The sequence below is a fragment of the bacterium 336/3 genome (assembly GCA_001281695.1).
GTDB lineage: Bacteria > Bacteroidota > Bacteroidia > Cytophagales > Thermonemataceae > Raineya.
This window is the reverse complement of the sequence record LJIE01000004.1, coordinates 1-57,671: the sequence shown is the minus strand read 5'-3', so window position 1 is coordinate 57,671 and position 57,671 is coordinate 1. Positions and strand designations below refer to the sequence as shown.

The 57,671-nt window shown below is 31.5% G+C and carries 66 protein-coding genes, 1 tRNA gene and 2 pseudogenes; 27 read left to right on the top strand and 42 right to left on the bottom strand.

Annotation, left to right across the window (positions count from 1 at the left end):
• The first annotated feature begins 40 nt into the window (after positions 1-40).
• The 11 genes from AD998_20945 (at position 41) to AD998_20895 (ending at position 9,542) form a co-directional block, all read left to right on the top strand.
• A complete protein-coding gene (locus tag AD998_20945) occupies positions 41-640 on the top strand; it encodes an SOUL heme-binding protein (protein KOY84463.1) in 600 nt (199 codons plus the stop codon).
• 24 nt (positions 641-664) lie between these two features.
• The gene (locus AD998_20940) at positions 665-856 is read left to right on the top strand and encodes a hypothetical protein (GenBank protein KOY84462.1); all 192 of its coding nucleotides are present in this window, start codon (positions 665-667) and stop codon (positions 854-856) included.
• Positions 857-967: 111 nt separating this feature from the next.
• Positions 968-2,077, top strand: coding sequence for an NADH:flavin oxidoreductase (locus AD998_20935; protein ID KOY84461.1), 1,110 nt, complete (start codon positions 968-970; stop codon positions 2,075-2,077).
• 282 nt (positions 2,078-2,359) lie between these two features.
• A complete protein-coding gene (locus AD998_20930) occupies positions 2,360-3,742 on the top strand; it encodes a succinate-semialdehyde dehydrogenase (protein ID KOY84507.1) in 1,383 nt (460 codons plus the stop codon).
• An 11-nt stretch (positions 3,743-3,753) separates the two neighbouring features.
• Positions 3,754-4,191: an osmotically inducible protein OsmC gene (locus tag AD998_20925; protein KOY84460.1), complete on the top strand. Its 438-nt coding sequence runs from the start codon at positions 3,754-3,756 to the stop codon at positions 4,189-4,191.
• A gap of 6 nt (positions 4,192-4,197) precedes the next feature.
• Positions 4,198-4,401, top strand: coding sequence for a hypothetical protein (locus tag AD998_20920; GenBank protein KOY84459.1), 204 nt, complete (start codon positions 4,198-4,200; stop codon positions 4,399-4,401).
• A gap of 231 nt (positions 4,402-4,632) precedes the next feature.
• Entirely contained in the window at positions 4,633-5,346 is a 714-nt protein-coding gene (locus AD998_20915; GenBank protein ID KOY84506.1) for a macrolide ABC transporter ATP-binding protein, read from the top strand.
• A gap of 39 nt (positions 5,347-5,385) precedes the next feature.
• On the top strand, positions 5,386-6,312 hold the full coding sequence (locus AD998_20910; GenBank protein KOY84458.1) for a hypothetical protein: 927 nt from the start codon (positions 5,386-5,388) through the stop codon (positions 6,310-6,312).
• A gap of 3 nt (positions 6,313-6,315) precedes the next feature.
• On the top strand, positions 6,316-7,443 hold the full coding sequence (locus tag AD998_20905; protein ID KOY84457.1) for an ABC transporter permease: 1,128 nt from the start codon (positions 6,316-6,318) through the stop codon (positions 7,441-7,443).
• 242 nt (positions 7,444-7,685) lie between these two features.
• Complete coding sequence (locus tag AD998_20900; GenBank protein KOY84456.1) at positions 7,686-8,990, top strand: hypothetical protein; 1,305 nt, start codon at positions 7,686-7,688, stop codon at positions 8,988-8,990.
• A 231-nt stretch (positions 8,991-9,221) separates the two neighbouring features.
• Positions 9,222-9,542 (top strand): ferredoxin, encoded by a 321-nt coding sequence (locus AD998_20895; protein ID KOY84455.1) that lies wholly within the window; start codon positions 9,222-9,224, stop codon positions 9,540-9,542.
• 78 nt (positions 9,543-9,620) lie between these two features.
• Here AD998_20895 and AD998_20890 read toward each other — a convergent pair whose 3' ends face one another.
• The 6 genes from AD998_20890 to AD998_20865 form a co-directional block, all read right to left on the bottom strand.
• Positions 9,621-10,493 (bottom strand): NmrA family transcriptional regulator, encoded by an 873-nt coding sequence (locus AD998_20890; GenBank protein ID KOY84505.1) that lies wholly within the window; start codon positions 10,491-10,493, stop codon positions 9,621-9,623.
• Between the two features lie 160 nt (positions 10,494-10,653).
• Positions 10,654-10,941, bottom strand: a complete 288-nt coding sequence (locus AD998_20885; protein ID KOY84454.1) for a hypothetical protein — start codon at positions 10,939-10,941, stop codon at positions 10,654-10,656.
• Positions 10,942-11,027: 86 nt separating this feature from the next.
• A complete protein-coding gene (locus AD998_20880) occupies positions 11,028-11,489 on the bottom strand; it encodes a hypothetical protein (GenBank protein ID KOY84504.1) in 462 nt (153 codons plus the stop codon).
• A 32-nt stretch (positions 11,490-11,521) separates the two neighbouring features.
• Positions 11,522-11,914: a hypothetical protein gene (locus tag AD998_20875; protein ID KOY84453.1), complete on the bottom strand. Its 393-nt coding sequence runs from the start codon at positions 11,912-11,914 to the stop codon at positions 11,522-11,524.
• A gap of 8 nt (positions 11,915-11,922) precedes the next feature.
• Positions 11,923-12,270, bottom strand: coding sequence for a hypothetical protein (locus tag AD998_20870; GenBank protein KOY84503.1), 348 nt, complete (start codon positions 12,268-12,270; stop codon positions 11,923-11,925).
• Between the two features lie 38 nt (positions 12,271-12,308).
• Entirely contained in the window at positions 12,309-12,569 is a 261-nt protein-coding gene (locus tag AD998_20865) for a hypothetical protein (protein ID KOY84452.1), read from the bottom strand.
• A gap of 190 nt (positions 12,570-12,759) precedes the next feature.
• Between AD998_20865 and AD998_20860 the strand changes: the two genes are divergently transcribed.
• The gene (locus tag AD998_20860) at positions 12,760-13,863 is read left to right on the top strand and encodes a hypothetical protein (GenBank protein ID KOY84451.1); all 1,104 of its coding nucleotides are present in this window, start codon (positions 12,760-12,762) and stop codon (positions 13,861-13,863) included.
• Positions 13,864-14,115: 252 nt separating this feature from the next.
• Here the strand turns inward: AD998_20860 and AD998_20855 are convergent, their stop codons facing one another.
• The 3 genes from AD998_20855 to AD998_20845 all read right to left on the bottom strand — a co-directional run bounded on the left by AD998_20855 (position 14,116) and on the right by AD998_20845 (position 15,471).
• Complete coding sequence (locus tag AD998_20855; GenBank protein ID KOY84450.1) at positions 14,116-14,751, bottom strand: hypothetical protein; 636 nt, start codon at positions 14,749-14,751, stop codon at positions 14,116-14,118.
• Positions 14,752-14,778: 27 nt separating this feature from the next.
• Positions 14,779-15,207, bottom strand: coding sequence for a hypothetical protein (locus tag AD998_20850; GenBank protein ID KOY84449.1), 429 nt, complete (start codon positions 15,205-15,207; stop codon positions 14,779-14,781).
• Between the two features lie 78 nt (positions 15,208-15,285).
• On the bottom strand, positions 15,286-15,471 hold the full coding sequence (locus AD998_20845; GenBank protein ID KOY84448.1) for a general stress protein CsbD: 186 nt from the start codon (positions 15,469-15,471) through the stop codon (positions 15,286-15,288).
• A 253-nt stretch (positions 15,472-15,724) separates the two neighbouring features.
• On the opposite strand from AD998_20845, the gene AD998_20840 reads away from it, so the two are divergent.
• Positions 15,725-15,940: a hypothetical protein gene (locus AD998_20840; GenBank protein KOY84447.1), complete on the top strand. Its 216-nt coding sequence runs from the start codon at positions 15,725-15,727 to the stop codon at positions 15,938-15,940.
• Between the two features lie 76 nt (positions 15,941-16,016).
• On the opposite strand, the gene AD998_20835 is transcribed toward AD998_20840, so the two are convergent.
• From AD998_20835 to AD998_20820, 4 genes are all read right to left on the bottom strand, one after another.
• Positions 16,017-18,263, bottom strand: coding sequence for a hypothetical protein (locus tag AD998_20835; GenBank protein KOY84446.1), 2,247 nt, complete (start codon positions 18,261-18,263; stop codon positions 16,017-16,019).
• A complete protein-coding gene (locus tag AD998_20830) occupies positions 18,260-19,300 on the bottom strand; it encodes a pesticidal protein Cry7Aa (GenBank protein KOY84445.1) in 1,041 nt (346 codons plus the stop codon). Before AD998_20830 ends, AD998_20835 begins: the two co-directional genes overlap by 4 nt.
• 110 nt (positions 19,301-19,410) lie before the next feature.
• Positions 19,411-19,671 carry a hypothetical protein gene (locus AD998_20825; protein KOY84444.1) on the bottom strand — a complete coding sequence of 87 codons (261 nt, stop codon included), beginning with the start codon at positions 19,669-19,671 and terminating at the stop codon, positions 19,411-19,413.
• On the bottom strand, positions 19,661-19,891 hold the full coding sequence (locus AD998_20820) for a hypothetical protein (protein KOY84443.1): 231 nt from the start codon (positions 19,889-19,891) through the stop codon (positions 19,661-19,663). The genes AD998_20825 and AD998_20820 overlap by 11 nt, the downstream gene beginning before the upstream one ends.
• A gap of 29 nt (positions 19,892-19,920) precedes the next feature.
• Between AD998_20820 and AD998_20815 the strand changes: the two genes are divergently transcribed.
• Positions 19,921-20,142, top strand: coding sequence for a hypothetical protein (locus AD998_20815; GenBank protein ID KOY84442.1), 222 nt, complete (start codon positions 19,921-19,923; stop codon positions 20,140-20,142).
• 48 nt (positions 20,143-20,190) lie between these two features.
• On the opposite strand, the gene AD998_20810 is transcribed toward AD998_20815, so the two are convergent.
• The 4 genes from AD998_20810 to AD998_20795 all read right to left on the bottom strand — a co-directional run bounded on the left by AD998_20810 (position 20,191) and on the right by AD998_20795 (position 21,844).
• Positions 20,191-20,751: an AraC family transcriptional regulator gene (locus AD998_20810; GenBank protein KOY84441.1), complete on the bottom strand. Its 561-nt coding sequence runs from the start codon at positions 20,749-20,751 to the stop codon at positions 20,191-20,193.
• 133 nt (positions 20,752-20,884) lie between these two features.
• Positions 20,885-21,238: a cupin gene (locus tag AD998_20805; GenBank protein KOY84440.1), complete on the bottom strand. Its 354-nt coding sequence runs from the start codon at positions 21,236-21,238 to the stop codon at positions 20,885-20,887.
• Between the two features lie 55 nt (positions 21,239-21,293).
• Positions 21,294-21,581, bottom strand: a complete 288-nt coding sequence (locus tag AD998_20800; protein ID KOY84439.1) for a hypothetical protein — start codon at positions 21,579-21,581, stop codon at positions 21,294-21,296.
• Between the two features lie 47 nt (positions 21,582-21,628).
• The gene (locus AD998_20795; protein KOY84438.1) at positions 21,629-21,844 is read right to left on the bottom strand and encodes a hypothetical protein; all 216 of its coding nucleotides are present in this window, start codon (positions 21,842-21,844) and stop codon (positions 21,629-21,631) included.
• A gap of 246 nt (positions 21,845-22,090) precedes the next feature.
• Here AD998_20795 and AD998_20790 point away from each other — a divergent pair, with 246 nt between their 5' ends.
• The 4 genes from AD998_20790 (at position 22,091) to AD998_20775 (ending at position 24,770) form a co-directional block, all read left to right on the top strand.
• Positions 22,091-22,765 carry an ornithine aminotransferase gene (locus AD998_20790; protein ID KOY84437.1) on the top strand — a complete coding sequence of 225 codons (675 nt, stop codon included), beginning with the start codon at positions 22,091-22,093 and terminating at the stop codon, positions 22,763-22,765.
• A gap of 129 nt (positions 22,766-22,894) precedes the next feature.
• Entirely contained in the window at positions 22,895-23,377 is a 483-nt protein-coding gene (locus AD998_20785; protein ID KOY84502.1) for a hypothetical protein, read from the top strand.
• A 249-nt stretch (positions 23,378-23,626) separates the two neighbouring features.
• Positions 23,627-24,100, top strand: coding sequence for a Dps family ferritin (locus tag AD998_20780; protein KOY84436.1), 474 nt, complete (start codon positions 23,627-23,629; stop codon positions 24,098-24,100).
• Positions 24,101-24,212: 112 nt separating this feature from the next.
• A complete protein-coding gene (locus tag AD998_20775) occupies positions 24,213-24,770 on the top strand; it encodes a hypothetical protein (protein KOY84435.1) in 558 nt (185 codons plus the stop codon).
• A gap of 603 nt (positions 24,771-25,373) precedes the next feature.
• Here AD998_20775 and AD998_20770 read toward each other — a convergent pair.
• The 18 genes from AD998_20770 to AD998_20685 all read right to left on the bottom strand — a co-directional run bounded on the left by AD998_20770 (position 25,374) and on the right by AD998_20685 (position 43,221).
• On the bottom strand, positions 25,374-26,054 hold the full coding sequence (locus AD998_20770) for a thiamine biosynthesis protein ThiJ (protein KOY84501.1): 681 nt from the start codon (positions 26,052-26,054) through the stop codon (positions 25,374-25,376).
• A gap of 203 nt (positions 26,055-26,257) precedes the next feature.
• Entirely contained in the window at positions 26,258-26,821 is a 564-nt protein-coding gene (locus AD998_20765) for a Crp/Fnr family transcriptional regulator (protein ID KOY84434.1), read from the bottom strand.
• Between the two features lie 310 nt (positions 26,822-27,131).
• Positions 27,132-27,707, bottom strand: coding sequence for a hypothetical protein (locus AD998_20760; protein ID KOY84433.1), 576 nt, complete (start codon positions 27,705-27,707; stop codon positions 27,132-27,134).
• The gene (locus AD998_20755) at positions 27,697-28,503 is read right to left on the bottom strand and encodes an esterase (protein ID KOY84500.1); all 807 of its coding nucleotides are present in this window, start codon (positions 28,501-28,503) and stop codon (positions 27,697-27,699) included. The genes AD998_20760 and AD998_20755 overlap by 11 nt, the downstream gene beginning before the upstream one ends.
• A gap of 176 nt (positions 28,504-28,679) precedes the next feature.
• Positions 28,680-29,894 carry a hypothetical protein gene (locus tag AD998_20750; protein ID KOY84432.1) on the bottom strand — a complete coding sequence of 405 codons (1,215 nt, stop codon included), beginning with the start codon at positions 29,892-29,894 and terminating at the stop codon, positions 28,680-28,682.
• Positions 29,895-29,930: 36 nt separating this feature from the next.
• Complete coding sequence (locus tag AD998_20745) at positions 29,931-30,275, bottom strand: 5-carboxymethyl-2-hydroxymuconate isomerase (GenBank protein KOY84431.1); 345 nt, start codon at positions 30,273-30,275, stop codon at positions 29,931-29,933.
• Positions 30,276-30,296: 21 nt separating this feature from the next.
• Positions 30,297-30,869, bottom strand: a complete 573-nt coding sequence (locus AD998_20740; protein ID KOY84430.1) for a hypothetical protein — start codon at positions 30,867-30,869, stop codon at positions 30,297-30,299.
• Between the two features lie 69 nt (positions 30,870-30,938).
• Positions 30,939-31,517, bottom strand: coding sequence for a cyclic nucleotide-binding protein (locus AD998_20735; protein KOY84429.1), 579 nt, complete (start codon positions 31,515-31,517; stop codon positions 30,939-30,941).
• Between the two features lie 207 nt (positions 31,518-31,724).
• Positions 31,725-31,800, bottom strand: a tRNA-Tyr gene (locus tag AD998_20730).
• Between the two features lie 309 nt (positions 31,801-32,109).
• Positions 32,110-32,880: a hypothetical protein gene (locus AD998_20725; protein ID KOY84428.1), complete on the bottom strand. Its 771-nt coding sequence runs from the start codon at positions 32,878-32,880 to the stop codon at positions 32,110-32,112.
• Positions 32,881-33,266: 386 nt separating this feature from the next.
• Positions 33,267-34,259: an NmrA family transcriptional regulator gene (locus AD998_20720; GenBank protein ID KOY84427.1), complete on the bottom strand. Its 993-nt coding sequence runs from the start codon at positions 34,257-34,259 to the stop codon at positions 33,267-33,269.
• Between the two features lie 5 nt (positions 34,260-34,264).
• Entirely contained in the window at positions 34,265-34,957 is a 693-nt protein-coding gene (locus tag AD998_20715) for a hypothetical protein (protein ID KOY84426.1), read from the bottom strand.
• Between the two features lie 78 nt (positions 34,958-35,035).
• On the bottom strand, positions 35,036-35,623 hold the full coding sequence (locus tag AD998_20710) for a Crp/Fnr family transcriptional regulator (protein ID KOY84425.1): 588 nt from the start codon (positions 35,621-35,623) through the stop codon (positions 35,036-35,038).
• 452 nt (positions 35,624-36,075) lie between these two features.
• Entirely contained in the window at positions 36,076-36,387 is a 312-nt protein-coding gene (locus tag AD998_20705; GenBank protein ID KOY84424.1) for a hypothetical protein, read from the bottom strand.
• A gap of 12 nt (positions 36,388-36,399) precedes the next feature.
• On the bottom strand, positions 36,400-39,531 hold the full coding sequence (locus AD998_20700) for an acriflavin resistance protein (protein ID KOY84423.1): 3,132 nt from the start codon (positions 39,529-39,531) through the stop codon (positions 36,400-36,402).
• Between the two features lie 25 nt (positions 39,532-39,556).
• The gene (locus AD998_20695) at positions 39,557-40,624 is read right to left on the bottom strand and encodes a hypothetical protein (GenBank protein KOY84422.1); all 1,068 of its coding nucleotides are present in this window, start codon (positions 40,622-40,624) and stop codon (positions 39,557-39,559) included.
• Between the two features lie 11 nt (positions 40,625-40,635).
• Positions 40,636-42,000, bottom strand: a complete 1,365-nt coding sequence (locus tag AD998_20690; protein KOY84421.1) for a hypothetical protein — start codon at positions 41,998-42,000, stop codon at positions 40,636-40,638.
• A 282-nt stretch (positions 42,001-42,282) separates the two neighbouring features.
• On the bottom strand, positions 42,283-43,221 hold the full coding sequence (locus AD998_20685; GenBank protein KOY84420.1) for a hypothetical protein: 939 nt from the start codon (positions 43,219-43,221) through the stop codon (positions 42,283-42,285).
• 426 nt (positions 43,222-43,647) lie between these two features.
• Here AD998_20685 and AD998_20680 point away from each other — a divergent pair, with 426 nt between their 5' ends.
• The 4 genes and pseudogenes from AD998_20680 to AD998_20665 all read left to right on the top strand — a co-directional run bounded on the left by AD998_20680 (position 43,648) and on the right by AD998_20665 (position 46,696).
• Complete coding sequence (locus tag AD998_20680) at positions 43,648-44,223, top strand: Crp/Fnr family transcriptional regulator (GenBank protein KOY84419.1); 576 nt, start codon at positions 43,648-43,650, stop codon at positions 44,221-44,223.
• 123 nt (positions 44,224-44,346) lie between these two features.
• Positions 44,347-45,084, top strand: a pseudogene (locus tag AD998_20675) (hypothetical protein).
• Between the two features lie 1,072 nt (positions 45,085-46,156).
• Positions 46,157-46,477 carry a hypothetical protein gene (locus AD998_20670; GenBank protein KOY84418.1) on the top strand — a complete coding sequence of 107 codons (321 nt, stop codon included), beginning with the start codon at positions 46,157-46,159 and terminating at the stop codon, positions 46,475-46,477.
• Positions 46,478-46,489: 12 nt separating this feature from the next.
• Positions 46,490-46,696, top strand: a complete 207-nt coding sequence (locus AD998_20665; protein ID KOY84417.1) for a hypothetical protein — start codon at positions 46,490-46,492, stop codon at positions 46,694-46,696.
• A gap of 110 nt (positions 46,697-46,806) precedes the next feature.
• On the opposite strand, the gene AD998_20660 is transcribed toward AD998_20665, so the two are convergent.
• The 6 genes from AD998_20660 to AD998_20635 form a co-directional block, all read right to left on the bottom strand.
• Positions 46,807-47,610, bottom strand: a complete 804-nt coding sequence (locus AD998_20660) for a hypothetical protein (protein KOY84499.1) — start codon at positions 47,608-47,610, stop codon at positions 46,807-46,809.
• A 73-nt stretch (positions 47,611-47,683) separates the two neighbouring features.
• Positions 47,684-48,763 carry an N-ethylmaleimide reductase gene (locus AD998_20655; GenBank protein ID KOY84498.1) on the bottom strand — a complete coding sequence of 360 codons (1,080 nt, stop codon included), beginning with the start codon at positions 48,761-48,763 and terminating at the stop codon, positions 47,684-47,686.
• Between the two features lie 97 nt (positions 48,764-48,860).
• Positions 48,861-49,742: a hypothetical protein gene (locus AD998_20650; protein ID KOY84416.1), complete on the bottom strand. Its 882-nt coding sequence runs from the start codon at positions 49,740-49,742 to the stop codon at positions 48,861-48,863.
• A 482-nt stretch (positions 49,743-50,224) separates the two neighbouring features.
• On the bottom strand, positions 50,225-51,313 hold the full coding sequence (locus tag AD998_20645) for a hypothetical protein (protein KOY84415.1): 1,089 nt from the start codon (positions 51,311-51,313) through the stop codon (positions 50,225-50,227).
• A 307-nt stretch (positions 51,314-51,620) separates the two neighbouring features.
• Positions 51,621-53,009 carry an aldehyde dehydrogenase gene (locus AD998_20640; GenBank protein ID KOY84414.1) on the bottom strand — a complete coding sequence of 463 codons (1,389 nt, stop codon included), beginning with the start codon at positions 53,007-53,009 and terminating at the stop codon, positions 51,621-51,623.
• A gap of 12 nt (positions 53,010-53,021) precedes the next feature.
• Positions 53,022-53,837, bottom strand: a complete 816-nt coding sequence (locus AD998_20635; GenBank protein ID KOY84497.1) for a short-chain dehydrogenase — start codon at positions 53,835-53,837, stop codon at positions 53,022-53,024.
• Positions 53,838-53,944: 107 nt separating this feature from the next.
• Here AD998_20635 and AD998_20630 point away from each other — a divergent pair, with 107 nt between their 5' ends.
• The 5 genes and pseudogenes from AD998_20630 (at position 53,945) to AD998_20610 (ending at position 56,956) form a co-directional block, all read left to right on the top strand.
• Positions 53,945-54,307 carry a MerR family transcriptional regulator gene (locus AD998_20630; GenBank protein ID KOY84413.1) on the top strand — a complete coding sequence of 121 codons (363 nt, stop codon included), beginning with the start codon at positions 53,945-53,947 and terminating at the stop codon, positions 54,305-54,307.
• Between the two features lie 51 nt (positions 54,308-54,358).
• Positions 54,359-54,991 (top strand): annotated as a pseudogene (locus tag AD998_20625) (hypothetical protein).
• Positions 54,992-55,029: 38 nt separating this feature from the next.
• A complete protein-coding gene (locus AD998_20620; GenBank protein ID KOY84412.1) occupies positions 55,030-55,500 on the top strand; it encodes a hypothetical protein in 471 nt (156 codons plus the stop codon).
• Positions 55,497-55,919, top strand: a complete 423-nt coding sequence (locus AD998_20615) for a hypothetical protein (protein KOY84411.1) — start codon at positions 55,497-55,499, stop codon at positions 55,917-55,919. The genes AD998_20620 and AD998_20615 overlap by 4 nt, the downstream gene beginning before the upstream one ends.
• A gap of 494 nt (positions 55,920-56,413) precedes the next feature.
• A complete protein-coding gene (locus AD998_20610; protein KOY84410.1) occupies positions 56,414-56,956 on the top strand; it encodes a hypothetical protein in 543 nt (180 codons plus the stop codon).
• Between the two features lie 481 nt (positions 56,957-57,437).
• On the opposite strand, the gene AD998_20605 is transcribed toward AD998_20610, so the two are convergent.
• A complete protein-coding gene (locus AD998_20605; protein ID KOY84409.1) occupies positions 57,438-57,671 on the bottom strand; it encodes a hypothetical protein in 234 nt (77 codons plus the stop codon).

The window sequence follows — 57,671 nt, the reverse complement described above, 5'->3', positions numbered from 1 at the left end:
TAAGTAATCTCCAAATAACTACACAAATTTTAAATGAACCATGAAAACAGCAATCATCATCATAAGCATCATCGTTGTACTTATTATTATTTCTCAAATTTATATTTTAATGTCAACGCAAAAATCAGAAACCCAACCTTACAAAGTAATTAGAGAAGAGGAAAAATTTGAAATTAGGCATTATCCATCCGCAACGATGGCTATGATTACATCAAATACAAAATCATATAAAGAACTTGGTAACTCTGGTTTTAGAAAACTTGCAGGATATATTTTTGGAGGAAATAAAGATTCAAAGCAAATCTCAATGACATCACCTGTTCATATGGAGATAAATGATTCTGTTTCAAGTATGAGTTTTGTGATGCCATCAAATTATCATAAAGACAATTTACCCTTGCCCAATGATACAGAGGTCATTATTAAAACCTCACCTGAAGAATATGTTGCAGCCATTCGCTTTGGAGGATTTGCTTCAGAGGAAGACATACAAAAGCATAAAATTATACTTGAACGTTCACTAAAAGAAAATAAACTTTCATACTATGGATCCTTTCGTTATTTGGGATACAATCCACCATACCAATTATTAGGAAGAAGAAACGAAATTATTGTATCACTCAATTGGGATGGTAAATAACAACCTAAAATTAAACAAAACAAGATGATGAAAAGACTTGAAGATAAGGTTGTATTTATCACAAGGGGTAATTCGGGTCAATATGGAACGCAAAATATTAGAGCCAATGCCATTCGTTCTTATTACATAGAAACACTATTACTAAGTGCTCCTCCAGAAGTGTATCTTGGATTGATGGCACACCTGCCAAACGACTGTATACTCCCGAAGAAGTAGCAAAAGCATTTATTTTTTGGCATCCAGCAATTCGATAATGATACACAACTTATTTTAGATGGTGGCATGCTGGCGTAAAATAATCATTTATTACCTCTAAAACAGTTTAAGATGAAAAACTATAAATTATTTAGCCCAGCAAAACTAGGTTTGTTAGAATTGAAAAATAGAATTGTAATGGCTCCATTGACAAGATGTAGAGCAATAAATAATTTACCCAACGACTTAATGGCTACCTATTATCAGCAGCGTGCCACAGCAGGTTTAATTATTACTGAAGGAACTTCTCCATCGCCAAATGGCTTGGGTTATGCCCGTATTCCTGGCATATTTACAGAAGCCCAAGTAGCAGGTTGGAAAAAAACAACATTTGCAGTGCATCAAAGTGGAGGTAAAATAATTGTTCAATTGATGCATACAGGTAGAATAAGCCATATTTTAAATATGCAACAAGGTACTGAGATTTTAGCACCTTCTGCCATAAAAGCTTCAGGGCAAATGTGGACTGATGCCAAGCAACTGCAAGACTATCCAACACCAAAAGCAATGACGATGGAAGATATTATTTCCACACAAATGGAGTATGTAACAGCTGCTAAAAATGCGATAGCTGCTGGTTTTGATGGTGTTGAACTTCATGGAGCGAATGGCTATTTACTCGAAGAATTTTTATCACCTATTAGCAATGTGCGTTTAGATAAATACAGTTCAAGCATTGAAAATCGCTGTCGATTTGTTTTAGAAGTAGCAAAAGCAGTGGCTATGGCTATTGGTAAAGAGAGAACGGGCATACGTCTTTCGCCTTATGGTGTAGCAGGAGATATGCCCAACTACGAAGAAATTGATAGTACTTATGACTACCTCTCCAAAGAACTTAATAAATTGGATATAGCTTATATTCACCTTGTTGATCACTCTTCAATGGGGGCACCAAATGTGCCAATTGAAATCAAAAAGTTAATTCGTAAAAATTTTAAAAACACCCTTATTATTTGTGGTGGATATGATAAAGAAAATGCAGAAAAAGATATTGAAAGTGGTTTGTGTGATTTAATTGGATTTGGTCGTCCATTTATCAATAATCCTGATTTAGTAGCACGATTGCAGTTGAATCAAGAGTTATCACAAAGTCTTAAAACAGATTTATTTTATTCAGCTGATGAGAAGGGATATACAGATTATCCCGTTTTCAAGGAGTCTGTGATACTTCAAATTCAATAAAAATAATAGCATTGACTGTTCAATAACCATATTTATTGGTATCTCTAAACAGTATAGGGCAAATCTTTCATAGTGATTTATAATCAGTTGCTTATTATCAAAAAATACACTTTAATAGGAAAGATTATGTAATAGTTGAAAAATAGATGCAAAAAAGACATTAGCAACGGAAAATACTGGCTGGATAATTGATTTGGCCGACGGTTAAAGTCACGCAGTTAGTTAACAGCAAAAATGGATTTGACCTTTCAAAAACAAACTTCACCAATCAAAAATAAAATTATGGCATTTCAGACGACTAATCCAACAACTAATAAAGTAGTAAAATCATTTGATGAAATGAATGATGCTATTGTTGAAAAAGCTATTTCAAGAGCTGCCCTTGCATTTGATGAATGGAAGCTAACCAGTTACCAAACAAGAGCACAGTTATTATATACAGTGGCTGGCTTACTTCGTGCAAAAAGAAAAGACCTTGCCAAAATGATTACCCTTGAAATGGGTAAACTCGTCTCGCATGCTGAAGGCGAAATAAAACTAAGTGCTGAAATCTTTGACTACTATGCAAAAAACGCTGAGGGATTTTTAAGCGACAAAATATTGAATCCCGTTCACGGAAAAGCATTGATACGATACAATTCTTTAGGCGTATTACTTGGCATTCAACCTTGGAATTTTCCGTTTTATCAGGTAGCCCGTTTTGCTGCTCCCAATATCATGATTGGAAATACTGTATTAATTAAACATGCTATGAATGTGCCTCAATGTGCTATTGCGATTGAAGAAATATTCGCTGAAGCAGGAGCACCACTAGGTCTTTACACTAATTTATTGATATCTCATCAACAAACTGAAAAATTAATTGGAGATAAAAGAATTAGAGGATTATCACTAACTGGTAGTGAAGTAGCAGGGGCTATTGTTGCTGCCGAAGCTGGTAAACATATTAAAAAATCGGTTTTAGAATTAGGTGGTAGTGATGCATTTATAATTCTTGAAGATGCTGACATAGATAAAGCCGTGGAATGGGCTGTTGTAGGCAGAATAAACAACAACGGTCAGTGTTGTGTGGCATCCAAAAGGTTCATCGCCGTAGATAGTATTGCAGATGTTTTTCTTGAAAAATTCAAAAATAAAATGGCAGCATTGGTAGTTGGCGATCCAATGGAAGATACAACAAATTTAGGTCCTCTTTGCACAGAAGCAGCTGCAGTAAAAATTGCAGACCAAGTGAAAAGAGCAGTTGATAGTGGTGCAAAAATTTTATTAGGTGGAAAAAGAGTTGACAGAGAGGGGGCATATATGGAAGCCACTATTCTAACAGATGTAAAACCTGAAAATCCTGTTTTTTATGAAGAGTTTTTTGGTCCTGTTGCTCTTTTCTTTAAAGTAAAAAATGAAGAAGAAGCAATTGCATTAGCTAATAATTCTCCTTTTGGTTTAGGCGGTTCGGTCTTTACACAAGATATTGAAAGAGGTAAACGTGTTGCCAATCAAATTGACACAGGAATGGTGTTTATCAATCACCCTACTTGGACACAAGCTGACCTGCCTTTTGGTGGCACTAAGGGTTCAGGCTACGGAAGAGAAATGGCACAGTTAGGCTTGGATGAATTTGTAAATAAAAAACTCATCAGAATTAGTGAATTAAGCGACCCCTTTTAAAAACTATTTAAATGAAAGATACTCATTTTTACGAAGTCCATCTCACTTGGAATACTGCAACACAGGGGACTTTAAGTTCGCCAGTTATCGCTAGTAAAATTGAAGTGGTTACACCACCTGAATTTCCAAAAGGTATGAAAGAGAAATGGACACCTGAGCATTTATTTGTTGCTGCGATAAACTCTTGTTTGATGTCCACTTTTTTATTGGTTGCCGATAATTCAAAGTTTCAATTCATCAGTTTTGAAAGCAAAGCAGTTGGGAAAATTGAAAAGGTGGATGGAAAGTTTGCTGTAACTGAAATAGTCTTAACACCTACACTTATCATCCCATCAACACAAAACGAAACCAAAGCAAAGCGGGTGCTTGAAATGAGTGAAAATGCTTGTGCTATTGCCAACTCAATAAAAACAAAAATTAATTTACAACCGATAATAAAAATTAAATAAAAATATATGGAAAAGAAATTTTTAAAATCCGCAACAGTAAAACCTTCAGTAGTAAAAACATTAAAAGAAAAAATGATTGTAGTAGTCCATAAGGTTTTAAAAGACAACAAAGCCGAATTGACTGATAAAATTCAAAAAGTGGTGAATAAATCAATTAAAAAAATTGTAAAGAAAACAGATAAGCAAATCAAGAAAGCACTTACAAACTAAATAGATGAGCTTTTCTAACACAATAGGTAATAATGCAACAATTTATTCTTTTAATACTTTTCTCAATAAAGTATTTATTTGGATGGCTGGAATGCTTATAACTACCATTATATCCTATTATGGTTCACAATAAAATTAAGAGTAATTGTTTCAGATGAATAAACTTAAAGTAATTAATAGTTCATTCATTCAATTTTATAAAAAAATATGGAAACTAAACCTGTATTAAAAATGGAAGAAAAGCATACAGTTGTAGCCAAGGTGATAAATGCAGGTAAAGAATACAAAGCTGGTGATACCATAATTACAGCCTTAAAGGCAAGCTCTGTTGAGTTAAAATCGGGAGAACTTTTACTCATTATTGGTCCATCAGGTTCTGGTAAAACTACCTTACTTTCTTTATTTGGATGTGTATTATATCCAAGTTTTGGGCAAGTGTGGATTGAGAATGTGCAAGTGAATACTTTAAGTGAAAATAAATTAGCAGAATTACGACTATTGAAAATTGGATTCATCTTTCAAAGGTTTAACCTTATTGCTCCACTTACTGCTTTAGAAAATGTAATGATGCCTTTATTACTACAAGGTATGATTGAGAAAGATGCAAAAGTAAAAGCTACAACAGCTTTAGTTAAAGTAGAAATGGGAGATAGATTGAAAAACCTATCCAATGATTTAAGTGGTGGTCAACAACAACGTGTTGCTATAGCAAGAGCTCTTGTTACAAATCCAAAAATGATGTTGTGTGATGAACCAACTGCATCTCTTGACCTTGCTAGTGCTGGCATTGTGATGAAAGAATTAAAAGAATTAGCGAAACAAGGAAAAGCAGTAGCAGTAGTTACTCACGATACAAGACTGCGACCTTTTGCTGATAGAATAGTGTATGTTTTAGATGGATCAATATCTGACAAGCCAGTAGAAGAAGAAATAACCTTAATATAAAATGCAACAATGAAAAATTATATCCTTTTACCACTATTCATGATTGTTCTCAACGCTTGTAATAACAAAGATACAATGAATGAGAAAGGGAGAAATGAGCAATTGAAACAGTCCATCACAAGTAATGAAATTGTAGGTGTTGGTAGAATAACGTCTGAGGACGATATTATTCAATTGGCTTCTCCTACAAATGGTATTGTGCAGAAAATTTATAAAAAAGAAAATGATAGTGTGAGTGTTGGAACTATTATTTTGGAACTAGAGCATCAATTAGAAGATGAAAAAATAATTCAGTTAAGCAATCAAACAAATACACAGATAGCACAAATAAATGTTGATGTTGCAGGTATTGGCGAATTAGAAGCAAAGATTAGCAATGCAAATTTGCAAGTCGAGCGGTTAAATAATTTATTGTTAAAAGGTGCTGAAACGCAACAAACAGTTGATGATGCAACAACTACCTTAAACACATTAAATGCTAATATAAATAAATTGAAAGCTACTATTAATGTATCAAAAAGCAGATGGAAAGAGGGAGAAGCAAATTTAAAAACAGCACAACTGGAAAGAGACCAAAAAATAATAAAGTCACCTATAAATGGTAGGATTTTAGAACTAACTGTTTTAATTGGTGGCTCAGTATCTACACTGCAATCATTTGCTCAAATTAATCCTGGGGGCAAAACAATTGCAATCTGCGAAATAGATGAATTAAATGCAGAAAAAATAGATGTTGGTCAAAAAGGATGGATTAGAAGCGTTGGCTCATCCGATACTTTGTCAACGGGTACAATTTATTTTGCATCATCCTTTCTAAAAAAGAAATCATTGTTTACTGATCAGTCAGGTGAAAAAGAAGATAGACGTGTGAGAACAATAAAAATGTTACTTGATAATCCTGAAAATTTACTATTAAATGCAAGGGTAGAATGTGTAATTGATATTTCTAACAAGTCTAAAAAATAAAGTATGTTAAAAATTGCGTGGAAATTCATCAAGTTTGATAAAGCTAAAAGCATTGGGGTTATTGTTGGCATTCTCATCAGCACATTCCTAATTGGGCAACAGTTAGGCGTTTTCTTTTTTTTATCAGGTCTTATGGGAGCATTGGCGACTGACGTGAAAGCAGATATTTGGGTGGTTGATAGCAAAACAGATGATGTAAATCAATTGGGAAGATTGGACATCAGAAACCTGAGAGCAGTACAAGGTATCAATGGTGTTAAAGAAGCATTTCCATTAATTATTACAGGTGCTTCTTGCAATTTTGAAAATGGAACAAGTGGTGTAATTACTTTATTAGGTGTTGATGACAAACATGTCAAGGCTTTGATTAGTAAAGATAAAATTATGGCTGGCAATGTGTCTGATTTACAATTAGATGGAGCTATAAGTGCTGAATTTTACCAAAAGAAAAACTTAGGTGGAAACATTGATTTGAGAACTAATTTAGAAATCAATGGTAAGCGAGCTTTTTTTGTTCTACAAACAAAAGGCTTTAGAGGCTTTGGTAGTAGTTTTTGTGTTACCACTATTGAAAGAGCAAGATTTTTTTCAAATCAATCTGTCAATACTATTAATGCAGTGCTGGTGAATGTAAAAAACCTTTCCAATATTGATAAAGTTGTACTAGATATTAATAAAAATATAAATGGTATTCGGGCCTGGCCATCTAGAACATTAGCCACTTCTTCAAAAATAAAAATATTAGCTACTAGTGGTATTGCATTAAGTACAGGTACACTCATCATATTTGCATTGATTGCTGGTTTTTTTATCATAGGTTTAACAATGTATTCTTCTGCACTTGATCGATTAAAAGATTATGGTACTTTAAAAGCCATTGGAGCGAGTAATAAATACATCAGCAAATTAATTTTAACTCAGGCTATGTTATTTACTATAGTTGGATTTTTGATAGGCTTGGCTTTATTAGAAGGTTTTAGAATTGGAGTAGCAAAATCAGGGTTGATATTTTCCTTTTCTCCTTTAGTATTGTTTATTATGTTTGTCATTATCAGTTTGATTTCGCTAAGTGGAGCATCATTTGCTTTGAGCAGAATTAGAAGTGTTGAACCTGCAGCGGTGTTTAGTTAACATGAAAAAGGAATAATCATAATTGAAAAACTATCAGGAATTAAATGGAAATAATTTAATGGATAGGCAAAGACCATTATCCTGATTGATAATTTATCTATGGTATATTCAAAATGACCAATATAATCTAACTGAAGTAAACTAATTAAACCGTGAAAAATATTGTTTTACTATTATCTGAATTTAAAAAGAATCTGCTGGAAAAGCACATTTATTTATGTATAATTGTAACAATTGCATTGATGCAACCATACGTTCAAGCTCAATCAACTATAACCCTATCACAAGCCATAAACGATGGGTTGGCAAACAGGAAAAACATTATTGCAGGAAAACTAAATGTAAGTTTAAGCAAGTTACAAACAAAAGCATTACAACACAAGTATTTGCCACAAGTATCAGCTGAATATCAGTACCTATACAATCCTATATTACCCACATCTATTTTGCCAATTGGTGTATTTAATCCAAGCTTTCCCATTGATGCAACTAAGAGTGTACAATTTGGTACAAACTGGAGCCAATCTCTTGGGCTTACTGTTACTCAGCCACTGCTTGATTTATCTATACAAAGGTATATCAATGAAGCTACACTGAAAGAGCAAATAGCCAACTTATCCCAACAACAAACTGAGTACGAATTGGCTTATACCATTGCCCAAACATACATTGATATTTACCTAGGAGAAGCAAAACTTAAATCACTTATAGTAGATACTAATAGGACATACATCAGTTACATGCTACTCAAAAACAGATTTGATGAAAAGCGTCTATTAAAATCTGATTTGAATAAAGCCAAGATAAATCATAATAACATGGTACAATTATTTAAAGATTGGACGGCTCTTTTAATAGAAGATAAAGTGTATTTAATTTTTTTAATTGGAGCAACTGAATTAAAACAATGGAATTTTGAAATTGATACAACATTCGCTATGAAATATTCAATTGAAATAATAGACAATACAATCTTTACTGATCAATTATCCGATTTGCAACAATTAACACTACAAAGTCAATTATCCGATTTGCAGGCAAAGATAGAAAGAACAAAGCATCTACCAACTGTAGGATTTAAAGGCTATTTAGGAGCCAATCAATTTTCAAATTTATTTAATCCAATAGCAGCAAATTCTTGGTTTGGATTAAGCTATATTGGATTGTATGTAAAAACACCTATACTTTTTGGAGAGAATACACATAATAAAATTCAGCAACTTAAATTGCAGTCTGATCAATACAATTTGCAAAAAGAAGATAAAAAAAATCAATATAAAAATGATGTATTTACAGTAAAGCTTAAGATAGAAAATAAAAAATTGCAATTACAAACACAAAAAGAAAATATCATGCTAAGCAAAGAATCTATTAATATTTTTCAAGCAAGAGTAAAGGAAGGGCAAGAGTCAGCATCAAACCTAAATTTAGAAGAAGTGAGTATACAATTGTTAGAAGCTGATTATGAAATGAATAAAAAACAATTGTGGGTGTATTGGTTAGATAACCTAAAAAAAACTGGACAATTAACTTATTTGTGGAAATGAAACTGTATAGTTCTGAAAATGGCTGATACAAATATAATCAATTTCCTTTACCATCTTTCTTTGAGCAATAATATCTCCTAATTTTGTTTGCACTTCCACTGCTTGACTTTTATGCAGAATAAATGTGTGAATGATACAACTTATTTCTAAAGTTGCGTAATACTATTCTTTACTTATATATTGACCTTTGCGACATTGTGGAAATTTATTCATAATGCAAATCAAAGTAATATGAAAAATTTAAAAAGTTGTATTGACGCTTGCTTGGCGTGTTTGGTAACATGCGAAAAGTGTATTACTGACTGTATTAAAGATGGCAATCAAGGATGTATCATCTTGTGCCGTGATTGTGCTGATATCTGTGCATTATGTGCAAGATTTGATGCAAGAGATTCTGCTTATGGACAAGAACTTCATGCCCTATGTGCTGAAATTTGTAAAGCATGTTCAGAAGAGTGTGCTAAGCACGCATCTCATCATATAAGTTGCAAAGAGTGTGCTGATGCCTGCAAAAAATGTAGTGAAATCTGTTCCGAACTTGCTACAGCATAATTTTTTATTGGCACTGTTCTATTAAGTGTACATGTTGGATTTTTTCTACAGACACACTTTTTGATACAGTGCCATAGCTTATGATTCAGTGAGGACTTTTTTATTGTCCTTTATAAATTGTTCAAATGTTATGGGCTGTTTGCTAGTGATTTTCTCAACCCAATTAGTTATTTCAGGCTCTTTCTGAAATCTTGGAAAATAGTGAAGCATAATCATCACAAAAATTAACATCATGGGCATTTTTTCTTTTCTTTTTGTCAAAAAGAAACTAAGAAGGGTTGGAGATTGAAATCGAATATCTATTCCTAAATGATTGGTTAAAATTCTTGCCATTTCCGAAAATGTCAGCTTTTCTTTACAAGTAAGTTCGTATGATTTATTTATATGTTGTGAAATGTTGGTCAAAATTTGTGCAGAAACAGCACCAATATCACGAACATCTATAAGTGTAAATTTTGTATTGCCAGCAGGTAGATAAATTCGTTTATTATTTACTAAGTCGTTATGTAGAGTTGTAGTGAAATTTTGCATAAAATATGCTGGACGTAAAAACGTATAATTTATTTTGCTATCCACAATGAGTTTTTCAATTTTATAATGTGGAATCATTTTGCTTTTTTCAACTCCTTGAACTGATAAGAAAACAATATGTTTTACACCATTATTCTTACAGATGTTAATGATAGGTTTAAAATACTTTTCTACTTCTGATATTTGTGGTGGTCGTAATAAAAATAAAATTTCACAACTATCTAATGCATTTTGGTATGTTTTAATATCTGTAAAATCAAATTGTGAAAATTTGATTTTGTAGTTGGCTAATTCTATTTTATCCTTTTCAAGATCTCTTACTCCTGCATAAATGTCAAACTGATGGTTAAGCATTTGTAAAGAGTTCAATACTGTTCTTCCTATATTTCCTGTTGCACCTGTAATTAAAACTTTTGTCATATTATTTTGTGTTATATATTGAATATTATATTTCATAAAATATCTGTAAAATCCATTGTTTTTAGAAAAATTATCAAAAACAATACAAAGCATCAAGTAAATTTTTGATACTTGGTGCTTATGTGAATCTACTACAAAGTTATTTTCAAACTAGGAGAATTTAAAGAATAGAAATACTTTTTACTTGATCAATAGAGAGTGTTAGATGAGGCATCCAAAACTCTGAATTTATACCTGCTTTTACAGATAGTGTTAATGAACAAACTGAATCGTGATTAGAGAACAGTTCAAAATTTATGAATTTACCCTGAAATTCTTTTAATACTTCTTCCTCGAGAGTATCTACTTCCTGAAATTCCTTCTGAGTATATTTGATAGAAATAGTTTTTCCTAACATCTCATTAGCTTTTAAGCCACTTATAAAGAATACATGACTATCATATTGCATAATTTTATATTTACTTGTAATACAAAAAATAAGATATTCTAACTTATCTTAAATCTTTAATTAAATATTTCTCTGGAATAAGTTTTTTAGCTTAATGTTTCAACTAAGTTTTTTACTCGGTCATGTTCTGTCTTGATGTGTATGTATTGTGTATTGAGCATTTCCTGAATAGGTATGGCAATATCTTGGAGATTGTTTTTTAGTACATCTTCATAAATTTCCATGGCTGCATGGTCTCCATATTGACAGGAAGCAAGAATGCTGGCATATTTTATATCTGTAACAGATGCCTTCAAATCCATCCAAGTCCTATGAATTTTACCAAGTGAATTGGTAGTTTGAGTAGGTGTTCCTCCCAAATGGGTAATGGTTTTAGAAAGTTCGCCAATATATTTTTCACTGGTTTTTAGGAAAGTGTTTAGCAGGCTTCTAAGTTCAGTATTTTCTATTTTTGCTATTTCTTTCAATGCTGTTTGATAGCCTTGTGTTCTATCATTATTGATTTCAACAAGTCTATTAAGGATTTCAATAATTTTATCATTATCCATTGCTTTAGTATTTAAAATGAGCATTTATAATTCTAATGATTTGTTTTTTTATTCAGTCTGAAAATTTTTTTTAAAAAATTTTCAGTAAGTACCACAAGTGTATCAGCATGTTTGTTGGTTACAGTGGTAATTTCAAGCTGAAAAATTGCTCCCATAACTTTTCTAATAGGATTTCCTTCTTTACCTTCAATCATATGTTCAGATAAGTATGCTGAAATATTTTGTATTATTTTTTGTAACAATAGGTTTTTGAGTTCTGCTGAAGCACTTACTTCTTGTAGCGTATTTTTTATTAAATTGATAGGTTTTAAATCTTCATATATTTGATGTGTTTGCAAGCTAACACAACTCAAGGCTGCTGATTGCTTACTTTCTAATGTAGCAATCTTTTGGTGTAAATCATCTGTTTGACTAGTTTTTTGCATTTTGTGTATTATTTAAGCATTTTTTTAATAATAGCATTACTACTAGGTTTTTGTATCCATTGATTCCTGAAAATATAGCCTATACAGCCTAAAAATCCATAAAAACCTGCTATAATCAGAAATCCACTATAAGATTTTCCTATATAATCACCTATCCACAGAGCTATGGAGATGTTGAACATCAGTATAAAAATGCCGAAAATAAGTCCCAAGGCTAATTTGGTAATAGAAGAAGATATTATATCAGCACATTTAGCTACTAAACGTAACTTGAAAAGCTCTGCAGTTGTGTTGACATACTCTTCAACTTTACTTAAGAATACTTCTGTATCACTTTTGGGGCTATTTTCAGGCATCATATTTTTAGTTTAATTTTAGTTTTGTAAAATATTAATTATTCACTTTTTGTATCTTCAGATTTGCCCTTTGCCTTCATAGCCATGTTTTCGGCTTCTTTCCAAGTACTTTCAAATTTACTTACCACATTATTTACAACCTCATTTAGTTTTTCTTTCCAAGCATCTGCATAATCTCCACCTTTATTTAAGATGTTTTTGCGAGTAACAGAACCTTTTTCGGGAGCAAATAATATCCCCATCAGTGTGCCAGCAGCAACACCAAACAATACACCTAATACTACTTTTCCTGAGTTCATACAATTTTATTTTGAAGGTTAAGATTAAAAATTAGCTTATAAGAACAACTTATTGTATCTTTTGGCTATGTAAAGGTAGTGAGATGTCTTCAACTATATCTTACAGAATAATATAAAAAAGTTATAAAATTCTCAGATTGAACAATATAATTCAACTCTAAAAATTAAAACAAGAAAGGGCAATGACTATATGTTAAATACATCCGAATTACTCATCAATAAGTATATTTATGCATTTTTTATTCTTTTGCTGGGTGTTTTCTTGTTTTATGGTGTTCGGGAGTTTTTTACAGCATTTCTTGGAGCCGTTGTCCTTTATGTTTTATTTAAAAATATTGTACATTATCTCGTAAAAAGGAGGAAATGGAATAAAAATTTAGCCGTTTTACTTGTAATTACGCTATCATTTCTCATTGTGGTATTGCCTATTTCTGTGTTAATAGGATTAATTTATAATAAACTAGCCATTTTGATCAATAATCCAAAGATTATCAGTAAGACAATCAGTAGTATTACTGATAAAATCAATAATTTACCCATCAAAATTTCAACTAAAAATATTACTGAAAGGTCTGTTTCTTTTTTAACAGATTATTTTGGAGAGGCATTGATATTAACGGTTGATACACTTGGTAGCATCTTGATGATGTACTTTTTTTTATATTTTCTGTTGATTTATACACGTAAGTTGGAGGTTGGATTGATTCATTTTTTGCCATTTAAGAAAACAAAAATAGTACTTTTTGGGCAAGAGTTAGTAAGCCAAACATATGGCAATGCTATTGGAGTACCTGCTATTGCTGTAGGACAAGGCTTTTGTGCATATTTGTGTTTTGCAATCATTGATATTCCAGATGCAGGTTTGTGGGCAATATTAACAGGTTTCGCTTCTATCGTTCCACTAATTGGAACAGCTTTGATTTGGTTACCAATTGCAGCATATGCTTGGATGAATGGCAATACATGGCAAGCAGGTCTGGTGGTGATTTTTGGAGTAGTTGCATTAAGTAATATTGATAATTTAATCCGAATGGTGATTTCAAAGAAAATAGGTGATGTACACCCTGTAATTACTGTGTTAGGGGTGATTGTAGGGCTTAAGTTTTTTAGTTTACCTGGTTTAGTGTTTGGTCCATTACTCATTTCTTATTTTATTTTACTTCTCAAATTATTTTATACCGAATACAATCATATTAGCCTACAAGTACAAAAACCTACTACAATTCCTTTTTTACATACGAATCTGCTAGAAAAATTAGTTAAAAAAATAATACCTACTAAGAATAAAAAATAAGAAGTGCCTGAACTAGCAAGCACTTCTTAAATATTACTCTGATTTAATCATCATTGTATTACAATACTTTTCTACCTCTTATTACTCTAATCAATATAGAAATAACGGCTATTACTAAAAGTATATGTATGATTCCACCCATATTGTATCCTAAAAAGCCTATTAACCATAAAATAATGAAGATAACGGCTACAAGATATAAGAGATTTTCCATGTTTTTAAAGAGTTATGGTATGTTTTTACTAAAATTTACTAAAATCTATATCCAATGGTGGCCTGATACCAAGCATTTTTATAACGAGGAGTTGTAGAGTTCCCATCACCACTATTGTTTCGTAAGTCCCAACCAGTTCTCAAACTTACAACCATATGTTGTTGAACATTCACATCTACACCACCTGTAAAACAAAGTGTATTTTTACGGATATCGTCATTTTCAAATTCTTGTTGTTGAAGAATGGTTGCTCCATTGTTTGTAAATTTCTCTTTTCTTCGCAAGAGGTAAGAATATTGAGGACCAGCCAGTATGGTAATGAACTGAGCAGGTTTTATGGCAATCAATAAGGGTACATCTAAATAGGTTGTTGTACGAGTAAATTCGTAATTACTACCTAAAAGAACACCTTTTCCTTGAAAACCTTTTTGAGAAATTAAAGCTTCTGGCTGAACACCTAAGTATTTGCCTATAGGGATAGAAAAGAAAACACCTCCAGCAAACCCAAATCTGCCATCAGCTGTAAATTCTTCACCTTTAGAATCATAAATATTGGCATAATTTGCACCAGCTTTTAGTCCCAAATGGAATTTTTCTCTACTATCATCATCCTGTGCAACACTAATGTGTGTTGAAAGAATAACTAACACGATTATATAAAATAGTTTTTTCATTTTTTTATAGTTTGAGTTTTATATTATTTATTGAGCACTTGTAACAGTTAAATTCTTGATAGCCTTTCCAATTTCTTCAATGTCATGGTTAAGTTCCTTTTTGAAATTCTTCCATTGATTTTCATCATCAGTTTGATAATTTTCTAGTCTTTCTTTGATTTTTTGATTTTTTTCTTCTAGTTCAGTTATCTTCTGAGTATATTTATCCTTTATTTCCTGCTTTTCAACAGCTATTTTTTCCTTGAATGCAATTACTTCTTGTTGATGTTTCACCAATCTATCTAAGGCTTCTGCTTTACTTTTTTTAACATCTTCTAAGTATGCTTCTTTAGCCTTTTCGAGTTCTTTATCTGCATTCTTTACTTTATTTTCTGCATCTTCAACTTTTTCAGAAGGTGTAGTACAGCTCGTAAGAGCTATGACTAAAAATAGACTGATGATAGTTAATATTCTCATATTTTTCATGATGTTGAGTTTAGAGGTAATATATTATTGAAGACCATTATATAATGGTTCGTAAAGTGAAGAGATGTATTACACTCCACTAATTAGTTTAAGAATTTCTTCTTTTGTTTTTTTGAGTTTGGTTTGTAGTCTTCCTACCAACTCATCTTGTTTACCTTCTTCAAAAAGTAAATCATCATCAGTAAGGATGGCATATTGTTGTTTCAATTTACCTTTCAATTTATTCCAAGTACCTTTTTCATCTGTGAAGCTCATAAAATTTTTAGTTTAAGGGTTTATCGCTATCAACGTAAGAATAATGGTTTTGATAGCCATACAAAGGTAGGTCTAATTTAAAGGGTAAGCCTTACACAATCCTTGCTATATCTTGCATATATACCAGATTGCTATATTTTAAATACTTGGATTATTTAGAAAAGTATGATATGTGTAAGTTTATGATTCATATCTGTAATGTATATTCAAAAAACTTTAACACTTTTGTGTAGTCGTTTAAACTTTAGTAATTATGCATATAATCATTAAAATAAACAAGGGTTTGAAAATACAAGGAAATAAAGGTGTATTATCAAAAAACCTGCAAAATACAGGCATGAATTTAAAATTTGAAGAAGGAAAATATATAGAATTGCTAAAAGGGATTAAAGCAAGGCTTGATGAGAAACAAGCAGAAGCAACCAATATACTCAAGAACTATCAAATAGAAACTAAAAATCCTCAATAACATAGAGTAGTCTCATGCTCTATTCATATTAGAGTAAAAACAGTATTAAAAAAATACTGTTTTTTGTATTTCTAATTTAATCCTCTATAAAAGCATTTTTAGGGTAAAAGTGAAATGTAGTTGCATACATTTGCTTTTCCATTGTTAATCTGGCTAATAGATAACTCAAACTTGATTCTGCCCCTTGATTTAGATTTACATAATATTTCTCTAAACCATCATAACAACCTCCTGTAATAGGATTATAAACGATTTGATGAAGATGATTTTCACCTAAAAACCAATTAAAAGCTATCTTCATTTTATCAACATACTCTTCATCCATAAATTCCTGATAAAATGTATCTAATGCTAAAATAGTATAGGCTATTTCAATGGGTTGCTCTCCAAATGAATGGTTTTCTTCTCCTTTATAATACCAACCTTGATTAGAGATTACTTTTATTTGTTTTCCTTTAAAAATAATAGATAACAAAAAATCAAAAGACTTTTTAGCAATATTTTGATACAAGGTATCGCCTGTTGCTTTAAATGCAAGTAACATGGCTTCTGGCAATACACTATTGGCATAAGTAAGATAATTTTCAAACCAAAGCCATTTTTCACTGGATACATCATAGTATTTTGCAACAAGATTATTTGCTAGTTCTTTGATAAGTTCAGTAATTTTGAAATCGTTTCTAAATTTGGAATAATGATACAAACCTTTTAGAGCAAAAGCCATAGCTCTTGGGGATGTCATATTTTTAATCATTGGAATGGCTTTTTCAAGAATTTCCTCTGCTTTTAATAATAATTCAGTATTTATCAGATGTTTTGATGATAAGAGTTCTCCCAAAGCCCAAATAGCTCTTCCATTTGAGTCTTCTAAGTTTTCTTGCTTATTTTTTGGTGAAATTGTCTTGTCAAAATCTACATAATTTAAAAATGAGCCATTACTTTTTTGGCAAAAAGCAATAAAATTAAGATAAATATTTATCAAAAATGATTCTTTAGTATCTTTTGTGTAACTTAAATGCTTTAATAAAACTATCAATGCTCTAGAATTATCATCCAATGTATATCCTGACAATTTATCTGGTATATCAATTTTGGAAAATTGTAAAATCCCCATACTTGTAGTCATTCTTTTTACATGTGATAATGATATAGGAGGGTATTTATAGTCTATAGCTATATTTTCCTGTTTCATTACTTTCTTTGCTAACTGAATATAACCAATAGCTACATTTTGCCAATTGGTAGGGTTGATACGGTGAAGAGCATTTAATCTCATCTCTTTTGTCAATAAAGGCTGCGATAAAAGAGAAATAGTAGCATCTGCCAATTGCTGCGAGTTTTGGAAATCAAAATTAATCCCTGCTCCATCTAAGAGTTCTAAGGCATGAGGAATAGGTGTGGATACAATAGGACACCCAGCAGACATCGCATAAGCAAGCGTACCACTAACTGCTTGTTGTGGATTTTTGGAAGTAAATAAATAAATATCTGTTTGTTGTAAATAATTTAGTAAGTCTTGAAGAGGAAGATACTCATTCATAAATATGATATGTTTCTGTATTCCTAATTGAGTTGCTTTTTCATATAAAAAATCTCGATACTTTTCACCCTCTTGTGCTAATACTTCAGGATGAGTTTTCCCTATAATGAGATAAATTACATTTGAAAATTTGGAAATGATTTGAGGCAATGCCTCAAGAGCTGTTTCAATACTTTTATCTTGACTGATAAAGCCAAATGTGGAAAGAACATATTTATTTTTAAAATACGTTATTTGCTTTTTGTGTGATAAAGGCTCAATTAAATGTGTTCCATGTGGAATAACCACAATTTTTTCTTCTAAAGTTTGGTATTCATTTTTTAAAATAGTTGCTGATAAGTTCGTCATTACAACTATCTTATCAGAAAGGTTACAAATTTCTTGAACTACTTCCTTACACAATGGACTAGGTTTTGATAAAACTGTATGAAAGGTTGTTATAGCAGGTTTGGATAGTGCTTGAAGAAATATTAATAAATCTTTTCCATATTCCCCACCATATAGCCCAAATTCATGTTGAATCATAACAAGGCTTATATCTACACTATCATTGACATAATGAGCTAATTTGAGATATTTGTCTTGTACTCGAGTATCTATAGAACATTTTACTTTGGTAGAGTACTCTATAGATTCATCTGATTTATTGAGAGCACAAACACTTACAACAATATCATCAGTATATTTTTCTTCAATTGTATTGATTAAATCTTCGCTATAGGTAGCTATGCCACACTTACGAGGTGGAAAAGAAGTCAGTATTAAAATTTCAGTTTTTTTCATGACGAGAGAGGTTTATTATTCAATAATGCATCTAATAATTCGTTCATATTCATAGAGGCAACAGCAATAAATTCATCAGCAGCTCCATAATAAATATAGAGCCTGTCTTTAAAAATACTTGTACCTGTTGGGAAAACTACATTATCAACAATTCCTTTTTGCTCCCACAGATTTTTTGGTGAAAAAAGAGGCATTTTTAACCTTGATATTTCCTTGAGTGGATTTTCTAAATCTAACAATGCTGCACAAGTATGATAAATATAGCCTTCTGGGGTATCTTCAACACCATGATAAATTAAAAGCCAACCTTCTTTTGTTTCTATGGGAGGGCATCCTGCTCCAATATAACTTGCTTCATGGCGATATACAGGGTTCATCACAATATGATTTGCCATATTGATAAAGTAATTCATCCAAAAACTCTCCGTCAAATCTTCCAATTTATCAATAACAACCAACTGAATACCTGGTCTAATTCGATGTAAAAACAATAACTTGTTTTTAATTCTTCTTGGAAAAAACATAACATTTTTATCCCATAAAAGAAGTTTTTGGTCTAAAGAATCTCGTTTCTCATAAGAAAGACAATAACGAAAGTATTTATCACTAATATTTCCTTTAACCTTGGCTAATTCCTTAAATTTATTGTATGTGAGTTGAGGAGATATTAAACCTTGTTTTTTAAAATTTACTAAATCTTTTGAGAGAGCTAATGCTCCTAAAGCATTTACTTTATCATATGCAGTATAGGTAAGGTAAAAGATGTCATCAATTTTGACAATTCTTGGGTCTTCTATACCATGGCTTTCATACTCAAATTCAGGGACAATAAGAGGTTCATCATTTCTTTTTACTATTTCTAAAGGACCTTTTAGCAAACAATATCCAATTGTAGAAAAATTGCCTTTCCTAACAGCTCGATAAAAAATATGTACATTTTCCCCATCTTGCCAGACGGCTGGATTGAATACTGCATTATTTTCAAATTCATTTTCAGTTTTTTCAAGAATAATACCTTCTCGTTTAACTTTTACCATGATAGTCTTATTTTATGTTTCAAGTGGGCAATTCCAATATAGACTCTATTTTTAAAGTTTAGAAGGAGTTTAGAATAGTAAAAAGGTAAGTTTAGAAATGATATGAATCATTACCCAAGTAAGAATAAAGGTGAAAAACAGAATAATAAATGCCCAGTTCCTTTAAACGTTGTTGCTTCGTCAATCAGTCGCCCAATTGTAAGGATATTTTCAATGTCATCACTTCCATTTTCAGAAAGTATAGCACTGCCTTTAATAGTATTTGTTACATTTCTATCAATATCAAGTAATTCGTCTTTTTCTAGAATATCATCACCCTTGATAGTTTCACCAATTCTTATTGGGATATTACTGATTTTGCTAAGACTCATCACCATATTTTTTAAGTGAATTGACTATTTCTATAATAAGGGTTTCTAATTTCTTTTTCATAGTTTTTTTATACAAAGCTACCTTCTTTAGCTTTTTAAAAGTTACACAATTCAACTTCAGATTTACATTATTCAATGAATACAGTAAAAAGTATGATATACATAACTTTACAAAGAATAGATGTAAGAACTTATCAAGAAAAGGTATGTAGGTTTGCATAACAGTTCACATTTTAAATCTTAGAAATCATGCATGTACCAACTAAAGTAAACGAAGATTTCAAAATCACAGGAAACTGGGATGTATTGTCAAAAGAACTTCACAAAAAGTTTCCACAACTGACAGAAACTGACTTAAAGTTTGAGGAAAACAAACAAGAAGATTTATTAAAACGAATAGAAACAAGACTTGGTAAAAAAAGAGAAGATGTAGTAAGCGTGCTTACTAAGATGCAAGCAGAAGCAAAATAAAAGTAATGAATAGACTATAAGACAGCCAAAATACTGTCTTATAGTCTATTAAATATTTTCAAGATTTTTTTTTCTTTTCTTTTTAAGCTTTTTGTAGAATGAGGGAGATAATCCTGTTATTTTCTTAAATTGATTAGATAAATGAGCTACACTACTATAGTGCATTTTGTAGGAAATCTCTGTAAGGTTAAGTTCATCATATAAAAGAAGTTCCTTGACTTTCTCTATTTTGTGCATGATGATGTAATGTTGGATGGTAATACCTTTCACTTCTGAAAAAATGTTGGCAAGATATACATAATCATCATCTAGTTTTTCACTAATATATTGAGAGTAATTGACCTTAGGAATTTCATCTAAATAATGAATCATTTCGATAATTACATTTTTGATCTTTTCAATCAAAATGCTTTTTTTATCCTCTAATAATTCTAAACCGTACTTCAGTAAATTTACTTTGAGTTGTTCTCTCTGATCAGATGATATATCTTCAAATATTTCTGCTACTCCCAAATCAACTGAAATTAGGTGAAAACCTAATTTTTCAAGTTCAGATTTTACAACCATCTTGCAACGAAGGCTTACCATGTATTTTACATATAATTTCATAAAGCTAAAAAATAAAATACTTGAATCATACTTAATTTTTTCACAGAAACAGCTTTATTATTAAACAACAAGAATAATAGGATAAGTATTACGAAATAGCACCCTATTTATAAATAAATTCAATTAATATATTTTAATCTTCATACCCACTTTTAATAGTTGTAGAAATCATTTTGAACTGCTCATCAGCATTGAAATGATGTTTTGCATGGGCTGGAATGATAATTCCTTCACCTAAAGTAAGCGTATAATTTTTGTCCTGAATGGTAATAGAAGCTACTCCATCAATAATTTGAATATAGGTGTCAAAAGGAGATATTTTTTCTTCCATTTCCTCACCCACATCAAAAGAAACGAGGGCAATATTCCCTGTAGTTTTTTTAATAATTGTTCTACTCACCACAGCTTTGGGTAAGTACTCAATTAGCTCAATAATAATATGTGCTTTAGATTTTTCGATTTCATTATTATTATTGATTTTTGTCATAATGGTATAGGTTTGTCTGAATCCCAAAAAGTGTGAATATCTCAATTCATACTTTCTAAACTATCTGTTGTGGTTTTATTTTTTCGTTATATATTTGTGATGTTTTTTTCATGTTTTTAATAAATATAGTTCGAACCTCTTGTATGATATTGAGTGTTGGCTCTTTTTTAGAACTATCCAAAACTTGTTTGTTATGATAGTTATGAATGGAATCTAAAATGGGTTTCAATAAAGAAGAGGTTGAACTATTTTCCTTCTTGTTCTCTTGAGTAGAAAAAAATTCACAACTTATCATTCCTATAAGTAGGATACTCAAAGATACCATAAGAAAGGTCTTATCCATTTAGTTTTCATAATTATAGAATGTTTAGTATAAAATGATTATAACTTTTATTTACTCTCAGAAGGTTTCTTCATCATAACTACATGTCCATTTATATTTTTTGGTTTTTGATTAAAATTAGAGCCCATTACAGTTAAACGGAGACGATTTGCTGAATTAAGTAAAAAAGAAATCAGTTGTTTAATCTTTCTGAAAATCTTACGCTCTTCTAATTCTTGTTGAAAACCATTTTTTGTGAAAGGAGTATTAAGTCTATGGTTCATGGTCGTTTGATTAAAAGTATGATTTGACAATTGAATGATACAAATTTAGACGTATTCTATACATAAAGCATTACAAAACTCCAGCAAAAGCTTACACATATCATACTTCTAAAATGCTCTTTAGAAATTGCTGAAAATAAATGAATTATGTAATTGTTTTTGAGAATGGTGTAATACTTATCACAGTCAAACAATCTACCTTTGTGATATTGTAGAAATCTATTTACAATATTTAATGTATCAACCATGAAAAATAACGAGGAATTACAAAGAAAAGTAACCAATGCTATTAAATGGGAGCCTCTCTTAAGTTCATCAGAGATTGAAGTTACAGTTGAAGATGGCATTGTATCATTATTAGGAGTGGTTGATAGTTACGCTAAAAAAATAGAAGCAGAGAATGCTGCAAAGAGAGTTAATGGGGTAAGGGCTGTGGTAGAGAAAATCCAAGTAAAATTACCTGATTCTTGGATTAAAACTAATCTTGAAATAGAAGGTCAAGTTCTGAATGCTTTAAAAGCTAATTGGTCTGTACCTGATGAAAAAATAGTTATTAAAGTTGAAGATGGCTGGATTACATTAGAGGGAGAATTGCCTTGGAACTACCAAAAAGAAGCTGCTAAAAATGCTCTTAACTATCTTAAAGGTATTAGGGGGGTATTCAACAACATCCAAATCAAACCTGAAACCCATGATAATATTGAACAAAAAGATGTTGAGAACGCTCTAAATCTAAGTTGGTCTATTGACGATAGTAATATTCATGTAAAGGTATCAGGTACAACAGTAGTACTTACAGGAACTGTGAATTCATGGTATCAAAAAGAAGAAGCGGAACGCATTGCTTGGAATACACCTGGCATACGACATATAAATAATGACCTATCTATTGATTCTATTTGCTTAATAGCAGATGAATAATCAAGTATCCGCTAATTTTATCTATTTGATTATATGTAAGTTAAAACCTCTTATTTTTTTAAAAAACTCAAAACTATTTAACCTATTTAAATTATGAAAAATAAAATTATAATATCAGTTAAAATATTCATTCTATTGTTATTTATTACAACAAATGTCAATGCCCAGGAACTACAACCAGTATATAGTGTAAACTTAAATCTATATGCAGGAACTTGGTACGAAATAGCATCTTTTCCAAACAATTTTCAAAAAGGTTGTGAATATACAACAGCAAACTATACAATTACTAGCAAAGGATATATGCTAGTAGAAAATAGGTGTACAAAAAATAAAAAATTATTCTATATCAAAGGAAAAGCTTTTAGCAAGAAGAACTCAGGTAATGCAAAATTGAAAATTCAATTTTTTTGGCCCTTTAGAGCAAAATATTGGATTATTGATTTAGCTCAAGACTATAGTTATTCAGTAGTCAGTCACCCCAACAAAAAAAGCTTGTGGATACTTTCAAGAACTTCTGCAATCAATGCAGAAACTTATCAGGAAATCCTTTCTCAACTAAAAGAAAAAGGTTTTGATATAAATAAATTAAAGAAAACTAAACAAATTTAAAGATAAAGTGAGGAGTTTATAAACTCTTATAAAATACAATTATAGATTGTGAAATTTAACGTTTTAAAATAAGTATGATGGAAAATAACGTATTGAAAGATAAAATGCTGGTAGCTATAACTAGAGTATTGAAAAATAATAAATTCGAATTAACAGAGAAAGTTGAGAAGATTGTTAAAAAAGCAATGAAGAAGATTACTCAAAAAATAAATAAACCATTCAAAAAAGATATCAAACCAACATAAAATCATGAAAACTGAAATAGGTATAACTGACACAAATCGCCAAACTGTTGCCCAAGAGTTATCAAAAATCTTAGCAGATGAAAATATTCTGTATATGAAAACTAAAAATGCTCATTGGAATATTGAAGGAACCGATTTCTACGATAAACACAAACTTTTTGAAATACAATTTCAAGAGTTAGATGGCTTTATTGATAAAGTTGCTGAACGTATTCGTTCAATAGGACATTATGCTCCAGCAACTTTAAAATCATATTTGGCTTTAACACATTTGACAGAACAAAGCAAACAAATTAATAGTAGTGAAGGCTTTATAAAAGCATTGCTAACAGATCATGAAAGCATCATTATTTATTTACGTAAGAACATTAAACGTTTTACAGAAGAGTTTCATGATTTAGGAACAAGTGATTTTATAACAAGCTTAATAGAGGAGCACGAAAAAATGGCTTGGATATTACGTTCACATCTTACCTAAATAATCAATGAATTATATAATTTTTTTCAAAAGTTACATAAGACGCAATATAACTATAAAATGTAACTTTACATGTTGTAAACATTTATTTACAATCTAATATCATACTACTATGAAAAAACACACTCCATTATTCATATATGGTTTCACGATTATTTCTGCGGGATTACTGATGATATTTTTAAGAAATAGTTTATTCTCATCTCTAAAATTAATATTAGGGATTATTCTAACCATTGGGGCTGTTTTTGCTTTTGTTACAGCTCTCTCACGTAGAAAAAAGCTCGTTCAATTTGCATATCATGAAATGCATGCCATAGCAATGATAAGTTATTCAATTGCTATCTTGTTTTTTTGTCAAACTTTTGAAACATTAAACTATTATACTACATTTTTATTCATTTTTTATGCTTTTTCAGAAATACTATTTTGTAATTGGTTATTTAACTTAGGTCAAAATATTATTTATAAAATAGTACTTGTAAGGATCTTAATTGCATTATTTACAGGTATAGGCACAGTAGTTGTTACATCTTATGCGAATACAAACCAAGAAATGATTTATATAGGTCATGGTGTCATTTTCATCATTCTTGGAATTAATATACTGCTCTATACTCCTGTAATGGAAAATATAGATGACTTAAAAAATACACCTATTTCAATATAAATATAATAGAGAATTATAATCTAACTTATAGAGTACTCATCATACTCTTTGTGTGTCTAAAAAAACAGTATTGATGATACTGTTTTTTATTTCTTATAGTATTCTTCATATAAACTCAGAAGATTCTGCCAAAATACATAGCAGAACTTAATCTTTTTAAGACAACTTACAAATTAAGTGTATAAACATCATCCCAAAATATAAAATTTATTGGTAATAATACATGTTGTAAAATTACTACATCTTTTTTGTCAATGAAATATGTGGTTCGTTCTTTTCCAGTTTTTGTAATTGAGCAGTGTTGAAATTGTCTAACTTCAATGAAACCCATTTGTAAAGACTTTTGCCTTCTTTTACGAAATAGCTGTCTTTGTCACATATCATCAGCCTGTAAAAGAAATACCATTTTAACAAATAAATCTATACTATTAAAAAAGATAAGAATAGAAAATCAAAAATGTGTATTTTAAAGTATCTTAAAAGCTAAATATAGTTTGTAAGACTCGCTTAGTTATTTATATTTCTCTGATAATTTCCAGTCCTAGTATTTCTAAAAAGTAAGAATGAGGTAGCATTTTTGCTACCTCATTCTTGTTTTTTAAATTAATTAAAGCTTTGAAGTTCTTTTAGAACTGCCTCTCCAACCCCATGTGCTGATTGAGGATTTTGACCTGTTACCACCCTTTGATCAACCGTTACATGTGATTGCCATAGTCCTGATTTTTCAAACTTTGCTCCACGTTCAATTAGTTTTGTTTCCAAGCTAAAAGGAACAACATTTTCTAATTTCACGGCTACTTCTTCTTCATTTGTAAAGGCATTAATTTTCTTTCCATCAACCAAATACTTTCCATTATTTAATTTGATGTTTACCAAACCTGCGGGTCCATGACAAACTGCACTTACAATTCCATTATTTTCATAAATCTTCTGTGCAATTGTAGCAAGTTCTATATTGTCTGCAAAATCCCACATAGTACCATGTCCACCTGCATATAAAATGGCTATGTAGTCAGATGGATTTACTTCAGAAGGTTTCATGGTATTTTGAATTTTAGCTTGATACTTTTGATCTGCTAAAAACTTTTGATTGATTGGGTCTTCAGTATTCGCTCCATAATAGGGTGGATTACCACCTTCGGGACTTACAAAATCAATTTCATATCCTGCATCACTCAAGACAGCCCAAGGATGAGTTACTTCACCTAAGTAATAACCAGTAGATTCGCCTGTTTCTCCCAATTTGTCGTGGCTTGTAACCACAAATAAAATTTTCTTACTCATTTTTTTTGAATTTAATGTTTGTACTGTTGCTTGATTTAATTCAAGTAAAATGGTGCAACCTGCAATTACCATAATTCCTGACAAGATATTTTTTTATACGTTGTTCGTTGCCATCACTGTTTTAATATAATGATGCAAATTTCAGAACATTTTCCATCTTGTCACAGGAGGTAAATCACAATTTTGATGTGATGTAAATCACACTAAGAAGAAAGTCGGCTAAGTGTTTCTCTTGATACACCTAAATAAGAGGCTATTAGAGTTTTTGGAACTCTTTGAAACAATGTTGGATATTGTTGGAAAAACTGCTCATATCTTTCTTTTGCATTACTATTTAATAAAGAAAGTATTCTTTGTTGTAAAGCCACATATCCTCCATTAGATTTTTTTCTAAAGAAATGTTCTATTTTATGCATATCAGCACAAAGTTTTTCTCGATTATGTAGAGATAAACAAAGTACCTCTGTAGTTTCAATACAATCAATCACCAGTGTTGATTTAGTCTCTTTGAAGTAGGCTTGATAATCCGTAATCCACCAGTCTTCCATCGCAAACTGCATGATGTGTTCTTTACCATCCTGATTTATATAGTATGCTTTCAAAAGCCCCTTTGTTACAAAATGGTCATTCTGAACAAAATCACCTTCCTGTATCAGATATTGGTGTTTCTTTAATTTTTTAGTTGTAAAGTGAGACAAAATATATTGAAACTCTTTATCTGTCAATGGAGTGATTTTCTCTATTTGCTGTCTCAGTATCTCATTCATCTTATTTTGTAGACTGTCTTTTTAAAATGGCATACGGACATAGCTTAGCAATATGATGGTATTTGAAAATCGTCAGCCCGTAACTGTTGCTAAATTTATAACTAAAAGTCCATAAAAAGATTATATAAAATTCATTTTTTCTCAATTTTACTATTTTCCAATCTTAAGTCTGAGTTGTACAACAATTACTGATGTAAGGAGCTGTTCTTTGAATCTTTTTGTTTGAAAATTACTAGAATATTAAAACCATATAAGGATTCTCCTCAGCGAATATTAACACAACTCAATATCAATTTTAAGAGTTTTAGCTCTATCTATTAGCAAAACTTTTAGTCCAACCCAATCCAAATTGATAACCCGATTGGGCTTTATCTTTAATCAAAGGCAGAAATGCTGATAAACCAATCTGATTGTTTTGGTTAAGTCGAAATTTTGGAGCAAACAGAAAACCGTAGTTAAAAAAGACTTCTGTATTTGAATAATTTTGTTGAAAGCCTATTCTTTCATTCACTAAAGTTCCTTTGGTTATTGCAATACTCGTTCCTAAAGGCATCTCAAGATTTAACTGAAATTTTCCCAAATTTAAAGAATATCCAAGGTTAATTGTAGGAAGGATTCTCATATCTACGTCATTTTTTAAATAAGCTTGAGCAGTAGATTCACCTTTGAAATCAAAGTAAGTTGTAAGAGTGGGTGCCATATAAAAAAAGTGTTTTTTAGAGGTTAATGGCACATTGTATTTTACAAAAGCTCCATAAAAAAGTGTTTCACTGCCTGCAACGGCAATACCTATTTCAAACGATTTATGATTAAGCAATTTTTGTTGTGCTTGAATTTTTGTTAGAAAAAGCACATATAAGATTGTTATTAGAATTTTAGTTTTCATATAAATAATTTAATCCATTTTTAAAGGTGTTATTAGCAGCATCACTATGTCCGTGCTTTTTTATAGTTTCTGTTTTCATTTGAAACCGAGGATAGTTTCTACTTTTTAGTCTGTTCGTCATTTCAGTGAAAGAGCCTAAACTAACTCCGCCCTCCAGAGAACCCATACCTGAGTAAAATTTTACATCTAAATCAGTATTGTTTGAAGCATATTTTTTTTCGTACTCGAAAATTACACCTGAATCATACCAAAATGAGCAACCACCAGAAATGAATTTATTGAAAGGATTATCATTTCTATTTTGAAACATAACATAATGAACAAAAAGACCTCCAAATGAATAGCCAATTAAAGTAGCTTTTTGATTGGATTGAATGTTGTATCTTGATTTAAGTTCTGGAATCAACTCATCTTTTAGAAATTTGTAGAAGGTTTCTGCACCTCCCTTGCCATATTCATATTTTGTGGGTGTGTAATCCCGATTTCTCTCTTTTAGATTTCCAATCCCAACAACTAAACATGGTGCAATACTCCCATTTGCTGTTTTTTCAGATATTATACTGACAATATCTTTAAAACGCAATTCACCATCGAGAACAACTATTAGTTCATTACTCAGACTTCCTGTATATAGTGGTGATTGATAGACAGAAATTGGGTAATCATCTTTTACTATTGATGAGGAGATTGTAAATTCTGATGTCTTACCTATTATTTCAGGTTCATTTTTACTGCAACCAAGCAGTGATATCAAGAAAATACAAATGAAAAACGCTTTTAGCTTATGCCATAAAATATTATTATTGAAATAAGAGTTCGTTATTGAAACTTGATTTCTTTGATAAATGCTATTTATTACTTTTTTATTCATAAAGATTTTTTATTAATTTTATTTAAATGATATTTACATTTACTTATTTGAAGCCTTTTCCAAAGAATTCTATCAAAACATGAATGAATATTTTTATTAAATTATTTTTTTAGCAATTTTTCCATTTTTTTGCGTGTATGTGGAGTTTCTTTGATTTCTAATGCTTTTTTAAAACTAATAATAGCGTTTGCATTATCCTCTATTTCTAAAAAAAAATCACCAAGTGAATCAAAAGCATTTGAGCTTTTAGGATAATTTAAGACATTCAATTTAAATAAATTGCCTGCTTTGTCAAATTGCTTTTTCCCTAATGCAGTATATCCAGCATCATTTACCAAATTCTCATCAGGAAGGACGGTATAGCCTAATTGGGTAGATACTTTTTTATAATGGGTTTCTAAAATTACACTCAACTTTGCATTTGCATCTGTTAAATAAGCATCTTTCATGATAAATTTGTAATCTTTGAAGAAAAAACGAATAGCATCATATTCTGCTAAAAAAGCAACTGACCTGTGGTCATCATGAGCATAATATTTATAGTCAAATTTTAATTGATTTGATTGAGTAGCCACTAGTATATCTTTGGTTTCTAAAATAGGGCGGATAATCATTGCATTAAAACTTTCATCTTTCCGAACTGAAATGGTGTCCATACCTTCATCCATTGAATTAGCGATGGCTAAAAACAAGAATTTATTAGCAAAAGTATTTTCAGTCAATATTTTTTTTGACTCCTTCAACAGTTTTTTGTTATCATGCAGCATTGCAGGGTCTATGGCAATGTATGCATTAAAAAGCTGCTTTTGTTTCAATAAAGTATTCATAACCAACAAACCACCAGCAGAATGTCCGACAAATATACGATATGGAGCCGTCGAATAACTTGTTTCTATTTTAGGCATTAATTCCTTTTCAATAAACTCCATAAATTTTTCTCCCCCACCTGTATTTCTTAGCCTAAATCGAGGGTCATCTGCCTTGGTATGTGTCAAGTCTCTCGATCTATTTCTATTCGCATTAGAAATTCCTACAATGATCATTTCTGAACAATTATCAGTCGAGTTCAGACGTTTTATCATACCTACTAATGCTTCAAAATGGTCATCACCATCTAAAACATAGAGTACGGGAAACTTTTTACCCTCTCCTTTGGGGACATGAATTAAAATTCTACGTTTTTCGTTCAAAACTTTAGAGTCGACACTATCCACAACACCTATGGTTATGTTGCGTGTGTCTGTTTGTGCCTTCAATGGTCTTGCAAAGAAAATAAAGATTGCAAGACAAGTAAAAATAAAAGGTATTTGTTTCATTTTTATTGGAAATTAAAATGTGGTTTTTTAATATAATTACACCATCGATTTATTACAATAAGTAGATTTTTCGAAATCTCTTATGTTCATCGATATAATGGGTACATTGGGAAATAGTAACTTCAAACAACTTATTATTTTTTGGGAAAGCTCTGCTTTCTGTGCTGTATTACGGCCTTCCATAATATTAGCAAAGATATGAATGAAGTCATTTTTTGTATTACCAATATTGTAGTATTGGTATGGGTTGATTCGCACTTTGATATCTCCTTTATCAAAAAGTGAGGCAGCTTCTGCTGTATCATAAACAACTTGCATAATGTCTTTGGGAGATTTTAGTTTTATGACATTCTCAGAACAGTCAATAACAAAATGGGGCATATTTTAAAAGCAAATATATTTTTAGCAACAAGTTATTTTTGCTCTCCAAACATTCCAATAAATAGCTGTTGATTTAAAGGATATAAAAACATGAATAAAAGCTAATAAAATAGCACCAGGAATCAGATTAAAAACGATAAACTCGAAAAATAAAAAGTTTTTTAAATAACTTAAGTCAGCAACTATTTCAATTCCATTATCCGAAAAATTGAGCTTTGCTACTAGAAAAACAGCGATAGACGAAAAATGAAAGCCATTCACAAATAGGTGTAAGATGTATTCCCATCTTGGTAAACCTCCCATAAAGGCACGACTATCTTTCTCGATATAGGCGTCTATAGTAAGGACTATCATATCTATGAATACCAATGATATTCCTATGTAAAAACTCATAGCCGAGTTTTGTTTTAGAAAAAGAAAATATACAATCGCAGGAAATAAAATAGCCCTTATTGTATGCGTCAAGTGTTCAGACCTACTTTCTTTCTGATTATGCAACTGATACCTAAAAATATGCAGGTAGAAGCCGTCTACAACAGCCAAGGAGGCAAAAGCAACAAGCAAAATCGAGGTAATCAGCAAAACAATTTCCATTTTTTATGATGTTTAAGATTTGTTTGCAAAATTAAACTGAGATTTGCGAGTAAACAAGGTCATTTGTCCTCAAATAGATTTGGTAATTTCTTGACGTATCCTTGATAAGGTTCTGCGGGTGATGCCCAAATAGGAAGCGATATCCTCCACCGTTGCTTTTTGTACCACTTGAGGCTGTTCTTTTAACAGTCGTAAATATTTTTCTTTAGCAGTTTCGTTGTTCAGAACGGAGGCATATTGTTCCATCTCCATGTATTCTTTTTCCGCTATAGCCCTACCAATGGTTTGCCAAATAATACTCTTGGCATATAGTTTTTGTAAATTATCGTAATCAATAACCAACAGCTCTGTTTCTTCAATAGCTTGCAAACTAAGATGCGAAGGTTGCTGGGTAGTAAAGCTTTTGTAGGAAGTAGTCAAGCGATTTTCTGTGCAAAAACATGAAGTTATGTCTTCACCTTTATCGTTGATATAGTAGGTTCTCAATGTACCTTTTAGGATAAAAGCAACATGTTGGCATATCTTATTTTGCTTCGCAAAGAAATCGCCTTTTTTCAAATTTTGGTTGGTAAAATAAGAAATAGTCTCCTCAAATTCCTTATCTGTAATAGGAGCAAGTTCTCTCAAAAAATATTTAAATTTATCCATATCTCCAAAATTATTAATTGCGAGGTTGTTAGGGCATTTAGAAAAATATAGCTTTTTCACTTTTCACTTTTAGTAGTATTTTCTCTTAATACAGATACCTAATACACTATTATAATTTTGCCATAGTATTTGATAATAACGCCTGAAGGATTTTAAGATAATTTACCATGTAGAGAATAGTTTCAGACTAGTATTCTGTAAGAAAATTAGTAAGGAGAGAGGGATTCGAACCTTCAATACACTCCGCTAGAAAAAGCCGCTTTACCATTTTGCGTACCTCCTTAGAAATAGCCCCACTTTCAAAATATCCTATGATAAGCAGGGCTCTTGTGGCTACTCATGTTCAAATTTTTTTAGGCTGAAGTTTCTTGCTCTACCCCTAAGCTATCAGTCCTTATGTAAAAAAATCTAGAGGACTGAATCGGATTCGAACCGATGCCAAGAAAAAGGAAAATTTGACTTTCACCGATTAAACTCAACTTAAAGCTCAACTCACAAAGATAAATCTGATTATCTAGCATCATCAATCTTACGCTAAAGCTAAAGTTAGAGTTGTTTCTTTATGATGTAATGATAAACATCACATTATAAGTTATTTATGTAAATAATCAAAAATCACCTGTCCAAGCTGACTCTCCACTACTTCCACATTATTAGCATGTTCTAACGCAGTAATAACAGCCTGAAGTAATTTTTCATATTTAACTAACATATGTGCTCTTTGATAAATGGTAAATTCTCCTGAAAAATATTGAGCAGTATATTCACCAATATTTACTTGAGTTGATTTTTCACCCACTACTGGTTGACGGTTTTTGTCAGGATGTGGATCTTGCAAAATATATGATTCTTTGATAGTTGTCTTACTATTTCCTTTTTCCAAAGGACTTTGCTGAATTCCTCGTTCTTTAAAAGCTATTTCTTCTGCCAAAACCCATATTACTTGCTCTGATCTTACTGGCAACTCTTTGTATAAATCACGTAATTTCCCTTCTAAAATAGATTTTAATCGTAATAATTCTAAAGAGCTAAATACTCCAACTGGTGTTCCATCTAAAATAAGTTCAGCTCTGGGAGTACCTGAAGCATTGGTTGCTTCAATGCTAAATACCACATTCAAAAAGTCTTTAGAACTTTCCGATAACCAGTCTAACTGCTCTTGTACTGTGGATGCTACATTCGTAAAACTACGTTTAGTGGGCTCATCAGCATATCCATCAAAAGGGATATAAGTTTTACGCTCTCCTCTAAAGAGTGTTTGCTTATTTTTAAATTTTTGAAATAAATCATCAATGGCATTTTTAAATACAGTTTCTACTCTTTCACGAATGCCCAGTAATACGCTTAATTTTTGCGGTTTCATAAGTTTATATATTTTGTTAATCTAACACTGTTTTTATATCAAAAGTCAATCCACGTCTTTTATAGTTGATCTAGTATAGGTTTTTGTTGCACAACTCAAATATAGGAGAAAAGAGCATAAAAATCAAATCTTATAAAAAACGGTTAGCTATTGTATAAATATTCAATATATTTACCTATGCAAGGATATTAAGAAATACAGTCCAAGATATTCTATCAAGTCATGAGAGTCTTTAGTACTCCACGTTTTATTGGACTTTTTTTAGTCTTTTTGAGGCAGGTAAATTTTAAACTCATTAAAAAATAAGCCCTTTTAAAAGGGCTATTTTCCAATTTTGAGTCTTGATTGTGTAGCAGTTGCTCTTCCTTATTACTTGTTGACATTCTCTATCTGTTTATTTCTACCCTTTCTTTTTCAGAAGGTACTTTTGTAAATGGCATTTTATTGAATTTTATGAAAGTTGTCAGCCAAGTGGAAAATGTCCTATATTTGAATGGTGAGTTATCAAAATACTGCCTTGTAATTGTTTCAAAGTCTTCTGGTTCACGACCTGTCAATTTTTTAACAATATCAGTTGGTTCTATATCAAAACGGTTGATTTGCATTTGTTTATTGTAAAAAGTAGATTGTATAATTGCAAATTTGTCAAACCCGAAATTCATTCCACTCATAATACCAGCTTTGAAAAACAACCAATCTGGGATATTCACTTTGGTAACTTTTCTACCACTAACTTTTGAGAAAATATTGACCATCTCCTTTGGTGAGATTGATTTGCTGCCTGTCGGAAAAAGCTTTTGTCCAAAGTAAGGTTCTGGATTTTTTAATAATGCTACAATGCAACGAGCCATATCTTCAATTGAAATCCAAGGGTTTTTGCCATTAGCGAATGGATTAGGCATCAAACCTAACTGCAAAACAAATTCTGTTATTACAAACACATTGTCAGCAAAATAGCCAGGGGCAAAATACACCACATTCAATCCTGAATTTTTCAATAATTCGTAAGACTTTCGCACATCAGCAGTCATAGCACTACCTGTATCAGCAAATTCAGCAATGCGTTGCCCCATAAAAACTACTGAATGTATGTTTGCTTCTTTGGCAGTTTCAATGAATAAGTTTACATCTTTTGCCATTCCTGATTTGTAAGGGTAACAATAATAAACATTCTGTATTCCTTTCAATGCCTTTTGCAATTGCTGTTTATTATCAAAGTCGCCTAAAGCAATTTCTGCACCTAACTTTTCTAATGCTAATGCCTTTTCATTTTTTGAACGCACATAAATCCTTACAGAATAACCCTCTTGTAAAAGTTGCACAGTACTAGCATAGCCTGTTTTACCTGTGGCTAACATGATCAATACTTTTGATTTCATTTTTTCTAAAATTTATTTATGACTGATTTATTGATAATTAATTGCCTGATGCTTGATAAATGGGAAAATAGCATTATTGGTACAATGCAAGCAGGCAAAAACATAAATGGGAAATGAAGCACTGCAATGTTGGGTTGCTCAAAACCAAATTGTTGAAAAGGCGTAGGTGCTGATAATATTCCGTTGATAACAATATTTAGTAGCAATCCAAGGCATAAAAAATTCCAAACGAGTAGAAGTGTCCTACTGATTTTTTGCTTTATAAAAGAGAAGTAGTAAACTATGGGTGCCGTTATACCAGCAATAATATCAAAATTCCTTCCTTCAAAAGTCATCAATTCAGGAACTGCTTTACCAATAAAAAGCCAATACAAAACTATTTCGACTAGAACTCTTACAACATGAATTATAGTAAGAACTTTTAAATCCAAGCAATCAACAAATGCTCTGCCTTTTTTGGTACTAAACTGAATAGTCGTAAATACCAAAGGTGGCAATAACAATAGTTGAAACCGTGGAGGCATTGTATTGGTAATGGTATAAAAACCTAAAATACCAACGATGGATTGTGCCAACAGCCAAACAGATAGTAGAATGATAAAACCTTTTGACTTTGGTGTTGCTTTGTAAAACAAGTAAAGCGTTGTAATGAGTGTTAGCCCAAAAGTGACATACACATAAAAAGGGATTTTTTCCATTGCAATAAAATTTGTTACTGCAAAGAAACAGTGACTAAATTTTATTGCATACGACAAATGGCGTAAAATAATTGAGAGCTATTTTTTTGTAAAATTCTGACGAATTCTGTTGAGCGTTCTCTCACTAATGCCCAGATAAGAAGCAATATGATTGAGATGGGCAAATTGAAAAACATCTTTGTTTGTTTCAATAAGTTTTAGGTAGCGTTTTTCCGCACTTTGATTGATCATAGCCAATGTACGTTGCTTATAGGCAACAAATTCCTGAACTATCATTTGTCTTCCAAACTCTCTGAATGCAGCAACTGAATGAAAAAGTTGGTTTAGTTTTTCAAAGTTGGTTATATAAACTTTGCATTCTGTCATTGCTTGAATATTCTCGGATGAAGGCAGTTTCAAGAAAAATGAGGCTGCATCAAAAACTACTCTGTTTTGCGAATAAAAATAGGTAGTTACTTCATTGCCTTCTGTATCAAATGTAAATACTCTTAAAAAACCTTCTGAAAGAAAAAAGTAACGACTTGTTTTTCCTTCTTTTAGTAAATAGTCATCTTTCTGAAATATCTTTTCTTCAAACTGGTCTACAATAATCTGTAACGATTGTTCATCAATAGCAACATTCGGGATATTTGTTTTTATGAAATTTATTAAAGCTGATTTATCCATTTTTTTATGCTAATTAATACTTTGTGTCACTTCTAAGCCTAAAGATAAAGTATCGTGGTTTACAGAAGTTGTAAATTTGATTATCTTTCACTAAATCCCTGAATGTAAAAGTACAAAAAAATAAATCTAGGTCTAAATAACACCTTTTTTAGACTATTTTAATAAGAATTTTTAAGTAAGCAGATTTTAAGTTTATTTGTTAATGTATAAAAAGCACAGCCCTTTGATGGAAAGGGCTATATAAAATTCATTTCTTCTCAATTTTACTGTTTTCCAATCTTAAGTCTGAGTTGTGCAAGAGTTACCATTACTTTGGTTCGGTTGAAGCCCTTTTCCATTCATATTTTCTCTTCAAATTTAATTTCTGGAAACAGACTATAATTAAAATATGTAGCATCATTTATAAGTACTTGCTAAAACGAAAAATTAGACAATTACAATGTTTAGTATTTTCATTTCATTGTGCTTTTTAATCGTGATATAATATTGTACATTCTTGAATTCCCTATTTTTTTTATAATTATACAAAACCAGTATTTTTCATTGTTTACTGTATACAAGTACAAGTAGTCTGTTTTTGATGAAGATGCCTTAATCAATTTTTGATAAATGAGAACTGCCATTTCTGTAAATCTTAAATGAGTCGAACTAATGAATATGAGATTATCCATTTCTCTGTACTCTACTCCATTTTCATCAAAACATTCTTTTATTAATTTAACTTTATCAATAAATCGAAACCGATAATGCAAAAGGACTTCCATTATATTTATGTATTAAAGTATTGGATTCATATTTTTAACTTCAGCTTTCTTCTTGCCAAATCTTTCAAACCAAACCTTCACATTATCGACAGCTAGGTAAACGATTGGTACAAAAATTAATGTTAGTAACATAGAAGAAGTCAAACCACCAATCAATACCCACCCTAAACCATTTTTCCATTCTGCTCCTGCACCTTGGGCAATGGCAATGGGTATCATACCAAAAACCAAAGCAAGGGTTGTCATTAAAATAGGTCTTAATCTTGTTTTACCTGCTTCCATTAATGCATCAACTGTAGAATGTCCTCTTTCTTTTAAGTGATTGGTAAAATCAACAATTAAAATCCCATTCTTGGCTACCAAACCGAGCATCATAATAATACCCAAACCAGTAAATAAGCTAAAGCTTGACTTTGCCATTGCCAATGCTAGCAAGGCTCCTATCATAGCCACAGGAATAGAGAACAACACTACAAAAGGATATACAAAGGAATCATACAAGGCAACCATAATTAGGTAAATTAATAATATCGCTATACCAATAACACCTAATAAAGTGTCTGTAGAGTCTTTTGCTCTTTTTATTTCACCTGACCAATTGTATTCTATTGTTTTTGGAATTTGCATGTTATCTAACTCTACTTGTATTGCATCTGCAACATTACCACTTGGTGTACCCAATACCTGACTTCTGAGGGTTACAGAACTTCTTCTATTTCTTCGTTCTAATTTTGAAGAACCAACACCATAAGAGAAATTAGCAAATTGGTCAAGGCGAATGATTTGTCCTTTATTATTTATGAAACTCAATGCTGCCACATCTGCTTCGTTTCTTCTATCAAATTTGTCTAACTGAACTTTAATGGTGTATTCATCTATACCATCTCTAAATTTGGCTTTATCATTGCCTGCAAAGGCACTTTGCATAGTAGCTCCTACCAAATTAATGTCTAATCCCAACTTAGCCATTTTATCTCTATCTAATGCTACTTTTACTTCTGGAAAACCTTCCTTGATAGAAATTTTTGTATCAATAGCACCAGGTATTTTTTGCACTACCTTCTCCACTCGCTTCACCAATGCTAAAACGGTATCAGGGTTTTCTCCTGAAAATATGAGTTCAATAGGATCGTCTTCATTACCACCCAAAAAAGATGGTTTGGCAGAAGTGATTTTTATTTCAGGAAATTTATTTTGCAGTTCATTTAAGCATTCAGCAGAAGCCTCATCCGTTATTTTAGCGTTTTCCTCTTTGGGATAAATTTTTACATTTATTTCTGATTGGTTATTATTGTTACCTAAACTAATTAAATCGCTTGAACCACCCACATTGGCAAATACAGATTTTACATAAGGCTTTGCCCTTAAAAAATCTTCTACCTGTTTTGTAGTAACATTATTTTGTTGAAAGGTTACACTTTTATCATATTCCAGTTTAATGATAAATTCCCTCTGATCACCCTGTCTTACAAATTCACTTCCAATAAATCCAAATCTTGCCAACTGACCAGAAGCTATAATCATTGCTACAACAGCTAATGCTGTTATAATTTTATGACTTAAACACCACTTTAATGCACCTGCATAAAAGTGAATAATGTTATCAATACCATTTTCTAAACCACGTAAAAACCACCCCCAAATACCTTTCTTAGTTTTTACATCTTCTACCCTTGCAAAACGAGAAGCCAACCAAGGTGTAACAGTGAACGATACAAACAAACTCATTAAGGTAGATACCACTACTACTGCAGCAAATGGAGCTAATAATTTACCTGTGGTATTGGTTAATAATAAAAATGGCACAAACACAACTATATCCACCATAGTAATGGATAGGGCTGTAAAGCCAATTTCATTTCTACCATCAATAGCGGCAGTACGTTTGTCTTTACCCATTTCCAAATGGCGGTAAATGTTTTCCAATACTACAATAGAATCATCTACCAGAATACCAATTACTAAAGACATGGCAAGCAAAGTCATTAAGTTAAATGTATAACCTGCCAGATACATGGTAATAATGGCAGTAACTAAAGAGCAAGGCACAGCCACCATTACTATAAATGAGTTTCGTAAACTGTGCAGGAAAATGAGCATTACTGCTGCTACTAATAAAATTGCAATCAGCAAATCGTGTTGTACTGCTTCTGCTGCTTCTAATGCAAATGAACTGGTATCTATGGCTACAACAAATTTTAAATTAATGTTGCTGTACTTACTTTCTAATTCAACTATTTTATCTCTTACTGCTTTACTTACTGCAACAGAATTGGCATCAGTTCTCTTTCTTACTTGTACACCTACTGCTTCTTTACCATCTAGGCGATTTATATTATTGATGTCTCTTTTACTATCAATCACTTCAGCAATGTCTTGTAACTTAACTGTGCTACCTGTTCTTGAAGTAGAAACAATCAAATTTTTCAATTGCTCCAATTGTGTAAACTTACCTGTCAAACGAACCACAGTTTGTGAATTTCCCTGCTCAATTCTACCAGTTGGAAAATCGAGGTTGGCATTATTAATAGCTTGGTTAACTTGCAATATGGACAAACCATAAACCGTTAATTTTTCTTGATTAATATTTACCCTGATTTCTCTCTCTTCTCCGCCTAATAATTCAACACTACCAACCCCCTCTAACTGCGATAGCTGGGGAATAATTCTATTTTTTAATTCTGAAAAAAATTGTGTGGAGGTCAAATTAGATGTAGTACTGATACGCAATACAGGTAAATCATTGAATGATAGTTCCGAAACTGAAGGTGTTTCAGCATCGGTTGGCAATATTCCTTGTATACTGTTTATTTTTGCAATTACATCTTGCTTTACTGCTTTTAACGAAACATCGTTTGATAGCTCTAATGAAACAAGCGAAAGCCCTTCATAGGAAGATGAATTGATAGACACGATACCATTTTGGTTGGACAATTGGTCTTCAATTTTTTTAGTTACCTGACTTTCAATTTCATTAGGTGCAGCACCTGGATAGACAGTTGTTATGGATAGCAACTGGGGTGTAAATCGGGGTAAAATTTCATAGCCAATACGACTATATGTTAATACGCCACCAAGTAATAGCACTAAAAATAGTACAATAATAAGCGATGGTCTTTTGATAGCTAGCTCTGTTAGGGTCATTTGCTTTTCTTTTAATAATCATTAATTATTTAACTGCTTGTGCCACTTTAATTCCATTAGCAAGATTTACAAGCCCACTATTGGCAACCAACTCTCCCTTTGTTAAGCCTCCAACTACTTCAATTTCGTTTTCTAAAATTAGACCCAATGTAACACTGCGTAAAACAGCTACGCCATTTTTTATTACATATACCTGTGGATTTTTTGTAGAACCAACAATAGAATTTCTGCTTACTACTAAAGCATTTATGGGTTGCTTACTCTTAAAATATGCTTTGCCAAACATTCCCGCACGTATGATATTAGCAACATCATTATTAACCTTAATTTTAACCAAGAAATTTTTAGAATCATCAGCCTTTACTGAAATATAATCTACTGTGCCAGATAGTTTAGTGCCAGCATAAGCATCACAAGAAACATCCATAGAACTACCCAGTTTAAATTGCGTTACAGCATTTTCAGGCACAAGAATATTGAGTTTCACAGAAGCAATATCTGTAATTATAGCAATAGGCATACCTGGTGAAACAATAGAGCCTAATTCAAAGCTTTTAGATGTAATGTAACCACTCATAGGAGCATAGATATGCATGTAAGTCATTTGCTTTTTAAGTACATCTATACTATTTTTAAAAGTTTTTACAGATAGCTCTGCTTTTTCTAAAGCGTTTTTTGTCAAGGCTTCATTTGATGCTAAAATTTTATTTCTTTCATAAGTACGCAATGCATCCTCATATAAAGTCTGATTATTTGCCAAATTCAAAGTCAATTCTTCATTGTCTAAATTTGCTATTAATTCCCCTTTACTCACAAAGTCGCCCAGTTCAATACCTATGTTGGTTACTTTTCCACTTCTTTCAGGTAATACTTGTACTTCTTTATTGGGTTCAAAAGAGCCAGCAAAAACAAAAGATGGGTTTATCATCTTTTGTTCTGCTTTTTCCCAAGTAATCAATACAGCTCTTGTAGTATCTGCTTTATACACCTGATTATTTAATTCCTGCTTGTTGGTACGTAGTTTTAAAAAGGTGAATATGCCAAATGCACATACTACCAATATAATGATGATTGTTGTTATTTTCTTCTTCATACTATTGAGGATTAATTTTTAATAAGTTCTCCGTTTGCTTTTTTAATATCTAACTCTGCTAACTTTAATTTAATGAGAGCATTCAAATAGTTCGACTGTGCTGCTTTTAATGTGTTTTCTACTGTAATCATGTCATTCAATGAAGCACTTGCATTTTTATATTCTAGTAATTTTTGATTATATAGTTTATTGGCTAAGGCAACATTTTTTGTTTGATACTCTACATCTTTAATGTATAGGTTGTAGCTGTTTAAAGCGTTCATTTGCTCCATTTGAAAGGTGTTTTTTAAATTTTGCAAACTATTGTTATTTTGTTGTTGCTGATATTTATTTTGTATCAACTGATTGCGTTTTTTAAGACCATCAAAAATGGGTATTTCAAGATTTAACTGGATAAGATTGGTTGCATACCATTTATTATTATAGGTTTTAAACAACTGAAATTCTGGATTGAAACCACTGTAACCAAAAGAACCTATAAGATTTAGATTGGGCAGGTAACCAGCCTTAATACTTTTTGCTTGAAGTACAAACAAATCGCCTGTCTGTTGTAAAGACTTATAACCTCTTCTTTTTTTATAGTTTGTAGTATCTATACTTGTTAAATAAGTATAATTGTTAGATTGATTTTCTTTATACTTTTCTATAACTAAAGCATAATCAGGTGCCAATCCCATATAGATTTTAAGTAAATAATACAGTTGGTTAATTTCGTTTAACTGGTTATTTAATACGGTTTCTAAATTAGCAACACTTAAAATAAGGTTGTCTATGTCTGATTTTAATGCCAGCCCTTGGTTGTACAATTGGGTGGTTAAGTCTAAGTTTCTTTTTAAATTACTGATGTTAGAGCGTGTTAAATCAGCCTGCAACTCGTTTATTTGAATGTTTAGGTAGGTAGCTGAGACATCATACACCACACCCTCTAATTTATCTTTAGTGGCAGTTTCACTCATACTCTTACTTAGTTTACTTATTTTGAGTGCTGATAGAATGGCTGGATTATACACCTGCCAAGAAAATTCAGCAGAGCCATTCATACTTTGAGGAACTAGCAACTGTGTAGCTGAATATTGCCCAGGTGGACCACCAAAAGCACTAGACTCAATTAATGAAGTGGGAACTGTAGGATAGTATTGATAATTGCTTTTTAGCTTTAATTGTGGATATAAATCGGATTTTGTTTCAGCAATTTTTGCCTGATTTATTAGCTCATCTAAACGTTTGTTTTGAATGTTTTGATTATTCTTAATCGCAATATCTATACATTGATTTAGCGAACTTGTATCTGCTGTTTGAGAGAAAACATTACTTGCCAGTAGAATTAAGAATAAGAGTAGTAGCTGTGCTTTTTTAAGCCCTATTTTTTTGTCCATCTTTTTATTACATTATTTGGTAACACAAATATGAAAATAAAAAGATGGCTAGAATTGACTTAAAAGTGCATTAAGTTGGACAAAACACGCAATTTGTTTTGAATCTTATTTTTGTTAATCTCATTTCTAATTAAAAAACATCTATATATTGGTTAAATGCTATATTTTTCATGCTTTAGTTTGTATTCATAGATAAAATCAGCCTGCATAAACTTTCTGTTACTTCGTGATTTTTAGGGGTAAATAACGTATACCATACATTTTTATGGTTTCAATATTTACTTATTTATTATTTCTAAAGCTGACTGGGGTAGTGCCTGTATGTTGCTTAAAAAAACGATTAAAGTAAGCGGCATCTTCAAAACTTAGCTGGAAAGCAATTTCGGCAACAGACTGTTTGGTATCTCTTAGTAAAACTTGGGCTTCCAAAATTAGCATTTTGTAAATAAAACTCATAGGAGGGGTTCCCGTAGCAGTTTTTACGCTCTTAGTTAAATGCTTGGGTGTTACATTCAATAATTCGGCATATTCTGCTAATTTGCGTTTAGTTAAATAATACTTATTTACCAAACGTAAATACTCTTGTGCAATACGGTCAGCAGAGCTTAATTTACTATTATCCTGTAACACTTTTTCATATAACAAGCTACATTCTTTTAAAATGGCTACCAAATAATTACAAATACTTGCCTGTTGAACAATAAAATTTACTTCAAAGTCTTGGTGAACTTTATGCAATACTATTGAGAAAAACTGCGATTGACTTTCAGTTAAATTAATTAAAGGAATAGCATCTAAATCAAAAAAAGGCAGACTATTTAAAAAATTAGTTGTTCCTGTATGGGTATCAATAAAGGGCTTGTCAAACAAACAATAATAACCCTTAACATCAGCAGATACTTCTTTGACTGAGGTTATTTTACCTGGAGCCACAAAACGTATTTGTGATTTTTTTTGCGTTAACTCGTTCAAATTATCTGTTGAAATACATTTACCCTCTGTAATAAATATGAACTCATAGTAATTAGTTTTTATGCCTTCTTTCGGAAATTTTATGTATTTACTACCAGCTTCTATAGGAGATATTACAAAAAAACAGCTTTGCTTCATTGGCATAATTGCATTTAAATTAAAGCCATCTTTTTGAATTAAGGTATGGTCGAAATAATCTTTTATGAAAAGTTGTGGATCTACTATTTGAATTGTTTTATTTTTTTTCATTTAGATTACCATTAAAAACAACAAATTACCTTTGCTAAAATCAGGAAAATCCACTACTAAAAAGATTTTCATACTTAAAATTACTCAAAAAATGATTATGAGTACTAAAATTTTCAAAGATTTATGTCTTTATTATTATAAAATAGGTTTATACAACTTATAGCTTTCCCTGAAAAAAATATTTGAGAACCAAAAAAGTAATAGCTTAAAAAAGACTTGTTTTTGTTTGCAGTTCCAGACTAGAGGAATATATTAGAACGTTATTTTTTAGTTCAAAATTTTACTTACAATATAAAAAAACTATAAACGCAATAGTAGTCTGTATAATCCATTCATAAAGACTACCTTCAACTAGTATTATTGTTCAAATCAAAAAAATAATGATAAGTTTTATAAAAAACAGATAAATTACATATATTTATAGACATGAGTATGAAAATATTAGAATTCATAAATACGATTTATCCACTTCCTGACGATATTTTGGAAGAGGTAATTTCACATTTTCAACATCTTGAGTATCCAAAAAACTATTTTCTACTCAAACAAGGTCGCCCGTGTAAATACCTTTGGTTTTTGTTGAACGGTGCTGTTCGTTATTTTTATACAGATGAAGATGGGAAAGAGAGCAATGTTTGGTTTTCGCTTGATAATGATATTGTGGCTGATGGACCCAGTTTTGTCAATCAAATACCATCACGCGAAAGCATACAACTTTTAGAAGACAGTGAACTCTATGCGGTTGATTACAATAATTTTCAAAACTTATTGCAAAAACATCACTCCTTTGCTCTTTGGTATATCAATTTAGTTGAAAAATACTATGTTTTGCAAATTGAAGATAGAATTGCAGATCTCCAATTTCTTTCTGCCAAACAACGCTACGAAAAGCTTTTAACCCAATTTTCAGATATCAGCAATCGGATAAGTTTAGGACATATTGCATCCTATCTCAATATCACCCAAGAAACATTGAGTCGTATCAGGTCAGGAAAATTGTAATACTATTTTTTGACCTACATCAAATCTCTTTTTGATTTGTCTCAAAAGAATTCTAAGCCATCATTCAGAACTTTGCAGTAAATAATCAATCATTTAACTGCGAAAAATATGAATATTCAAGAGATTTTCGGTCATTTTTTAGAGGCTTTTATCGAACACGCCATCACCTACTCAATGTTCGTCATTCCTTTTTTTGTTGTTTTTTGGATATTTTGGAAAAAGTATTTCAAAGGAATTCGTATTCAGGAAGTAGAAAGGGCAAACACACACCATTTCAAACATGATGTATTCCATTCAGCAAGTACATTTTTTGTATTTGCCATTATGGACATCGTATTGCTTTACTTGCAATCGCAAGGCTATACACTCTTATATCTTGATATCAACCAATATGGTTGGGCTTGGGCATTGATAAGTTTTGCTTTGTTGCTCTTTATCAATGATGCTTTTTTTTATTGGTCGCATAGGGCTATGCATCATCCCAAACTCTACAAATTTTTTCACCGAATACACCACGAAAGTACAGACCCTTCTCCTTTGACTGCCTTTGCTTTTCACCCTTCTGAAGCAATCGTTGAAAATGCGATGCCGTTTCTATTGCCTTTTCTAATGCCATTGAATTTTGGGGTATTATTGGCTTGGCAAATTTTTGATATGTTGAATAATGTTTTAGGACATTTGGGTTATGAGGCGTATCCAAAAGGTTGGGTAAAACTACCTATTTTAAAGTACAAAACTGCCTCAACCCACCACAATATGCACCACCAATTATTCAATGGTAATTATGCCCTATATTTTACTTGGTGGGACAAATGGATGGGGACTGAATTTAAAGACTACGAAACCCGACACGAACAAATTTTTGAACGCAAAAACATCAAGAAAAGCTATGAAGGTTTGTATTCGCTAACGATTGCTGAAATTCGCCAAGAGGCAAATGAAGCTTTTACGATTCAGTTTAACAATGTACCTTCGACTTTCAGGGATTTTTCGTCAGGGCAACACCTTACCATCAAGGTTAATATCAAAGGTGAAACCTTGTATCGTACATTTTCAATTTCTTCCATTCCAAATAAAGATAATTTTTTGACTTTGACAATCAAAAAAATCAAAGGTGGCAAAGTTACAAATCATCTAGCCGAAAACTTGAAAGTGGGTGATAGTTTAGAAGTTACAGCCCCATCAGGTCAATTTTATCTCAATCCTGAACCAGCAAATCAAAAGCATTATGTGATGATAGCAGGCGGAAGTGGAATTACTCCTATCTACAGTATGATAGGCACAATTTTGAAGTTTGAACCCAAAAGTAAAATCACTTTGCTGTATGCCAACAGAACTTCAAATAGCATCATTTTCAAAGAAAAATTTGAAAAATGGGCAAATGACTTTTCTACCCAATTAGAAATCAAACACTTTTTGAGTGAAGAAGAAAATCCTCAAAATGCCATCAAAGGCTATATCACAAGAGTTTCATTGGAAGAATTGGTAAATCATTATGATAAAAACAAATTGGATTTTTATCTCTGCGGACCTGAAATAATGACCAACAAATTGATAGAAGATTTGCAATATTTGGGCATTAGTAAAGAGAATATTCATCGTGAATTGTTTTTAATCACAGCCCAAAATCAAATAAATACTTCTCAAAAGGCACAAGTTTTCGCAAAAGTCTTTGGTAAAATGTACCATTTTGAAACCCAAGAAGGCAAAACCATTTTGCAAAGTGGTTTAGACCAAGACATTCCATTGCCTTTTTCTTGCCAAAGCGGGCTTTGTGGAATGTGCAAAATGAAACGCACTGAAGGCAAGGTAAAAATGCAAAACAACCAAGTGCTTTCTGAACAAGATTTGAAAGCAGGTTATATTTTGACTTGTCAATCTTTGCCCCAAACCGAAAAAATTTCTATTCAAAACACTTAAAAATAGTAAAATGATGAATTGGATTTATCTTCTCTTAGCTGGTATTTTTGAAATTGGCTGGACAATTGGTCTTAAACAAATGAACGACCATAAAAATATAGGATGGACTGCTATCTTCTATGTAAGTATAATTACAAGTTTTTATTTTTTGCAATTAGCATTAAAAGTTATTCCAATTGGAACAGCTTATGCTATTTATACGAGTATTGGAGTAGTAGGAACGGTTATTATTGGAATGATATTTTTTAAAGAACCTGCAACCCTTATTCGGATAGGCTTCATTCTGCTAATCATTTTAGGTGTTATTGGACTTAAATTAACTTTAACTCATTAAAATACTTTATTTATGAAATCAATTATTTATTGTTTGCTTGCTTTTTGTTTGGTAAGTCAAAATGTAAAAGCTCAAAGAGTTACCCCTATTTATGCTGAAATTCTTGAAATGTTCTCTGAAATCAATGAAGATAGTATGAGTGAAACTATTCAGTTTACTACCTGTCTGCTCTTTCATTCTAGAAATAAGATATTCGCCACTGGTATTTACCAACATTAAGTTTTTGCTAGTCTTGATTCCCACCAAAACCCCTGCACTGCCAAAGCTGTAATTTTTTTAAAATCACTTCTTAATAGTTGATTTGAACCTATATCACGCATTTTTTTGTTTTAAAAATCTATTATCCCATATTTTCCGCTATTGTATTCATGGTAAGCAAGTTTTATTTCAACTTCACTATTCATTACAAATGGACCATGAGCTATAATCGGCTCTGGTATGGGTTCTCCACCAAAAAGCATAATATCTATATTACTTTCAGTTTCATTTTTGAAATGAATAGTATCACCTTCTTTCCCAAATAAAGCCAACTCAGCATCAGCCAACTTTTCAGTATTACTTACTGTTTCGCCAACAGGTATGTAAGCAAACACATTAAATGCCTCATCTATTGGTATTGAAATTTCACTGTTGCCAGCCAACTGAATGTGATACACAAACATAGGAGAAAATACGGGTATGGGTGAAGTGGCTTCTTTAAATGAGCCAATTAAAACCCTTACTTTACTCTCACCCATTTTTACTTCCTGTATGTCTTTGCTTTGTAGTGGAAAGTATTGTGGTTCTTCCTTTTTAAATTTTGCAGGAAGGTTTATCCATAATTGAAAACCATGTAAGAGACCTCCTTTTTCTAAATAAGCAAGTGTTGGCTTTTCATCATGCACAATGCCAGATGCAGCCATCATCCATTGTACTCCACCAGCACCAACTATTCCATGATGTTTCCTGCTGTCTTTATGTTCCACCTCACCGCTTAACAAATAAGTGAATGTGCAAAAGCCCTTATGAGGGTGTGCTCCCGTTCCTCCACTTTTAGAACCTGGCTTATGAACGATTGGTCCCATGTGATCTAAAAAAACAAAAGGGTTTACATCGTTCACTTCATGCGATGGAATAACTCTCCTTACTTTCATATCTGGCCCCAAGGGTGCCAATTGACCATGTGTTTTTTCTATAACCTTCTTGTACATAATTCTTTTTAAAATGTTACTCTTGAAGAAATGGATAATCTGTATAGCCTTTTTCTCCACCACCATACATAGTGGCACGGTCAGGGTGATTGAGTTGGGCATTTAATTCAAAGCGTTTTGGCAAATCTGGATTTGCCAAAAATAATGCTCCATAAGAAATCATTTTTGCTATACCTTTTTGTAATTCTTGTTCACCAGTCGCACGGTTATAACCTCCGTTGGCAATCAGCACATGTTTGGTCAATGTGCCAAATGTACCTATCACATCTCTGGGGTATTGTGGCAGATTATCTGTAGGGAACATAGGATTCATCAAATGAATATATGCCAAAGGCATTTTATCTAAGGAGGTAATCAGGTATTGATAAAGTGCTGTTGGGTTGCTATCAATAATACTGTTAAACGGAATGCTTGGTGAAAGTTTAATGGCTACTTTGCCTTCACCTATTGCATCCACCATTGCTTCCATAACTTCCAAAACAAAGCGACTTCTGTTTTCAATGTTTCCGCCATATTCATCTGTTCGTTGGTTGGCACTTTCTACCAAGAATTGATTAGGCAAATAACCGAAAGCGGCATGTAATTCAACACCATCAAAACCTGCTTCAATAGCATTGATTGCCGCTTGCTTATAGTCTTGTACAATTTGTTTGATTTCAGCATTTTCTAATGCTCTTGGTGTTTCATATTCTTTTGAGCCTTGAGAAGTAAAATGTTCTTGCCCTTGAATGGCAATAGCAGAAGGAGCAACAGGCAAAACCCCTCCTTTATCAATGGAGTGCCCCACACGACCTGTATGCCAAAGTTGGGCAAATATCTTTCCGCCTTTTTCATGAACAGCTTTTGTCACTTTTTTCCAAACATCTATTTGCTCTTGTGTATAAATGCCTGGAGTAAAAGGACTGCCCAATGCCTGAGCTGAGATATTGATAGCTTCTGTAATTATAAGCCCAGCAGAGGATCTCTGCTCATAATATACAACTGTACTTTGTGATACAATACCTTCTACATTTGCCCTGCTTCTTGTCATGGGTGCCATAGCCATGCTGTTTTGCAGGGTTAAATTGCCGATTTTTATTTCTTGTAAAAGTTTCATTTTTTGTACATTTTCTTTTTTTGCTATATTCTTATCAGTAGCAAAGGTAGTTATACCAAAGCTATAAGTATTGTACAAAAGTCGTATTAGAGGGTAATTATTTTACCGATTGCTTTTTAAAGTCAAGTGGGGTCATATTAAAGTGCTTTTTAAAAACTTTATTGAAATAAGAGGCGTCACTATAGTTAAGCTGATAGGCTACTTCAGTAATAGAAAAATTAGTATGCATCAAGAGTTTTTTTGCTTCCAACATAAAAATAGAAGTAATAAATGCAGAAGGTGTTTTGCCTGTGGCTACTTTAATAATTTCATTCAAATGTTTAGAACTGATAGAAAGTTTTTTGGCTAGGTATGCAATAGATTTTCGCTCAGGCATAAATTTAATAACAAGGTTTTCTAATTCCATAGTTAACTCCTGTTTTTTACTCAGTTGGGTTAAAGTATTTGTCCTTTTAAGATAATGTCTGTTCGCTAAATTTAAAAGTACCAACAAATAACTTCTGATAATATTCATATACTCCGTCTCTTTTTTGGAGTACTCTATATTTATTATTCTGAACAAGATTTTAATATGATTGCTAATCTTTTTTATTTCTGGAAGACCCTCAGCATTAAGTTTGAAAAAAGGAAAATTCTTTTCAATCGTTTCAGGATAATGTATATTTAAAAATTCTGACATAAAGAAAATGGTGTAGCCATTTGAGATGTTATCTACGTCCAACGTAATAATCTGCCCTGGGCTTGTTGCAATAAGCATATTGTTTTCAAATTCATAACAATTATTGTTGATGCAAATTTTCCCCTCCCCGCTTTCTATAAAGGTGAGTCCATAAAAATCTGTTCTATGTGCTTTTCTTTTCAGTCCTGAGCCTTTCATTCGCCTAATTTGATAAATACTAAATTCCTCATTTTCTGACTTAAAGCCATTTTCGTTTGTTTGCACCAGACTATTTATATTTTTATAGATAGGGATGTTCATAAATTAATTGTTTTTATAATACAACTTTAAGTTATTAAAATTGCATTAGATTCTGAAATTCTGTAAGTATTTCGCTCCAATTGTTTCGGGATTGGCAATAATGGCAATTTTTACCATAAATATTGATGTGGAGTTATGAGAATGGTTAATTGATTAGTTTCACGTATTTACTTATGTTCAATTTTTGAATTTAAGAAAAATACTTTCCTAAAAATGTCAGATTCGTTTTTAACAGATAGTGCCAAGTTTGATTTTGTTGAAACGCTTATTTGTAAAGGATAGTATTTGTGAAATTTATTGTTCATAAATAGTCCGAAATATTTGTCAAAGTGAAACATATTCTATATGGTTCGGTGAAGGGTACGGTTCACGTATTGGCAATGGTGGGTATTTTTAGCACTAAACTTCAATAGAAATACCAAAGTTTAAATATAAATAGAATTCCTCCAACCGTTTTTGACAATACTTTGTCAGGTAGTTTTTCATTTGTTGTAATATAATTTTTCAAGTTGTTTGATAAAATTGATTGTTTTAATACTAAATGTGGGTGGTTTTGACTTGTCTTTTTTTGCAGCTTTTTGATAAAGTAAAAAAAAGTGAAAAGGATTGTCAATGGTTTCCCTTAATTCATTTTTAAAGCCATTTACTACAATTGTTCGGGCCATAAAATAACCTGGATTGTGTCCACCTAAGTAATTAAATAAAGTTGCGATTTCTTCTTCTGACCTTGTTTTAGATGTGTCCGCAAATCTTTCTGAAAACCACTTATCAATGGTTCTTAACTTTTCTTCACTATTTATCAGGGTCATTGTTTTTAAGTCTGTAAACTCTGGTTTTTCAAATACTGGTAAATTGTTAAGAATATCAGCCGAACCTTCATTTAAACAACTTTCCATTATATCAACAGCAAACTTATGATTACTTTGAATAGAGCCTTTTAACTTGCTAACTCTCAAAAGATGATGAAGTTCGTGAGCTCCCAAAATCCCAAAATGCTCTTTTTCAAAATTGTAAAGCCCTGCCATAGAAAACATTATTCCATGCCTTGTTGCATTTGCCCCACTTTCAATTCCATGTATATAAATATTTAATGCATTTAGTCTTTCAGTAGGTTTTTTGAATTTTTTTGGCAACATAGTAATAGCAATATTGTAAATAGTGTCTAAATAAGCCGTTTCAGAAACTCGTTTGTAAAATTCTCTAATACCTTGTTCGTTCAAAAAATAGTTTTGATACATACCTATTACAAAAATATTTTGTAAATTTCTTGAATTGTCTTTTGGTAAGTTTATAATACTGTCAAGTTTAGATTTATTAGATGGTCTGAATACTATTTCAATAGCATTTCTATAATATAGTTCATAATTTTTATCCAGTTGTCTTGCCATTCCAAACCACAAACTGTCTGCTTTTGCATTTCTAAATTCGCTCCATAATTCGTTTGAAATTGGAATGTCTTTTTTTACAACATCAATGATTTTCCAAAATTTAGTTGCACTTTCAGTATTTAAATTCTGAGCACTCAAATAATTAGAAAGAATTAAAAGGAATAAAATTATAATGAATTTCATATGTTTGAAATGGGTATTTAAAATTACCAGCAACTCCTAAATGTACATATTTTTAAAAAAAATCTATATCAAAATTTAAACTTTGATATAGATTTTTATTTATCAGTGTTTTATATGTAAAACAATACAAATTTATTTAAAAATCATATGATATTTTGAGTCTAATAAGTTCTATCAATCCATTGTGTAATTCTTATAATTCGTAAGAATCAAGATATTTGACTTTTTAATATTCCATGTTGATTTATGTAAAAAACTTATAAGCAATCATAAAATTAAGGGTATATGCATAAATTCATTATAGGATTTACCCCATAAAACATTCTGCCCATTTCAACTTACTATCAGTATATGGTGCATATCTTAGCGATGGATCGAGCCATGTTGCTGTTTTTATCACCGATTTAGTATGACTCATGGTATCAAAACTATCTTTGCCATGATATTTGCCCATGCCACTATTACCAACACCACCAAATGGCAACTCTGGATTTACCAAATGTACCATGCAGTTGTTTACACAACCACCACCAAACTCAATATTCTGAATAAAGTAGTTTTTATTGTCATCATCGTTCGAAAAAATATAACATGCTAAAGGATGTCGATGTTTTCTTACTTGTCGTACAACATCATCGTTTGTTTTATAAGTAAGAATGGGCATAATTGGTCCAAAAATCTCTTCTTGCATGATGACATCATCCATTCCAACTTGGTCAATTAAAGTTGGGGCTATGTAACGTTCTGTTTCATCAAATTCACCACCAATTAATATACGTCCGTTGTTTAAATATTGTTTTAATGTTTCGAACCTTTTAGCATTTACTATTCGGGCTAAATCTTTTGATTTTTGTGGATTTTCGCCATAAAACAAACGAATGTTCTTTTTCATTTCTTCTACAAACACTTCTTTAATCTCCTCATGTACCAACAAATAATCTGGGCATACACAAGTTTGACCTGCATTAAAAAACTTAGCCCAAGTTAAACGTTTGGCTGCCACTTCAATGTTTACACTTTTATCAACGATAGCTGGGCTTTTGCCTCCAAGCTCTAAAGTAACAGGTGTTAAATGTTTAGCTGCCATACTCGCTATTTGGCTACCCACTTTGGGACTTCCTGTAAAAAAGATATGGTCAAAACGGTTATTTTCAATCAGAAGTGGTCCCATCGTAGAACCTGAACCTTGCACCACACTGATGTAATTTTTATCAAAGGTATTTTCAACCAATTTCTCTACTATTTTAGCTGTATGTGGCGTTTCATTGCTTGGCTTAATAATAGCACAATTACCCGCAGCAATAGCACCCACCAACGGAGCCATTAATAATTGAAAAGGATAATTCCATGGTCCAATAATTAACACAACACCAAGTGGCTGTTTATAAATATAGCTACTTGAAGGGTGCAAAACCACTGGGGTCGATACCTTTTTGGGCTTCATCCAATTTCTTAAATGTTTAATAGTATGCTCAATTTCTTCAAGCATAATGCCTATTTCACTGGTGTATGCTTCAAATTTAGGTTTATGCATATCTTGATGAAGAGCTTCTAAAATTTCCTCTTCATATTTTTCAATGGCTACTTTAAATTTCTTTAATTGCTCCATCCTAAACTCATACGATTGGGTATTACCATCGTCAAAAAAGATTTCTTTCTGATGAAAAATTTCTTTTACTTCTTCTTGTGTAAGCATCGTTTGTTTTAATTAAATTTTATAACTACTTCTAACCAATGCGTAAAACCAACTTTCAGGCAATCTTTTACGCAACCAAATTAATAATGGAGCAGGGTTGCCACTTGGGTAACGCAATTTGCTGGAATTATCCGTTGCCGCTTTATAAATTGTTTCAGCCACTTTATCAGGTGTAACACCATTTTTTGCTGGTGCTTGCGATACTTTTTCACATTTTTCCACAAACGCTTTATATTCAGGAAGGTTACTACCTGTAATAGCTACACGACCTTTTCCATAAAATTCAGTTTTTATGGTACCAGGCTCAATAAGCTTAAGTTTAATATTAAACGGCTTTAGTTCATAGTGTAATGATTCTGTAAAGCCTTCCACTGCAAACTTGGTTCCATGGTAAATGCTAAATAGGGGAAACGTGATTCTACCACCCATAGAAGCAATCTGTATAATGGTACCAGCCTTTTTTACACGCATATGTGGAATAATAGCTCTGGTTACACGCATTAAACCAAATACATTGGTATTAAATTGATTTTCTATTACTTCATCTGTCATGGCTTCAAAAACGCCATCAGCACCATACCCTGCATTATTAACCAATACATCTATTTTGCCAAATTGATTTACAGCACTTTCAATGGCATTTATTATGCTCTCGTTATTGGTGACATCTAACTTGAATAGCTTTACACTGTTTAGCTTTGTTAGTTCGACTTCCTTCTCAGGATTACGCATAGTTGCTGCTACATTCCAACCTTTTTGGGCAAAAAATAGTGCAGTGGCTTTTCCTATTCCACTTGATGCTCCAGTAATAAAGACAGTTTTGTTCATGGTTTTTTTATTTGATGTGTACAAAAGTATTATCAAAAAATAAAACATACAACATTAGAGTATAGTCTATACTTGTAATTTATTTTTCTAAACCTTATCTTTGTAAAATGTTAATAAATGAATTATCGAAGCGAACAGGCATTACTGTCCATACAATTCGGTTTTATGAGAAATCAGGATTGATAAAAGGTAAAAGAAACGAAAATGTAAAGTCAAATAACTATTTTCATTATGATGAAGAAACAGTTGAAAAATTAGAATTAATTAGAGATGCCAAATCAATTGGTTTTACAATTAGTGAAATTGCTCAATTGGTGGATGCTTGGTACAATAATAAAATGACTATTTCTGAAAAATTAGCTGTTTTAGATGAGAAACTTTTATCTATTAATGAAAAAATAAAACAGCTAAAAGAAATGAAAGAAATAATCAGTCAGTTTAAAAAAGATGTTATCAAAGATGATTGTTAGTGTCGTCCTGAAAAAAGTTAATATAAACATTTACTACTGTACAGTTTGAGTTATAGTTTGAGTATTGAAAAATTAATGAAATTAAATGAAATTGAATTCAAGCAAAAACTACCATTAAAAAAAGAAAATGATTTAAATCGCATAAACGCTGCAAAATTAAATCCAAATTTAAGTAAAATATTGAAAGACAATCTAAAAAGAGAAATACTTGAACTTGAATTATCTTATAAACAAAATTTAATGATAACTAAGTTGAATAATACTCCTTGCCCCACTTTTAACTTTACAAATTATGAGGGAGGAAAAACAAACCTTTCAGACTTAAAAGGTAAATATGTGTTGATTGATATTTGGGCAACTTGGTGTCGACCCTGCATTGAGGAGATACCATATATGAAAAATCTTATCGAAAAGTATAAAGATAAAAATATCGCTTTTGTTAGTATTTCTGTTGATTATGAGAAGGATTTTGAAAAGTGGAAATCAGTTGTAAAAACAAAAGAAATGAAAGGTTTTCAATTGTATGCAGATAAAAACTGGAACTCTGATTTTATTGTGGCATTAGGTATGTATCAATTGCCAAGGTTTCTATTATTAGACCCTGATGGTGTAATCATAAATTCTAATTCTGCAAAACCTTCTGATCCTGCATTAACTGAAACGTTCAATAAATTACTTCAATAAGAATTATAGATATGAAAAGATTGCTTATATCAATTTTAATGCTTGTATCAACAATTGGTTTTTCACAAACCGGCAAAACCATAACTAAGTTTGAACAGACTAAGTTACAATTCTCAATAGAACTAAAAAAGGGTTTTGTTGCCAGCTATGTGGATAAGAAGGCTTATGCTGAAGTTATATTTACAAATCCAAAATCTTATGCAAATGGGGCATTGTGGAGCTATAATAAAAAATTTCACAACTTACAGGAATTGATAGTAATACAAGAAAAAGATACTGCATTTGTAAAGTTATCTAAAATGAAAATAATAAATATAAACGGAATGACTGCTTACTTTTTTGAAGGCACAGAAAAAGATGAAAAAAAACAAATAGTAATTTCTAACAGATTAATAATTGATAGAGACGGTTTTGATGAATTTTATTTGATTTATTTAAATGCTAAATCAAAAAAGGAAATGAAACCACTAATACAGATTATAAAAAGTATTAAAAAATTAAAAACATGAAACTAAAAAACTTTTTACTCAGCTCAACTCCCTTTTCAATTGATAGTGGAATACTAATCGTAAGACTAGTAGTAGGAATTTATTTTATCTTACATGGACATCAATTATTCAATTCAAAAGCTATGGAAGGTTTTGCCAACTATTTATCAAAAAATCTCTACTTCCCCTTACCACTGCTAATGGCTTATTTACGAACAGGTGCTGAATTATTTGGGGGTATCATGTTGGTTTTAGGTTTGCTTACAAGACTTGGAGCATTTCTTATCATGTTTACAATGCTGGTAGCTACTTTCACAGCTGGCAAAGGTGATATTTTTGGTCATGCAGAAATGACGGTTGTTTATGCAACTATTTGCCTGACTATAATTTTTATTGGTTCTGGGAAATATTCTTTGGAAAAATACTTGCTCAAAAGCTGAAATAACTTCTAAAAACAGTGCACAAACCCATTAAATTAGGGGAAAATTATGCTATGAGGCTTTCAATAAGCCTCATTTTTCTCATAAACCTTTTACAAAGAATGGAATTACTATCTTAGAGTGGACAAAAATTTGAGAGAGTTTTTAAACCTTTAAAATTACGTTGAACACATGTTGATTAACTTTTTTTGATTGTAATTTATTATTCTATTTTTTCGCCATTACTCAATCTAATAATGTTTTCGTTAATTCTTTTTATATTTAGTTCATCTACAAAGATAATAAATATCTTTAGCCTGACAGCTATGGTGAAGAACACCAAAAAAAGCGAAAATTATACTTTTTGGGGATATTTCTCAAAACCATTTACTTTTGAGTATAGTTATTAAAAAAATTATCAAACAATCAAAAATTATAATTATTGATCAATCCTAATTCACTCTTTTATGAAATCAAAAATTATTTCCCTTTCCGTTTGCTTTTGCCTTGTGCTGATGAATATTCAAGCCCAAATAGGTCCCAAGAGTTCTAAAATTGATGCCAACAAAGTACCTCAAGCCATCAGAACGGCTTTTATGAATAATGTCGGTATGGAACCCGTTACTTGGTTTAAGATGGTGGTCAATAATAAGCAAGTCAGATATGTAGTGGCTTATGAGAAACTTAACAATGCTTCGGGTAAACTCCTATCATATCGAGACCGATATGATGAAGCAGGTAATTTTACCTCTTCGTCAGAGTATAGAGGCAATGGCTCAAACAATGAAGACCTCCGAATTTATCTTGGAACGGGTGGGGTAGAAAATGATGTATATGAAAGGTTTAATAAACTCTTAAAAGAGTACAAGCTCATTAGCTTTGAAGGATTTACAATTGTTCCAGGTAAGCAACAAGAAAAATCTTTTGGAGGACACCGATTCGTATTGCAAGACAAAGAAAAACAAAAAGTAGTAAAATACTTTGATAGCAACATGAAAGAAATTAACATGACCAAATATCCAATTCGTTTGATAGAATTGGAAGAAATGGACAAGTAAGCATACCTGAGTAATTAATGGCAACAAGCTCGTCACAAAGGAACAAATGAAATTAGACATCTTTGAACCGAACAAAGTGAGCTCAGCGAAGCTAGTATATTGAAATTTGGTATAATCAAAAAAGAAGACATTTTGCTATTAGTTATATGACTATTAATGAGTTCAATCATAAATCAAATTTTTATTCGTCTGTCGCTTAAAATTTTGTCCACTTTTTCCTTGCAAATTCACTTTGACTTACAATTTGAAGAAATACTTAAAATACATACATCCCAAAGTAGTGAGTTCATGTCAAATGATGAATACACTTGAAAAACTCTCAAAATCTTGTAATAAAGCTTTTTTTAGCCTTTTCAAGACAGGTAAATTTTAGACTCATTTTCCATATAGAAAAAAATAAGCCCTTTTAAAAGGGCTGTGTAGAAAAGAAATTTTTCTAAGCTTTACTATTTGACATGCTTAAGTCTGAGTTGTGCAACAGTTAACAGGGGTAACTGTTGTTTTTCTTTTTAAGGTCGTTCAATTTTTTGTTTAATAGTAATTTGTCATTATCAGTTTTTGCTTTTTGTTGTGCCATTTCAAAATACGAAATAGCTTTTGCATTGTCAATGTCTGTATGTAAATAACCAAGCAAGGAAAAGTAAAAATGATTATCGGTTAGATTTAATTTTTCTGCCTCTATAATTGCAGTTTGTTTACCCCTTACTTGTGCCAA

Excerpts from the sequence above, each read along its gene's own strand:
- AD998_20945 (KOY84463.1), top strand. The coding sequence starts at position 41 with ATGAAAACAGCAATCATCATCATAAGCATCATCGTTGTACTTATTATT.
- AD998_20940 (KOY84462.1), top strand. The coding sequence starts at position 665 with ATGATGAAAAGACTTGAAGATAAGGTTGTATTTATCACAAGGGGTAAT.
- AD998_20935 (KOY84461.1), top strand. The coding sequence starts at position 968 with ATGAAAAACTATAAATTATTTAGCCCAGCAAAACTAGGTTTGTTAGAA.
- AD998_20930 (KOY84507.1), top strand. The coding sequence starts at position 2,360 with ATGGCATTTCAGACGACTAATCCAACAACTAATAAAGTAGTAAAATCA.
- AD998_20925 (KOY84460.1), top strand. The coding sequence starts at position 3,754 with ATGAAAGATACTCATTTTTACGAAGTCCATCTCACTTGGAATACTGCA.
- AD998_20920 (KOY84459.1), top strand. The coding sequence starts at position 4,198 with ATGGAAAAGAAATTTTTAAAATCCGCAACAGTAAAACCTTCAGTAGTA.
- AD998_20915 (KOY84506.1), top strand. The coding sequence starts at position 4,633 with ATGGAAGAAAAGCATACAGTTGTAGCCAAGGTGATAAATGCAGGTAAA.
- AD998_20910 (KOY84458.1), top strand. The coding sequence starts at position 5,386 with ATGATTGTTCTCAACGCTTGTAATAACAAAGATACAATGAATGAGAAA.
- AD998_20905 (KOY84457.1), top strand. The coding sequence starts at position 6,316 with ATGTTAAAAATTGCGTGGAAATTCATCAAGTTTGATAAAGCTAAAAGC.
- AD998_20900 (KOY84456.1), top strand. The coding sequence starts at position 7,686 with ATGCAACCATACGTTCAAGCTCAATCAACTATAACCCTATCACAAGCC.
- AD998_20895 (KOY84455.1), top strand. The coding sequence starts at position 9,222 with ATGAAAAATTTAAAAAGTTGTATTGACGCTTGCTTGGCGTGTTTGGTA.
- AD998_20890 (KOY84505.1), bottom strand. The coding sequence starts at position 10,493 with ATGACAAAAGTTTTAATTACAGGTGCAACAGGAAATATAGGAAGAACA.
- AD998_20885 (KOY84454.1), bottom strand. The coding sequence starts at position 10,941 with ATGCAATATGATAGTCATGTATTCTTTATAAGTGGCTTAAAAGCTAAT.
- AD998_20880 (KOY84504.1), bottom strand. The coding sequence starts at position 11,489 with ATGGATAATGATAAAATTATTGAAATCCTTAATAGACTTGTTGAAATC.
- AD998_20875 (KOY84453.1), bottom strand. The coding sequence starts at position 11,914 with ATGCAAAAAACTAGTCAAACAGATGATTTACACCAAAAGATTGCTACA.
- AD998_20870 (KOY84503.1), bottom strand. The coding sequence starts at position 12,270 with ATGCCTGAAAATAGCCCCAAAAGTGATACAGAAGTATTCTTAAGTAAA.
- AD998_20865 (KOY84452.1), bottom strand. The coding sequence starts at position 12,569 with ATGAACTCAGGAAAAGTAGTATTAGGTGTATTGTTTGGTGTTGCTGCT.
- AD998_20860 (KOY84451.1), top strand. The coding sequence starts at position 12,760 with ATGTTAAATACATCCGAATTACTCATCAATAAGTATATTTATGCATTT.
- AD998_20855 (KOY84450.1), bottom strand. The coding sequence starts at position 14,751 with ATGAAAAAACTATTTTATATAATCGTGTTAGTTATTCTTTCAACACAC.
- AD998_20850 (KOY84449.1), bottom strand. The coding sequence starts at position 15,207 with ATGAGAATATTAACTATCATCAGTCTATTTTTAGTCATAGCTCTTACG.
- AD998_20845 (KOY84448.1), bottom strand. The coding sequence starts at position 15,471 with ATGAGCTTCACAGATGAAAAAGGTACTTGGAATAAATTGAAAGGTAAA.
- AD998_20840 (KOY84447.1), top strand. The coding sequence starts at position 15,725 with ATGCATATAATCATTAAAATAAACAAGGGTTTGAAAATACAAGGAAAT.
- AD998_20835 (KOY84446.1), bottom strand. The coding sequence starts at position 18,263 with ATGAAAAAAACTGAAATTTTAATACTGACTTCTTTTCCACCTCGTAAG.
- AD998_20830 (KOY84445.1), bottom strand. The coding sequence starts at position 19,300 with ATGGTAAAAGTTAAACGAGAAGGTATTATTCTTGAAAAAACTGAAAAT.
- AD998_20825 (KOY84444.1), bottom strand. The coding sequence starts at position 19,671 with ATGAGTCTTAGCAAAATCAGTAATATCCCAATAAGAATTGGTGAAACT.
- AD998_20820 (KOY84443.1), bottom strand. The coding sequence starts at position 19,891 with ATGCAAACCTACATACCTTTTCTTGATAAGTTCTTACATCTATTCTTT.
- AD998_20815 (KOY84442.1), top strand. The coding sequence starts at position 19,921 with ATGCATGTACCAACTAAAGTAAACGAAGATTTCAAAATCACAGGAAAC.
- AD998_20810 (KOY84441.1), bottom strand. The coding sequence starts at position 20,751 with ATGAAATTATATGTAAAATACATGGTAAGCCTTCGTTGCAAGATGGTT.
- AD998_20805 (KOY84440.1), bottom strand. The coding sequence starts at position 21,238 with ATGACAAAAATCAATAATAATAATGAAATCGAAAAATCTAAAGCACAT.
- AD998_20800 (KOY84439.1), bottom strand. The coding sequence starts at position 21,581 with ATGGATAAGACCTTTCTTATGGTATCTTTGAGTATCCTACTTATAGGA.
- AD998_20795 (KOY84438.1), bottom strand. The coding sequence starts at position 21,844 with ATGAACCATAGACTTAATACTCCTTTCACAAAAAATGGTTTTCAACAA.
- AD998_20790 (KOY84437.1), top strand. The coding sequence starts at position 22,091 with ATGAAAAATAACGAGGAATTACAAAGAAAAGTAACCAATGCTATTAAA.
- AD998_20780 (KOY84436.1), top strand. The coding sequence starts at position 23,627 with ATGAAAACTGAAATAGGTATAACTGACACAAATCGCCAAACTGTTGCC.
- AD998_20775 (KOY84435.1), top strand. The coding sequence starts at position 24,213 with ATGAAAAAACACACTCCATTATTCATATATGGTTTCACGATTATTTCT.
- AD998_20770 (KOY84501.1), bottom strand. The coding sequence starts at position 26,054 with ATGAGTAAGAAAATTTTATTTGTGGTTACAAGCCACGACAAATTGGGA.
- AD998_20765 (KOY84434.1), bottom strand. The coding sequence starts at position 26,821 with ATGAATGAGATACTGAGACAGCAAATAGAGAAAATCACTCCATTGACA.
- AD998_20760 (KOY84433.1), bottom strand. The coding sequence starts at position 27,707 with ATGAAAACTAAAATTCTAATAACAATCTTATATGTGCTTTTTCTAACA.
- AD998_20750 (KOY84432.1), bottom strand. The coding sequence starts at position 29,894 with ATGAAACAAATACCTTTTATTTTTACTTGTCTTGCAATCTTTATTTTC.
- AD998_20745 (KOY84431.1), bottom strand. The coding sequence starts at position 30,275 with ATGCCCCATTTTGTTATTGACTGTTCTGAGAATGTCATAAAACTAAAA.
- AD998_20740 (KOY84430.1), bottom strand. The coding sequence starts at position 30,869 with ATGGAAATTGTTTTGCTGATTACCTCGATTTTGCTTGTTGCTTTTGCC.
- AD998_20735 (KOY84429.1), bottom strand. The coding sequence starts at position 31,517 with ATGGATAAATTTAAATATTTTTTGAGAGAACTTGCTCCTATTACAGAT.
- AD998_20725 (KOY84428.1), bottom strand. The coding sequence starts at position 32,880 with ATGAAACCGCAAAAATTAAGCGTATTACTGGGCATTCGTGAAAGAGTA.
- AD998_20720 (KOY84427.1), bottom strand. The coding sequence starts at position 34,259 with ATGAAATCAAAAGTATTGATCATGTTAGCCACAGGTAAAACAGGCTAT.
- AD998_20715 (KOY84426.1), bottom strand. The coding sequence starts at position 34,957 with ATGGAAAAAATCCCTTTTTATGTGTATGTCACTTTTGGGCTAACACTC.
- AD998_20710 (KOY84425.1), bottom strand. The coding sequence starts at position 35,623 with ATGGATAAATCAGCTTTAATAAATTTCATAAAAACAAATATCCCGAAT.
- AD998_20705 (KOY84424.1), bottom strand. The coding sequence starts at position 36,387 with ATGGAAGTCCTTTTGCATTATCGGTTTCGATTTATTGATAAAGTTAAA.
- AD998_20700 (KOY84423.1), bottom strand. The coding sequence starts at position 39,531 with ATGACCCTAACAGAGCTAGCTATCAAAAGACCATCGCTTATTATTGTA.
- AD998_20695 (KOY84422.1), bottom strand. The coding sequence starts at position 40,624 with ATGAAGAAGAAAATAACAACAATCATCATTATATTGGTAGTATGTGCA.
- AD998_20690 (KOY84421.1), bottom strand. The coding sequence starts at position 42,000 with ATGGACAAAAAAATAGGGCTTAAAAAAGCACAGCTACTACTCTTATTC.
- AD998_20685 (KOY84420.1), bottom strand. The coding sequence starts at position 43,221 with ATGAAAAAAAATAAAACAATTCAAATAGTAGATCCACAACTTTTCATA.
- AD998_20680 (KOY84419.1), top strand. The coding sequence starts at position 43,648 with ATGAGTATGAAAATATTAGAATTCATAAATACGATTTATCCACTTCCT.
- AD998_20670 (KOY84418.1), top strand. The coding sequence starts at position 46,157 with ATGAATTGGATTTATCTTCTCTTAGCTGGTATTTTTGAAATTGGCTGG.
- AD998_20665 (KOY84417.1), top strand. The coding sequence starts at position 46,490 with ATGAAATCAATTATTTATTGTTTGCTTGCTTTTTGTTTGGTAAGTCAA.
- AD998_20660 (KOY84499.1), bottom strand. The coding sequence starts at position 47,610 with ATGAAAGTAAGGAGAGTTATTCCATCGCATGAAGTGAACGATGTAAAC.
- AD998_20655 (KOY84498.1), bottom strand. The coding sequence starts at position 48,763 with ATGAAACTTTTACAAGAAATAAAAATCGGCAATTTAACCCTGCAAAAC.
- AD998_20650 (KOY84416.1), bottom strand. The coding sequence starts at position 49,742 with ATGAACATCCCTATCTATAAAAATATAAATAGTCTGGTGCAAACAAAC.
- AD998_20645 (KOY84415.1), bottom strand. The coding sequence starts at position 51,313 with ATGAAATTCATTATAATTTTATTCCTTTTAATTCTTTCTAATTATTTG.
- AD998_20640 (KOY84414.1), bottom strand. The coding sequence starts at position 53,009 with ATGCTTACACAAGAAGAAGTAAAAGAAATTTTTCATCAGAAAGAAATC.
- AD998_20635 (KOY84497.1), bottom strand. The coding sequence starts at position 53,837 with ATGAACAAAACTGTCTTTATTACTGGAGCATCAAGTGGAATAGGAAAA.
- AD998_20630 (KOY84413.1), top strand. The coding sequence starts at position 53,945 with ATGTTAATAAATGAATTATCGAAGCGAACAGGCATTACTGTCCATACA.
- AD998_20620 (KOY84412.1), top strand. The coding sequence starts at position 55,030 with ATGCTTGTATCAACAATTGGTTTTTCACAAACCGGCAAAACCATAACT.
- AD998_20615 (KOY84411.1), top strand. The coding sequence starts at position 55,497 with ATGAAACTAAAAAACTTTTTACTCAGCTCAACTCCCTTTTCAATTGAT.
- AD998_20610 (KOY84410.1), top strand. The coding sequence starts at position 56,414 with ATGAATATTCAAGCCCAAATAGGTCCCAAGAGTTCTAAAATTGATGCC.